Below are 57006 nucleotides of genomic sequence, written 5' to 3'. Positions count from 1 at the left end.
GACGATCGCGTTCCTTCAGGGCCAGTTCCCAGCATTCCGCCGTCTCGACGATGTCGCAGGGGCGGAAGACGTTGAGATCGGGCGTCGCCCGCAGCATCGCCAGATGCTCGACCGGCTGATGGGTCGGGCCGTCCTCGCCAAGCCCGATCGAATCATGCGTCATCACGTAGACCACCTGCTGCCCCATCAGCGCCGACAGGCGGATCGCGCCGCGGGCGTAGTCGGAGAAGACGAGGAAGGTGCCGCCATAGGGAATGAAGCCGCCGTGCAGGGCCAGCCCGTTCATCGCAGCCGCCATGGCGTGCTCGCGGATGCCGTAGTGGATGTAGCGGCCGGCGTAGCTCCCCGGCCGGATCGCGCCCATTCCCGCCGTCAGCGTCAGGTTGGAATGGGTCAGGTCGGCCGAGCCGCCGATCGTCAGGTCGGTCGCGGCGTTGACGACGCCGAGCACCATCTCCGAAGCCTTGCGGGTGGCGACCTTGGTCGCGCTCTCCCGATGCTGCCTCCGGAACGCGGCAAGCGCGTCGAACAGCGATGCCGGAACGTCCCGGTCGATGGTCTTCAGGAACGCTGTGCCATCCGGAGCAGCGGCAACCCGGTCCAGCCATGCGCGCCGCTCAGCGGCCCCGCGCGCGGAAACTTCGCTCCAGCGCTCCAGAATGGCCTCGGGAACCTCGAACGGGGCATGATCCCAGCCCAGTTCCCGCTTCGTGGCGGCGACCTCACTTTCGCCGAGCGGCGCCCCATGGGTCTTTTCCGACCCCTGCAGGTTGGGCGCGCCCTTGCCGATGATCGTCCGGCACGAGATGAACGACGGCTTGCTCGACGTGCGTGCCCGGGCGATCGCCCGGCCGATCGCATCGAAATCGTGGCCGTCGATGTCCTGCACGTCGAAGCCTGCCGCCTCGAAACGGGCGAGCTGGTTCATCGAGGTCGAGAGGCTGGTGGGCCCGTCGATCGAGATGGAATTGTTGTCCCAGAGGACGATCAGCCGCGACAGCTTCAGATGGCCAGCGAGGTCGATCGCTTCGTGGCTGATGCCTTCCTGCAGGCAGCCGTCGCCGGCGATGACGTAGGTATGGTGATCGACGAGCCCGTCGCCATGGCGGGCATTGGCGATCCGTTCCGCAAGCGCCATGCCGACGGCGGTGGCGATGCCCTGGCCCAGCGGGCCGGTCGTCGTCTCGATGCCGAGGGCGTGGCCGTATTCCGGATGGCCGGCGGTCCTGGCGCCGAGCTGGCGGAACCGCCGCAGTTCCTCGACCGTCATGTCCTCGTAGCCGATCAGGTAGTGAAGGGCATATTGCAGCATCGAGCCGTGGCCGGCCGACAGGACGAAGCGATCGCGATCGGGCCAGTCGGGATGGGCCGGATCGAGCTTGATGAAGCGGCCGAACAGAACGGTGGCGACGTCCGCCATGCCCATCGGCATGCCCGGATGACCGGAATTGGCCTTCTGGACACCGTCCATGGCGAGCGCGCGGATCGCATTGGCCATGTCGGTTTCGGTCACGGCCGCGGGCGCGGCTTCTTCCTGCAGCTGCAATTGCGAATTCATGGCTTTCCTCCTCACGAGGCGCGGGTCTTGCGCTCGATCAGTTGCATGATCAGGGGTGTCAGGATCAGTTGCATGGCGAGATCGAGCTTGTTTCCCGGCACCACGATGGAGTTGGCGCGCGACATGAACGAGTCGTGGATCATCGACAGCAGATAGGGAAAATCGATGCCGCGGGGCCTGGCGAAGCGGATGACCAGCATCGATTCGTCAGGGGTCGGTATCCAGCGCGCGATGAAGGGATTGGAGGTGTCGACGATCGGCACCCGCTGGAAGTTGATGTCGGTCTGCGTGAACTGCGGCGTGATGTAGCGGACATAGTCCGGCATGCGGCGCAGGATGACGTCCATGACCGCCTCGGTGGAATAGCCGCGCGCTTCCCGGTCGCGGTGGATCTTCTGGATCCATTCGAGATTGATGACCGGCACGACGCCGATCTTCAGATCGGCATGGCGGGCGAGATTGACCTTGTCGGTCACCGCGCATCCGTGCAGCCCTTCGTAGAAGAGCAGGTCGCTCGGCCCGAAATCGCGCCATTTCGTGAAGCTCCCCGGAGGGACATCGTAGCGGGCGGCCTCCTGCTCGTCGTGGATGTAGGTGCGGGTGCGGCCGGTGCCGTTCCGGCCATATTCCTCGAAGACGGCCTCGAGGATCTCCAGTTCATTGGCCTCGGCGTTGAAATGGGTGAAGTTCGGGTTGCCGTTCCGCTCCTCCTCGGCGACCTTCTCCTTCATGGCCTGCCGGTCGTAGCGGTGAAACGCGTCGCCCTCGATGAAGGCCGCCTCGATCTTCTCGCGGCGGAAAATCTGCTCGAAGATGTTCTTGACCGAAGTGGTCCCGGCGCCGGACGAACCGGTGATCGAAATGATGGGATGCCGTGTCGACATTGCCGTTCCTCCGATCAGGCCCTGAAGAGGCCGCGGTTGCTGAAGAGCGGCGCCCGCTCGGCGATATTGCTGGGTTCGGCATGGTAGCGACCGATGCGGGCCACCTCGCGCGCCGAGCCGAAGACGAGGGGAACGCGCTGGTGCAGGCTCCGCGGCGTCAGGTCGAGGATGCGATTGATCGTGTCGGTGGCGGCGCCGCCGGCCTGCTCGATGAGGAAGGCGATGGGGCTGGCCTCGTAGACCAGCCGGAGCCGGCCTTCCGCATAGCCCCTGCGCCCGTCACCGGGATAGAGATAGACGCCGCCGCGAACGAGGATGCGGTAGGCGTCGGCGGCGACGGCCGCGACCCAGCGCATGTTGAATTCCCGCTCGCGCGGCCCTTCCGTGCCCTTCAGGCAATCGTCGACGTAGAGCCGGACGGCCTCGTCCCAATGGCGGTAGTTGGCCGTGTTGATCGCGAATTCCTGCGTCCGCGCCGGAATGGCCAGGCCTTCGTGGACCTGGGCGAACACGCCGCCGGCCGGGGAGAAGACGAAGACGTGGGTGCCGCTGCCGACGCTGAGCACCAGCGCCAGCTGCGGGCCATAGATGAAAAAGCCGGCGGCGAGCTGGGCGTCTCCTCCCTGGAAGAAGGAGGCGCTGCGCTCGCCGACCGGATCGCCAGCCTTTGGGAGGATGGAGAAGATGGTCCCGATCGGGGCGTTGATGTCGATGTTCGAGGAGCCATCCAGGGGATCGATGGCCACCGCGAGCGGGGCCGCCGGGTCCAGCAGGGCGGCGTCCTCGAGTTCCTCGGACGCGTAGACGCAAACAGGCGCCCGCCGCATGGCATCCATGAAGAGGGCGTCGGCCAGAAGGTCGAGTTCCTTCGGAACGTCGCCGCTCGGGCCGGCCATGCCGTTCCCTCCGGCAAAGGCCTTGCCGGGCGGCCCCATGCCGAGCGATCCCTGGCCGATGGTGCCGCACAGGGTGACCGCCGCAGCGGCCAGTCGCCGGACCGTGAGGGCGACGGCTTCGCCGAGCGGCGCACCGCCTGCGGCGTGGGATTCCAAAAAGGCGTCTAGTGTCAGCGACGTCATGGCCTACCTCCCTGCCCGCTCCTCACTGCTTCGGACATGCCGTCATCGAACCAAGAAACAGGAGCTAAGTAAAATTTAATCTGTTTACCTGCGTCGTAAAATTTCCTAAGTTCTCCGCATGAAGAACCTCACGCTCAGGCACCTGCGGGCGACGCAGGAAATCGGCAGGCACGGGACGATCGTCCGGGCCGCGAATATGCTCGGGCTGACGCCGTCCGCCATCACGATCCAGCTCAAGCAGCTCGAGGAGGACGCGGGGATCATCCTTTTCGACCGGACCAGCGACGGCCTGCGCCCGACGGCGGCCGGCCTCGCCTTCATCGACGCGGTGCGCTCGATCGAGGAAAGGCTGCGCCAGCTGGATGACGAGATCGACGCCATCAAGGAGGTGCGCAGCGGCTCGCTCGCGCTCGGCGTCGTCTCGACGGCGAAATATTTTGCGCCGAACCTGATGGCCACCTTTCGCAAGAGCCATCCCGGCATCGCCGTCTCGCTGTCGATCGGCAACAGGGCCGAGATCGTGACGAAGCTGAGGAACCACGACCTGGACATCGCGCTGATGGGGCGCCCGCCCAAGGACCTGCCGCTGCACTCGGCAGTGTTCGGCGACCATCCGCTGGTGATGATCGCCCCGCCGGATCATCCGCTGGCCAGGAAGCACGACATCACCAAGGAGGAAATCGCGAAAGAACATTTCCTCGTCCGCGAGCCCGGATCGGGCACGCGCATCTCGCTGGAGATCTTCCTGGGGGAGATCCCGGGCCGGATCGACGATCTGGGCACCGAGATGTCGTCGAACGAGACGATCAAGCAGGCCGTCATGGCGGGCCTCGGCATCGCCTTCATCTCGGCGCATACCATCGCCATGGAGCTGGAGTTCGGCAAACTCGTCACCCTGGACGTCATCGGCATGCCGATCCGCCGGCAATGGTTCTCGGTGATGCGGACGGACAGGACCGTCTCTCCCGCCATGAACGCCTTTCAGGTCTTCCTGCGGGAGCGAGGCGCGCAATGCCTGCCCTTCTTCGACAAGCTCTATCCGATGCTGCAGCAGCCCCGCTGAGGATCGTCGCGCGATCCCTAAAGCACGTCGCGATCTTTCAGATTCGCTCCGGTGCTTTAGTCCTTTGATTTTACGCATGTCGTCGTCGCAAAACCGCTGCACACTTTTGCGCGACTTGCGTTAACGGGGCGATCACGGCTCAACCTCTTGCAAACATGATTTCGCCCTTGCCCAACACGGCATTGTCCCCGCCGAAGCGGAAGGGTCTTGCGCCGAGCAGCGGCCGGTCGAGGATCCCCTCCTCCATCAGGTAGCGGTCGAACAGGACCGGAAAGCCGATCTCGACGCGGCCGCAGTCGATGAAGGTGGGCGACAGCTCGGCCGGCCTGCGGTCGAACAGCAGCGAGCCGCGCTTCATCAGGTGACCGGGGTAGCGGCCGACGCGGCCGGTGGCGACGATCGTGCCGGCGACCATACCGAGACCGGCATGGTCGCCGCATCCCTTCAGGAGCGCGATGATCCCGCGCCGCATCCTCTCGCCGGGACGATCGCCGGCCTTGCCGCGCACGACGATCAGGCCGCCGGACATGCCGTGGATTTCGCCCGCCATCGGTCCGCCGACGCCCTCGCCGGCATCGCCGTCGATGTCGATGCGCCCGTTCTTCATGCCGGAGCCGGCCTGCAGGCCCGCCTTGCCTTCAATCTTCAGCAGGCCGCCGGCCATGCGGCGGCCGGCACGGGCCCCGACATCGCCGGCGACGCGGATCCGCCCCGCCGTCATCTCCGCCCCGAGGAAGTCGAAACGTCCGCTGCCGCCGGCAAAGACGATGTTTTCGGCATCCTTGCCGGTGATCTTGAAGACATCCCCTGCCGCTGCCGGATGCCGACTGGTTCCGACCCGCAGTTTTCCGATTTCGGCGGACGTCATCCCGGCAAGCCTGTCGGGGGTCAGGCCCGACAGGTCGAGCCGCTCCTCCGGCTCGGACTGCAGGGTGAAGGTCAGCGGCGTCATGGCAGGAGGTCCTTCAGGTGATAGTGGAACTTGCCGAGCTTGCCGCCGTAGTTTCCGGCGCTGATGCGCAGGGCGCCGCGCCTGGGGCCGAAATCGATGACGGCCTTCAGCCCCGCCCGCATCGCCGCGGCCACGGCGTCGTTCGTTTCCCCGTCGATCACGACCTCCAGCACGGCGTTGATCTCCGGGCCGAGCGCGCTCTTGACGACGCCGCGCAGGGTCGGCGCATAGGCGTCGTTGGTCGAGGCCATCATGCCCTTGTACTTGCCGCCCACCTTCGAGCCGGACCGCACGATGCCGCCGGGGAACGGCATGATCGCGCCGGGGACCTTCTCGATCGCCGCCACCGCGCGTTCGGCAGCCGCCAGCGCCTTTCCGGCATCGGCGGCGAGCAGCAGGAAGTTTCCGCCGCCGACCGCCTCCTTCGTCAGACCGGTCTTCGCCTCGCACAGGAATTCGCCGTCCATGACCGGCACGCGCCAGTAGTGCCTGCCGCCGAACTTCTTCGAGACCTGCCAGCCGTCGCCGAAATAGCGCAGCGACGAGCCGAGATCGAGCGACGCGGTTCCCTTCAGCCCTGCGAAACAGGCGCTGCCGGGTGAGGTGAGGACGCATTGGCCCAGCCTCGTCTTCAACTGCTTCTGCAGCTCGTCCGTTCCCATCGCGAAGATCATCACCCGGCAGCCCGGGCGACGGTCCGGCGTCTTCGAGGCGGGGATGTCGATATCGATGGCGGCCTCGCAGCCGCAGCCGATGACCGAGGTGGCGAAGCCCGTCATGGTGATCGCCGCCTGGCGCGCCCATTTCAGCGTCGGCGCCGTGATGATGATCGCGGTCGCGCGCATGCCGAACGCCTCGGCGAAGGTGTCATCGATCGTGATGCCGTTGCGCGTCAGCTCCTGCATGCGACCTCCGCAAAGGGGTTTTCGCGGGCAATCGCCGTTTCCGGGAAGGTGAACCAGTCGAGCGACAGCCCGTAGCGATCCTCGTGATAGGCCTGCATGCGCCTGACGATCCCCTTGTCGGGGGGCGGATTGAGGCGAAGCGTCTTTCCCCAGCGATAATGCGTGACGACGCCATCCTCGACGACGAGATCGCCGTTCTTGAACACCAGCGCGGCGTCGGCGAACATCTTGCTGACGTCCTGCCCCTTCCGGTAGACGGCGATATCGGCGATCGCGCCGGGGCCGAGGTGACCGCGGTCGTCGAGCCCGAGCAGCTTTGCGGGGGCTCCGCGCGTCATGACGGCGATCTCGTCCAGCGTATATTCGCGGGAGATCGAGGCGAGCGTGGTCAGTTCCAAAGCGGACTTGTCGAGTTCGGCCATCTTCGCTTCGCGGGCGTCGCGGCGCATCAAAAGCTCGAACAGGTCCGGATAGGCGGTGAACGGCGCGCCGTTCGGATGGTCGGTGGTGAAGAAGACTCGCCAGGGGTCGTTGATCAGCAGGAACAGCTCCAGTCCCACCGCCCATTGCAGCGAGCCGTAATAGTCCGGGCGATAGCGATAGGGCACGATGCCGCCGCCGTTGCCGTCGCCGTCGATGAGGATGGACTTCTTCGGGTTGGCGGTCCGCATTCCCGAATATTGCCGCGTCACGTCCGAGGAGATCGTCACGGTCTGGCCGAACATCACCTGGCCGACATCGATCGTCACATCAGCATTCTCGTTGACCAGTTCGGCGAGACGGGCCGCCTCGGACGAGAAGCCGCGCTTGCCTTCGGTGCCGTAGCCGTAGAACTGCAGGTGGGCGAGATGAAGCGGGCGACCATCCGCCGCGCGGATCGTCTCGGCTGCCGTCGTGGCATTGCCCGCGATACCGAGGTTGTTGGCATGGACATGGAGGGGATGGGGAACCCCGAGACGGCCGACGGAGGCCTGCAGCGTCTCCACGATCCTGCGGGAACTGACCCCGTAGGACGGAACGACGTCGTCGAAGGAGAAGCGGCGGACATTTTCCTTGAAGGCGGCGGCGGCACCGGCGTTGATGACCTTCACGCCGAGCGCCCGCGACGTCGACACGGTCCAGGCGACATAGTCGTCGATCATCGCCGTCGAGGCGTTGTCGCGGATCATCGACAGCAGGAAATCGTCGTTGCCGAGGATCGCGAGCGTCGCCTTGTCGATGATCGGGATGTCGGCGAGCTCCATGTGGGTATGCAGCGCGCTCGAAGGCGACATGGCCGGCTCGACCACGGTGGTGAAGCCCATCTTCGCGTAGAGGCAGCCGGTATTGAAGGTCGACCATCCGGCGTTCGACAGCGGCGTATGCGCCGGGCGCCTGAGGTGGGCCGCATGCTGTTCCGGCAGCAGGAGACGCGCCGTGTTCACGTTGCCGCCGCCGATATGGGAATGGATGTCGATCGCCCCGGCCATGACGATGCAGCCGGAAACGTCATAGGTCCTCTCGGCCCGCTTCGAGGCCGGCCTTTCGACGATGACGCCGTCCTTGATCCAGACGTCGCGCCTGCCGGCCGGGCCGTTGACCGGATCCACCACGTCTCCACCGGCAAGACGGATCAGCATGGCATGTCCTGGCCCGTCAGGGCATGCTGGAACTGGTCCACGACCGCGCGGACGCTGGGAAGGTCGGAGGGCGCCTCCGCCGGCACGGATCGCAAGGTTCCGATCCGGCTCGAATAGACGACACCGTCATGGTCGAGCCCGGCCTTGCCGATCCGGATGGTGGCCGCCGCACCGGCGACGGGCCGTTCGCCCCTCACCAGCGCAATCGTCGGCGGGCCGCCGCGCCTGGCGGGCGGCGCCTCGTCGCGCTCCGAGACCCACACGTGCAGGTCCGCCTCCTTCTGTGCAATCATCCGGTCCACGTCGCAAAGCCACGGATCGTAGACCGGCGCGCCGGTCGAAAAGCCGGTGCGCGGCGGGAAGCCGGTCATCCAGGTCGACGCCAGCACCATGCCCCAGGCATCGTCGTCGGACGGCAGGAAAAGTGCCGTCGCGCGCTGCGTCCTGTTGATGTCGGCCAGCAGGCCCTGCAGCATCGCCAGAGCGGGGACGTCGGTCAGGTGCGAGACGACGAAGACCGGAAAGCGGGCCTTTGCCAGGGCGCCGAGGAAGGCATCGGCGTTGGCGAACGTGGCGGATACCTTTTTTCCAGAGAGCGAAGCCCTGAGGATCCCGAGTACGGCATCGACGGGAAGATCGGGCGACCCCACCCGGACGGCCTTCGGACCGCGCAGCGGCCGCCGGCCACCTGCGGACGCCGCCCTGCCCTCGATCTGATACCAGCGCCGCCGGCCCTTGCCGGCCAAGTCCGGTCCGGTCGCCGCAAGCGAGGAGAGCAGATCGTGGTGGACAGGCGGAACGTCGCCGACGATGGCGACGAGGTCGGCGCGACGCCGTACCTCCGTCGCGGTCGCAAAGAAGCCGCCGATATCGGTGTGAAGCGCGACCTCGTGGACGAGATCGCGGCCATGCACGTGATCGTAGGTCGCCCCGACGCGCTCCGCCAGCGCGATCAGGCTACGGCATCCATGGATATCCGAATCGAGGGAGAATACGGGGCAGCGGCTTGTCGCCAAAAGCTTTGCCGCCTGCTCGATCGCTGCCGACAAAGGAACTGTCCGGCTGCCGATCCATGCAACCATCACACTCCGAAACTTTCTGGTGCCGCCCTGAATTTATCCGTTCTTCGTCAAATGTGAAGCCCGTCCGGCGAAAAATGCCGATCAGCCGTCGTATTTGACGTAGGCGAATCGCTGATCGGTATTGGGCGTGCCCTCAAGCGCGCCGCCCGCCGTGCCCGGTTGCCATTGCACGACCTCCTCGATCTTTCTGGCGAGTTCGAAGTCCTTGTCGGTCACGCCCTTTGCGGCGTGATTCACCAGCAGGACCTCCACCCAGGCATAGGACGCCTTGAGATCGGGATGGTGCCAGGCGGCTTCCGCCAGATGCCCGACCGTGTTGATGACCATGAGCGTGGATTTCCAGCCATGCGTCTTGTACTTGCGGCGGATCCAGCCGTTTTCGTAGCGCCAATGCGGCAGTTCCGCCTGCAGTTTGGCTGCGATTTCCTCCTCCGAATAGACGCGCTCGCGCTTGCGTTCCGTCTCCTCGCCCATCGCCGTTTCTCCTCGCTTCTTTTTCTCCCGGCTCCCGCCCAGGCTTGCGCTGGTCACAAAATAGGCTACCATAAATGCGGGCCCGATTATCAAAAAGTTCAGAAAAGAACCGATGTCGGATTCCGTCTCCATTCAAGTTCCCGGACGCTTGCACCTCGGATTTCTGGATATCCCCGGGAAGGCAAGTTCGCGTTTCGGCAGCATCGGCCTGCCGCTCGAGGGCATATCGACCAGGCTGGAGATCACGAGGGCGGCCGAGACCAGCGTTCACGGCAACGAGAGCGCCCGCATCTCCGCCTACCTCTCCGCACTCCGCTCCCGGCTCGGCCTTGCCGGCCACCACCGGGTCACGGTGCTCGAGACCATTCCCACCCATGCCGGGCTGGGATCGGGAACCCAGCTTGCGCTGGCGGTCTCCGCAGCACTGCGGACCTTGCACGACCTGCCGTTCGACGTGCGCGCCGACGCAGCCTTTCTCGGGCGCGGCGGGCGATCGGGGATCGGCATTGCGGCCTTCGACGAAGGCGGTCTCATCTTCGACGCCGGCAAGGCCCGGGACGACCTCACCCCGACCGTCATCTCCCGCATCCCGTTTCCGTCCGCCTGGCGCGCCATCCTCGTCTTTGACGGCCGCAGCCAGGGCATCCACGGAGACGCGGAAATCACCGCCTTCCGCACGCTTGCGCCGTTTCCCGCCGCGCATTCGGCGGCGATCTGCCGCCATGTGCTGATGGAGATCATGCCCGCCGTCATCGAAAGGGACATCCTGACCTTCGGCAATGCGGTGACGGCGATCCAGCAGATGCTCGGCGACTATTTTTCCCCGACCCAGGGCGGGCGCTTCACCAGCCCGGCGGTGGAGGAAACGCTCATGCGGCTGGGCGAATGCGGCGCTGTCGGCATCGGCCAGAGCTCCTGGGGACCGACGGGCTTTGCCTTTGCCGAATCCCAGGCGGCGGCAGAGCGGATCGTCGCGCGCGCGGCACCGCACGACACGCAGACGACGATCCGGATCCTCGCCGGCCGGAACCGGGGAGCGAAGATTACGCGGGAGGCGGCGCCGCACGCGTTCGAACTGGGCAGAGGCACCTACTAGAGAAGGCAGGGCAATGAGCCGGAAAACCATCCTCCACATGCTTACGCCGTTGAGGCAGATGAGCCCCTTTGATGTCAACATGGCGCTCGATGCGGGCTACGACCATGTCGTGCCCTACACGGACGTGACGCTTGCCGACGTGACCGGCCTCGTCCAGGACGCGATCTTCTCGCGCCCGCCGGATGCCGGCACCGCGACCGGCGTCTTCCTGGCCGGCCGCGATACGGTGCTGGCGCTCGACATGATCGACGCCGCTAGAAAGGCGATGGTGCCGCCCTTCGAGATTTCCGTCTTCGCCGACCCGGCCGGATCGTTCACGACGGCCGCGGCCATGGTCGCCAAGGTCGAGACCGCGCTCGCAAAGCAGCACGGCCGCGGCCATTCCGGAACGAAGGTGGCGATCTTCGGCGCGACCGGCGTCGTCGGCTACTGCACCGCCGTGATCTCGGCCAAGGAGGGTGCGGAGGTCACGATCGTGGGCCATGACGGGCCAGGCCGCGTCGAGCAGATCGCAGAAGCGGTCAAGGCCCGCTTCGGGGTGACGGTGAAGGCGGCCGACGGTTCGACGGAAGAGAAGAAGGCGGCCTTGCTGCGCGAGACGGAGGTCATCCTGTCTGCCGCCAAGGCCGGCGTCAGGGTGATCTCGGCCGAGCAATTGCGGGCGGCGAAACATCTCCTGGTCGCAGCGGATGTCAACGCCGTGCCGCCGTCCGGCATCGAGGGCCTGACGGCCAATGCGAAGAGCGACAAGCTCGGCGAGACGGCGGCGATCGGTATCGGCGCCCTCACCATCGGCAATCTCAAATACAAGACGCAGTCCGGCCTGTTCAAGCAGATGATCAGCGCCGAGAAACCGGTCATCTACGATTTTCAGGACGCTTTCGCCCTTGCCCGCAGCATCGAAAAATAGCCCCGCCATCCTGATCGCCGCCATCTCCGGCCGATCGCTTGCGGCAGCGGCGCGGCGCGCCGGCTACAAGCCGCTGGTGGCCGATCTCTTCGGCGATTCCGACACCGTCGCCCTCGCCGGGCGTACGACGCTGCTCGCCGGCAGCATCCGCGCCGGGATCGACGGCGCGAAGATCGCCCAGATCCTGTCGGACCTTGCGCGGGACGAGGAGCCGCTGGCACTCGTCTACGGTTCGGGATTCGAGCGTCGGCCCGATGTCATCGACGCGCTCGGACGCGTCCTGCCGCTCGCCGGCAACAGTGGCGCCGCGGTCAGGGCGGTCAAGGATCCCGTTGCGCTCGCGCAGCTCTGCGATGGCCTCGGCATCCCGCATCCGGCGATCCGGTTCGACGCCCCTGAAAGGCCGCAGGACTGGCTCGTCAAGCTCGGCGGCGGGGCCGGCGGATCGCATGTCCGGCCGGCCGCATCCGCGCCGCTGGACGAGGGCCACTACTATCAGAAGCGTGTCCCCGGCCGCAGCATTTCGGCCCTGTTCCTGGCGCAGGACGGCGTTGCCCGCATCATCGGCTTCAGCCGGCAGTGGTCATCGCCCTCGCCGGCATCGCCGTTTCGCTATGGCGGCGCGGTGCGGCTGATGCGCTTCGACCGGAAGAAGAAGGAACGGATCGGCCGCTGGCTCGACGGGCTGGCGCGCATTACCGGCCTCGTCGGCCTTTGCAGCGCCGATTTCATCGATGGACCGGAAGGCCTGCACCTGATCGAGATCAACCCGCGGCCGGGGGCGACGCTCGATATCTTCGACAGCGATACGGCACCGCTTCTCAACGAGCATCTGCGTGCCGTGCGCGGCGAGACGATCGCCGTGCCGACCTATCGGGGGGCCGCGGCTTCGGCGATCGCCTATACGCCTCGCCCCATTCCCCGTTTCCCCGAGATCGCATGGCCGAGCCTGACGGCCGACCATCAAAGCCCGGGTTCTGTGCTCGACGCCGGTGATCCCGTCTGCACCGTGCTGGCGCAGGCGCGATCGGCTGCGGACGCAGAGCGCGCCGTCAAGCGTCGGATCACCGAAGTGGCGGAATATTGGAGGGAGGGATTCCCATGAAGAACGGAAAGGCTCATCTCAACAGAAACGCGCAACGGATCGTCGACCAGTTGATCGCGGACGACGAGAGATACGGCATCGCCCATAGCCGCGGCCCGCTCGGGGAACATCTGATCGATGCCGGGGCTGTGAGTGCCGGCGGGCTGGAAGCGGGGCTGCGGATGACGGAGATCTGCATGGGCGGCCTCGGCACGGTTTCGCTCGCGCTCGATCGCAACAACGAGAGGTGGCCGCTCAGCGTCACGGTCCACTCGTCGCAACCGGTGCTTGCCTGCCTCGCCAGCCAGTATGCAGGCTGGCGCCTGACGCACGAGAAGTATTTCGCCATGGGCTCCGGGCCGGCGCGGGCGCTGGCCCGGGTGGAACCGCTGTTCGAAGAGATCGCCTACAACGAGACCGATGCCCCCTCCTCCGTTCTCCTGCTGGAGACGGACAAGCCTCCGCCGGCGGCCGTCGTCGAGAAAGTGTCAGCGGCGACGGGGCTGGCGCCTGACGCGCTGACCTTCATCTACGCCCCGACGCAAAGCCTTGCCGGCTGCGTGCAGATCGTCGGCCGCTCGCTGGAAGTCGCCCTTCACAAGGCGCACAGCCTGCATTTCCCGCTGGACAATATCGTCGATGGGACCGGCTGCGCACCGGTTCCGGCACCCCATCCCGATTTTCTGCAGGCGATGGGACGGACGAACGACGCGATCATCTATGGCGGGCTGGTGCAACTGTTCGTTCGCGGCAGTGCGGCGGCCGCGCGGGACCTCGCCGAGCAACTGCCGAGCAGCAGGTCGCGCGACTACGGACAGCCCTTTGCGGAGATCTTCAAGACGTTCAAGGGCGACTTCTACGCGATCGACCCGCATCTCTTCAGCCCGGCCGAAGTGATCGTCACGGCCATCGAGACGGGCGAAACCTTCCGCGCGGGAGAATGGAACAGGCAGATGCTGGAGCAATCCCTTGGCTGAACAGGTGCTGACGTCCGACAAGATCCTCATCGTATCCGACAAGGCAGACAGGCAGGTGAAGCAGTTGCGGCGTGCCTTCAGGGAGCGCGGCGCGGAGACGATCTTCTGCCCGCTCGCCGATATCGCCTTCGACACCCGATATCCCTCCGGCATCGCCATTCCGGACCTCGACGGCGCCCTGCCGGCCGGCGTGATCGTGCGTTCGATCTCGGCCGGGACGTTCGAGGCGGTCACGCGGCGGCTCGGCCTCCTGCACGCCCTCGCCCATCTCGAGGTGCCGGTCTGGAATTCGGCCAAGGCGATCGAGCGCTGCGTCGACAAGTCGACCACCACCTTCTTTCTGGCCAATGCGGGGATACCGACGCCGGAAACCTTCGCCGTCGAGGGTCCCGGCAATGCCAGAGCCATCGTCGAGCGCGAGATATCCCGCGGGCCGCTGGTGCTGAAACCGCTGTTCGGCTCGCAGGGACGCGGGATCAGGCTTGTCCGGTCGATCGAAGACCTGCCCGACCCCGAGGAGATCGACAACGTCTACTATCTGCAGCGCTTCGTCACGCGGAGCGGGCCACCCTATCGTGACTACCGGATCTTCGTCAGCAACGGCGAGATCCTCGGCATGATGGGGCGCTGCGCCGACGGCTGGATCACCAATATCGCCCGGGGCGCGACGGCGGAGCCGGTCACGGGGCCGTTGCGCCAGAAACTCGAGGAACTCGCGCTTGCCGCGACTGCGGCCGTCGGCGCCGATTTCGCGGGCATCGACATCGTCCAGGGATGCGAAGGCAATCTGCTCGTGCTGGAAGTCAACAGCATGCCCGCCTGGACCGGCCTGCAATCCGTCGTCCCCGTCCGCATCGCCGATTGCATCGCCCGGGCGATGCTGGCGCTTGTCGACCCGGACATGAAGCAAAGACCGGCCGCATGACACTGACGCGGCAGCAGATCCAGACCGCCTACCTCGATGCCTGCCGCGCCGAGATCGATGCCCTGAAACCCGGAAACGTCCACCGCTTCGCCGACGGCCACCGCATGAGCGCGGACCAGTTCCTTCAAAGCGCTGCCGTCAGCGCGCCGTGGATCTGCGAGACGCAGGCGCCGGTCGGCCGGCGCATTCTCGGCGCGGTCACGGCCACGCGCGAAAGCGTGGGAACGAACACCAATCTCGGCATCCTGCTCCTCTGCGCGCCGCTCGCCAAGGCGGCCGCGGATGCAACCACGGATTTCCACCGGGCCCTGCGCCGGACGCTGGAGCACATGGATGCGGACGATGCCCGCGACGTCTTTGCCGCGATCCGGCTCGCCAATCCCGGCGGGCTGGACGCGGTCGAGGACCAGGACGTCAGCCGGGAGCCGACGGTCTCGCTGATGGAAGCCATGGGCATGGCGGCCGATCGCGACATGATCGCGCGGCAATATACGACCGGTTTTGCCGATATTTTCGCCGGCGGCCTGTCGGCCTGGCAGGCCGCGACGGATCGCGGCGAGAACGGCATGTGGCCGACCGTCTTCGTCTACCTGCATTTCCTGTCGACCTTTCCCGACAGCCATGTCGGGCGCAAATTCGGCGGCGAACTCGCCTGCGCCATCAGGAGCGAGGCGGAGACGATACGCCGGAAAGTCGCGGACGAGCCGAGCCTGTCGGGGCGGGAGGCGGTCCTGCTCGACTTCGACCGGCGGCTGAAGGACCGGGGCATCAATCCGGGGACCTCCGCCGACCTGACGGTCGCCACACTTTTTGTCCGCAGCATCAAGTCCGGCTTGCATAACCACGACTTAAATGCTTGAATTTGGCCGGCGAACATACTCATTCGCTGCTATCTGGCCAACCGACCCAGTCAAGGGTGCTGCGAACAAGGATAGCTGTCCATCGAGCCTCTCGTCTCATGGTACGGCTTCTTTGGACAAAACATTTTTGACATGCGGTACAAGGGAGGAATTGGCCGTGGCAAAGATCAGCAAGGTAATGGTTGGTGAGTCTCTCGTTGGCGAGGGAAATGAAGTTGCGCATATCGATCTCCTGATCGGCCCGCGCGGAAGTGCGGTGGAAACGGCTTTCTGCAACGCGCTGACGAACAACAAGGACGGGTTCACCTCGCTCCTGGCGGTGATCGCGCCGAACATGGCGTGCAAGCCCAACACGATCCTGTTCAACAAGGTCACGATCAAGGGTGCCAAGCAGGCCGTGCAGATGTTCGGCCCGGCACAGCATGCAGTGGCCAAGGCCGTGCAGGACAGCGTCGCCGAGGGCATCATCCCCGTGGAAGAGGCCGACGACGTCTTCATCTGTGTCGGCGTCTTCATCCACTGGGAAGCCGACGACGACGCCAAGATCCAGGAATACAACTACAAGGCAACGAAGGAAGCGATCGAGCGCGCCGTCACCGGCAAGCCGACCGCCGCCGAAGCGACCGCCCAGCGCGACAAGGTCAAGCACCCGTTCAGCGCCTAGACAGGAAGCAATCCCGCACAGAGCGAGCCCCCCGTGGAAACAGGTGGCCTGTTGCGCCGATTGTCGAGACTTCTTGGCTTCAACTGAACACCGTCGTCCGGCACCGGCAGGTGGCGGCGACGATGCTTCGGCCTCGGGCCGGAAGAGCGGGCGGGGCTCGAGCATGAGCCCTGCCCCCATCGACAGGATCCCGACAATCCCGGAACCCCTACGGGAAAGGCACGCTCCTTTTCTCCCGAACGGCTCTATGCGCCCATGAAGGTGGAGATTTCGGCGGCACCGAGCTCGCCGCTGTGCAACGATGTCGCAACGAGCGCCCCCGCAATGCCGATATCGGCGAGTTGTTCCAGGTCGCCTGCGTCGCGGACCCCGCCGGCGGCGATGATCTCGCGGTTTCCGGCGACGCCCCTCACCGCCTGCAGGCGCTCGAAATCGGGACCGCGGCGCGCGCCCACCTTGTCGAGGGTCATCACGATCACCCGTTTCGGCCAGCGATCCGGCTGCGAAAGGATGGCCGGCGGCCCCATCAGGGCGTCGTTGCGAAAATCGAGGGAGAGGATCAGCCTCGGATGCGTCCCGAGCGCATCCAGAAGGCCGGTATCCGTCTGGCTTTCCGAGCCGAGGACCACTGATATCTGCGGATCGGCAAGCGCCCGTTCGATATCGCCTGCATCCCGAAAGCCGGCATCGAGCCAGACCGCGGGCTCCGGCTGCAGGGAGGACAGCGCACCGGCGTTCGCAAGCGGGTCGGAGCCCTTCTCGATGGCATCGAGATCGGCCATGTAGAAAGCCGGGAACGGATGGATTTTCCGCAACCCCTCGGCAACGTCCCTGATCGCCGCGGTCGGGCTCAGCGGTGTCTCGATCGGCCTATAGGTATCGCGCAAGCCCATCTGCGCACGCATCACGCAACCGTCTTTGACGTCGAGAACTGGAATGATAAGCAATGGTCGAACCCCGGCAAAACGATGAGCGCATGAAAGCCCGAACTGCAGGCAAAGGAAAGGACACAGTTTTCGGCTGGGACATCGGCGGCGCGCATCTGAAGATGGCGCGGCTCGAAGGCGGCCGGATCGCGCAGGCCCAAACCCTCAAGGCGTCGATGTGGCTCGGGCTCGACCAGGTGCGCGAGGCGCTCGGCCCATTGCGGCCGCTATTCCAGGGTGAAGCGACCCATGTCTTCACGATGACCGGCGAACTGTCTGACGGCTTTCCGTCACGGGAGGCCGGCATTCGCGAGCTGCTGGACTTCATCGCCACGGAATTCGGCCGCGACGACGTGTGGATCTATGCCGGTCGCGCCGCTTTCGTGGCGCTTGACCAGGCCTACGATCTCGGCCCCGACATCGCCTCAGCCAACTGGCACGCAACGGCCGAACTGAGCGCCGCCATTACCGGCGACGGCCTCTTCGTCGATATGGGCTCGACGACGACCGACATCCTGGCCTTCCGCAACGGGCGTCTCTGCAATGACGGCTATTCCGACGCGGAACGTCTGCTGACGGGCGAACTCGTCTATACCGGCTTCACCCGCTCGGCCCTGATCGGGATCGCCGAACGCGTTCCCGTCCGCGGCACGATGACACCGCTGATGAACGAATATTTCGCCAACACCGCCGACCTCGGACGTATTCTCGGAACGCTGGACGAGGCCGACGACCAGTATCCCGCCGCCGACCGCAGGGACAAGTCGCTGACCGGCTCCATCGGCCGGATCGCCCGCATGGTCGGCCGCGACAGTTCCGATCTCGACGAGGGCGAATGGATCGACATCGCCCGCTGGTTCGGCGAGCACCAGTTGCGCATGATCCATGACGGCGCCTTCAGGGTGGCGGCCAAGGCCAGGCTGGACGCGCGCGCGCCGGTCGTGGGGGCCGGGATCGGCCGGCCGCAGATCATGCAGCTCGCAAAGCGGCTGGAGCGCCCCTATGTCGATTTCGGTACGCTTGTCGAAGCCGCATCGGAAGCGGCGGGGAACGAGGCAAGCAAGGCCGCACCGGCCGCTGCCGTCGCCCTGCTCTGGTCTACGCGCCGGACGTCGTAATACCGGCGCCCACGGCCGCCTCATCGCCCGGCGCGGTGCGCGTTCACGCGTTCCATCAGCCAGTCCCAGGCCTGCCGCTCATCCGGTCCCGCGGTCTTGTCGATGGCGATCGTCAGATAGGCGATCTCGGCATCGATCTTTTCCTTCGGCAGCATATGCAGCCTGCTGACCAGGATCGCGAGTTCCAGGACGGCCGCCCTGGCGCGGTTCATCCCGGTAAAGGGCGCATGCGTGGCCTCGGCGACCACCTTGCAGAAATAGCGGGGACGCGTCTCGTCCTGCGTGACGGAGACGACCTGCAGAACCGAATGGCTGAGTGCCGCCGCAAGGCGCGGGACCGGGCCCCCTTCCACCGCGACCACCGGCCAGTCCCGCCGCCCGGTGAGGCAGCCGGCGAAGATCCGCATGTCGTCGGTATAGTTTGCCACGGCGAACGGCACGGCGGACAGGTTTTCCAGGGTCGTGGAGGGCCGGAACGGCGCGATCACCCATCCATCGTCCTCAGCGATGATCCCGAGCGGCGCGATATGCACCCTGCCCTCGGCGCTGACGGTCGTCACGATCGTTTCGCGAATATAGGTCATGCGCCGTCCTTCCTCGCCCGCAGCGTATGCCCGGCCTCGGCAAGGCGGGTACGGTCCTCGCGCGTCCGCGGGCTCGCCACGCCCCAGGCAAGGGGCTCGTCCTGCGAATAACGCTTGCCCAGTTTCCAGGCCATCTCCGCCTTCATCAGTTCGGCCCCGAGATAGAAGGCATGCGCGCCGTCACTGGCCACATCGAGATGCGGAAAGAGTTCGAATGCGTCGCTTGCCGTCCAGTGCCCGCGATTGTTGAAGATGTGAACGCCGTCCGGCGCGGTCATGATGCGAAAGTTGCCGTCGCGGACGGTTGCGGCCAGAGCGTCGATATCGGCGACGCTGCTGGCAAAGGGCGAACGGTCGTGGACCTGCAGCAGGCCGGGGTCATAGCCGCGCGGCAGCGCGTGATCGTGCCTGGCTGCGAACATGATGCGCCGCGCCAGGTCATGCTCCTCCACCGTGCGCACCGTATGCGGGCTGACGTTGACGACCAGGACGTTTGTGATCGCTAGCTCCGAACAGAGACCCGTCAGGATCGCCGTGACCCCGGACGAATCCGCATCGGTCAGTTCGGTCAGGTTGCCGGTGCCCATCATCATCTCGACGTCCGGCCAACGGCGGCGCGCCTCGACGAAACGCCCGAGAGACGCGGCGAAGCCGAAATGGATCGGATCGAGAACGGGATCGGCGATGAAGGTTAGACCGGCCTTCCGTGCCGCATCGATGGCGCGGCCGAGCGAATCGAGATCGCCGGGCACGGCCGGAACCAGAACCGGCGTTGCTTTCGACCCGGCGGCGATGGCGATGGTGTTCTCGTTGAGGCTCAGGAGATAGTCGACGCCCGCGCGGGCGGCGAGCGCCAGTTCATCGGGATCGGCGGAATCGACGCTGACGCAAAGCCCTTCGGCCTTGAGCCGCCCGATCGCCTCCGCCAGATGGACGAAGGGCGTGTCGGGAAGACAGCCGAGATCGATCACGTCCGCGCCGGCAGCGGCAAGGGCCCTGGCGCGTTGCAGCAGGTCGTCCAGCGAAAGCGTCGATGCGTCGACGATCTCGGCAAAGATGCGCATGTCGTGGCGCGAGAGGTTGGGCGGCTTACCGGCGCGGCCGAGATAGGCGGGCAGATCGGCCACCTCGTCCGGTCCGCGGACGAACGGCATGCCGAACGTGTCGCCCAGGCGCTCCAGTTGCCCGCGAAAGCGGCCGGGCAGCACCACCCGGTCCGCCTTCAGCGGCCGCGGCAGGCGACGGATGACGATTTCCTCCGTCATCAGCGCGGCGACCTTCACGCCGATATCGATGATGTCATAGGTGAAGGGCGTCGCTCCCAGCCCGGCGAGAACGTTTTCGAGCCTGGCCTTCGCCAGGTGCCCGGTCAGAAAGACGAGATGCTCAGTCACGGCCCTCGACCTCTCCCTTCCGGCGCGCCACCGCCAGCTTCAGATCGGCGAAGGATTCGACGACTTCGGTCAGCGGGAAGGTCTTGAGGCGTTCGGTGTTTTCCAGGTCGATCGGCCGCGGATAGACCTTCACCATCCCGTGCGGCGCCATCGTCTCCAATTCCGGCGCGGTATCGCAGGCGAAGACGATCGACGGCAGGCGACACTTGCCGGCCTGCGCATAGACATTCGTGGCGATCGTGTCGGAAATGCCGGCGACGCATTTGGCCACCGTGTTCGACGTGGCCGGCGCGATCACCACGCTATGGTAGACGCCGTGATAGAACTCGCCGACGGGAACCGCGCTCGCCGTCTTGTCGTGGAGCACTCGCGTCGCCTCGGGAAAGTCGAGCTTGAGCCGGTACATCCTCAGCACCTCGTCCGCAGCCTTTGTCACGAAGACGTCGCAATGGTCGAGCGTGCGAATGAGCTCGAAACATTCGATGAAGAAATGGCCGGATCCGGTCAGAACCCAGGCCCAGCGCGGCGTCTGCAGCCGCGTCATTGGGTCTCTCCTCCTCCGGCCGTCGCGCGCAGTCCCACGCGGATTCCCGGTATGCGGCTCATGGGCAGTGCCGCCAGCTGCGAGCGCAGCGACGATGGTCCGGCAATATGCAAGCTTGTTTCCTCCCCAAGCAGTTCCGGCAGCATGGCATCCACCACGCCCATGTCAACCAAGGCCGGCAAGCCCTCGGGAAGGCCTTCCGGATCGACCTGCTTGCACAACAGCAGCTGCCGGCTGCCGATCTGCCGGCCCAGCCAGGCGGCAAGCGAATCGGACGTGATGTTCCAGGACGGCGCGATGTCGGCCTTGCGGGTCATCTGCGAGGCAAGCCAGACGGGCACGCCGCCTTCCGCAAGGATCGCCTCGAATTCGTCGAGCGAACGGGCCGGCTGGAGGCGCGGGTGACGCTCTGCGATGACGATGCCGAACTGCTCCATGGCGAGGATGGCCATCTCGTGCGCCGCCGCATCCGAAAACCGCATCTCCCCTTGCGCCGAACGCACCTGGTCGGCAAACGGACCGCCGCCAGGCACGATCACCAGCGGCAGGGTCGCCCCCGCCAGCACGGCGATCCATTGCTCCATCTCGATGCGGCCGGCCGTGCTTCCGCCCAGCTTGACGACCAGCGGCGTCATCCGCCTTTCCTTCCTCCATCGGCCGAAGCGACGACGCGGAGCGGGATCGACGACCGCTGGCTGTCTCTTTTCCGCTCGATCTGCACGCCGACGCCCCCGGGGCCGAGCTCCAGCTTCTCGGCCCGCACGATCACGCGGGCGACGCGGGGATTTTCGAGGATGAAGGCCGCCGTCTGCTCGGCGAGCGTCTCGACCAGATCGACATGGCCGCGCCCGACGATGGCGCGGATGCCGTCCATGATGAGGTCATAGGAGACGATGTGGTGCATGTCCTTCGGATCGCGGGTCACGCGCAGCACGTCCGCCGTCACGTCGAACCGCACCTTCTGCGGCTTGCCGTGTTCGAAGCTGTAGGCGCCGATGTGGACGGGCAGCACGAAATCCCGCACGAAAATCTGGTCCGTGCCGAGGTCCTCGTCGGCCGAACCGGGGAAATAGCCGCGTGCCGCGAGAAGGTTGAGATCGACGCCGGGTGATTTTTCGGCCGGCCGTTCGTCGGGGATGAGCGCGCGGATCTTCGCCGCTGCCTCGGCGTCGATCGCGGCTTTGCGGGCCAGGCCTTCGCAGAGCGCGCCCCGGAAACCGAGATAATCCGGCCCGGCCGGCAGCAGCCGCGGAATGTCCGGCGCCTCCAGCGATCCCGCAAGACCGACCATCAGGCCGTGCCGGTGCCCTTCGGCGACGAAATCCGGAATGTGGTCCGGCGGCATGTAGTCCAGCAGCCGCCCCTTCGACTTGTCGTCGGTATCCAGCATGATGCCGTAGAAGCCGGCCCTGGCGAAGGATGTCATGACGTTCTCCTCGTATCGATGATCGGCAAAGAGGACGGCGACCAGCTTCTTGCGGCCGGCGATATCGGCCAGGGCTTCTGCACCTTCCGTGATCGGAGAGGACGGGAGAAATCCGATCTTGATGAAATCCACGCCCGTCGCTGCGATCTCTTCCACTTTTGCGCGCAGTGCCGCGGGATCGCCGGAGAACTCTCCGCACGCCGCGCTGACGAGCCGCTTGCCGGCGACGAAGGCGACCACGTCGGTGATGTCGCGGATGTCAGCCGCCCCCAGCGCGCCGCGGGCCGGGTCCTTGAGATCGATGATATCCGCGCCCGCCTGCAGAGCGATCTCCGCCTCCCTGCGATCCCGGACGCTCGCCAGCATCAACGTCATAGGATGCCTCCCGACACACCACATCGTGTCCGGCCGTGACCAGAAAAGATGAGTGCAAGTATTGAGATTATTTTGGATTTGGTTACAAACATCGTGGGCACCTTATCTGTACAGCGCAACCGTCTTCTCCGAAGACGAGCGAAGGACGTGGTATGGACATGAAGAGTACGGTGCCGAATACTCTCCTATTTTTTTTCGCCTGTTTTTTCCTGCTCGTCAATGCGCCTGAACCGATGGCGCAGCAGAAACCCGCCGCCAAGCCCGTGACGGAAATCCGGATCGGCTATCTCAGGGCCTACGAGCCGCAGCTGGCCCTTTCGGTGCTGGATATCCCCCCGGAGGATGAAGGCGTCGCCGGGGCGAACGTCGCCATCAACGACAACAACACAACCGGAAGCTTTCTCGGCCAGTCCTTCAGTCTGGACGTGGTCCAGACGAAGCTCGACGAGGATGTTGTTCCGGTATTCAGGGAGATGCTGGCGCGCGGCGAGAAATACGTGCTGACCGACATCTCGGCCAGCCAGTTGCTCTCCATCGCCGACCTCGCCAGGGAAAACGGCGTCCTTCTCTTCAACGTCGGCTCGACGGACGATGTCTTGCGCGAGCAGGAGTGCCGCTCCAACGTCTTCCACACGGCACCGACGCGCACGATGCTGGCCGACGGCCTCGCCCAGTATCTGGTCTGGAAGCAGTGGCGCACATGGGTGCTTCTCTACGGTTCGCACGAGCCGGACCAGCTCTATGCGGATGCGATCCGGCGGGCGGCAAAGCGCTTCGGCGCCAAGATCGTCGAAGAACGGCTCTACGAGGACACGGGCACGGCCCGCAGGACCGACAGCGGCGTCGTTCAGGTGCAGCGGCAGATGCCGGTCTTCACGCAGAACCTGCCGGCGCACGACGTCGTCATCGTCGCCGACGAGAGCGAGGTCTTCGGCAGCTATGTCCCCTACCGGACCTGGGATCCGCGGCCGGTCGCCGGGACCGCCGGCCTCATCGCGTCCTCCTGGCATCCGGCCAGCGAGCAATGGGGCGGCTCGCAGATCCAGGGCCGGTTCGAGAAGGCCACCGGACGCCGCATGCTCAGCAAGGACATGCAGGCCTGGACGGCCGTCCGCATCCTCGGCGACGCGGCGACGCGGACCAACAGCAATGACACCGCAAAGATCGAGGCCTTCATCAAGGACGAGAAATTCTCGCTGGCCGCCTTCAAGGGCCAGAAGGTGGGCTTCCGCCGGTGGAACTGGCAGCTTCGCCAGCCGATCTTCCTCGGCGACGGCCGCGGCGTGGTCTCCACCTCGCCGCAGGAGGGGTTTCTTCATCAATTTTCCGAACTCGATACTTTGGGAGTGGACCAGCCGGAAACGGCCTGCAAACTGAATTGATAAAAGGGAATGGGAGGAAAGAATGAACAGACTTGCTTACCTGCTCGCGGGAACGATCGCGACTGTCATCCAGACGGGGCCGGCCTGGGCCAACGCCGTCTACGTCTCCAACGAAAAGGACAACACCGTCACCGTCGTCGATTCCAATACGATGGAGGTGACGAAGACCATCAATGTGGGGCAGCGGCCGCGCGGCATCACCATTTCCCATGACGGGAAGCATCTCTATGTCTGCGCCAGCGACGACGACACGGTCGAAATCATCGACACGGCCACGCACGAGATCATCGGATCGCTGCCATCCGGCCCGGATCCGGAGCTGTTCGTGCTCTCGCCGGACGGCAAGACCCTCTACGTCGCCAACGAGGACGACAATCTCGTCACCGTCATCGACGTCGAAAAAAAGCGGGTGATCACCGAGATCCCGGTCGGCGTGGAGCCGGAGGGCATGGGCATCAGCCCCGACGGCAAGACCATGGTGAACACCTCCGAGACCACCAACATGGCGCATTTTATCGACACCTCGAGCCATGAGATCGTGGCCAACGTGCTCGTCGATTCGCGCCCGCGCTTCGCCGAGTTCACGCCGGACGGCTCGCAGGTCTGGATATCCGCCGAAATCGGCGGCACGGTTTCCGTCATCGACAATGCGTCGAGGGAAGTCGTCGAGAAGGTCACGTTCGAGATCCAGGGCCTGCGCTCGGAGGCCATCCAGCCGGTGGGCGTGCGGATCTCCGCCGACGGCAAGAAGGCCTATGTCGCGCTCGGCCCGGCCAACCGGGTGGCCGTCGTCAACACCGAAACCTACGAGGTCGAGAAATACATCCTCGTCGGGCAGCGTGTCTGGCAGCTGGCGTTCACGCCGGACGGCAAGCATCTGATCAGCACCAACGGCCTTTCGAACGATATCACCTTCATCGATACCGCGACCGACGAGCCCATCAAGTCCGTCACCGTCGGCGCGCTGCCCTGGGGCGTGACGGTCGCCCCGAACTGATCCGTATTTTCAATTTTCAACGGGAGGAAACCATGTCGAAATTCAAAGTCATTGCCTTTGCCGCACTCGTAGCCGGCGCCCTTTCCATGCAACACCCGGCCCTTGCGCAGTCCGACGATGACGACGATGACGACGACGCGCCCAAGGTTACGCGGGCCAGCCAGAACGTTCCGGAACTGATCCTCGGATCGAAGGACGACAACTTCGCCGTCAACCAGAAGGACTTCGAGCTCATCGCGGGACAGGGCTACCGGTGGAAGATCACCTCTGCGGCCGGCCTCGAATACAAGTTCCTGACCGATCTGTTCCGCAATGTCTGGATGAACCAGATCGTCATCAACGACCTCGAGATCCACATGAACGGCGCACCCGCCTGGCTGGAATTCGATGCGGAGGGAACGATCAACGTGCAGTTCACGACGGTGCGGCCGGGCGAATATACATGGTCGGTCCCCGATCTCGCGGACAAGGGCATGACCGGCAAGATCATCATCAAGTAAGGTCAGTTCCGGCAGGCTGCGGCCAGGCCGCAGCCTGCAAGAGGCACATTCGATGAAACTGCAATCGCGTTCACCAGAAACGCCCCGAACCGAGGAGAGAGCGGCAGCCGCCGCTCTCGAACTCGCCTCGGTCAGCTACAATTACGGACAGCGAAAGGCGCTCGACGACGTCTCGTTTGCCATTGAGCCGTCGCGGTTCACCGTGCTTCTGGGGCTCAACGGCGCCGGCAAGACGACGCTGTTCTCGCTCGTCAGCCATCTGTTTTCGCCGCGGACGGGCCGCATCCGCGTCTTCGGCCAGGATATCGACCGGAACTCGGGCCAGGCGCTCAGGCGTCTCGGCATCGTCTTCCAGGCCCGCACCCTCGATCTCGACCTCACCGTCCGGCAGAACCTCCTCTACCACGCTGCCCTGCACGGCATCGGAACGCGCGTGGCGCGGCAGCGGATCGACGAGTTGCTCCATTCGATCGACCTCAGCGACCGCATCGAGGAGAAGGTGCGCGGCCTTTCCGGCGGACAGGTCCGCCGCGTCGAGATCATCCGCGCCCTGCTGCACCGGCCGTCGCTGCTGCTTCTCGACGAAGCGACGGTGGGGCTCGACATCAAGTCCCGCGCGACCATCCTGAAGGACATCCGCGCGCTCGTGGAGCGGGACGGGATCAGCGTGCTCTGGGCGACCCACCTGATCGACGAGATCGGCCAGGCCGACCAGGTTCTTGTTCTCGACAAGGGAAAACTGGTTGCCGACGGCCCGGTGGCGACCATTCTGTCGAACACGGGAACGGAGACCATCAACCAGGCCTTCTCGAAATTAACCGGCATCACGGACATGAACGTCCGGGGAGGAAGGCCATGACCGACGCGACCGACGTCGCCGGCTTGCCGCGGGAGAAATGGACGGGCTTCACAACCAGCCAGTACATCGTCTGCCTGAAGGGCATTCTCGTGCGGGAATGGCTGCGGTATCTCTCGCAGAAGGAACGTTTCGTCTCCTCGCTGGTGCGCCCCCTCCTCTGGCTCTTCATCTTCGCGGCCGGCTTCCGGCAGGTGCTCGGCGTCTCTATCATTCCACCCTACGAGACCTATGTCCTCTACGAGGTCTACATCACGCCGGGACTGTGCGGGATGATCCTTCTCTTCAGCGGCATGCAGTCCTCGCTGTCGATGGTCTATGACCGCGAGATGGGCAACATGCGCATCCTGCTCGTCAGTCCCTTTCCGCGATGGTACCTGCTGGTGTCGAAGCTTTTGGCGGGCGTCGGCGTCTCCCTGCTGCAGGTCTACGCCTTCCTGGCGATCGCCTGGTTCTGGGACGTCAAGGCGCCGGTCGCGGGCTATGTGATGATCCTGCCGGCGCTCTTCCTCGCGGGATTGATGCTTGGAGCGCTCGGCATGCTGCTGTCGTCCCTCGTCAAGCAGCTGGAGAATTTCGCCGGGATCATGAATTTCGTGATCTTTCCGATGTATTTCGCGTCCTCGGCGCTCTACCCGCTCTGGCGGGTCCAGGAGTCGAGCCCCCTGCTCTACAAGATATGCCTCCTGAACCCGTTCACCTACGCGGTCGAACTCATCCGGTTCGCCTTCTATGCGCGCATCGAATGGACATCGCTTGTCGTCGTGATGGCTGTCACACTCGCCCTGCTGGGCGCAGCCATCCTGGCCTACAATCCTGCGCGCGGCCTGACCGTCCGCAAGCAGGACATGGGAGGAAGCCAATGAACCGGTTCATTTTTCTCGTTCCGCTGCTCGTCACCCTGTCGGCGCCGCCGGCGGTCCGTGCCGCTGCAAACACCGATCCGGACTGGCCGTGCATCCAGCGCAAGGTGCCCGAACTTTCGATCGCGCAGGTGTGGAACGGCGAGGCGATCCCCGAGAGCGCCAAGGACTGGGGAAAGGATGCCCGGCTGTCCGATCTCGCCGCCGAACTCACCAAGCGCAGCAATGCGATCGAAAATGCGCGCAAGCAGGTTTCCGACTTTGCCGCGACACTGCCTCAGGAGCAGGTGCACGAAAAGCTGGAGCAGCTGTTCATGGCGGTGTTCGACAGGATCAACATCGAGCGCGGCCAGATCATCTCCGGCATCGCCCGCTATGCCGGCAAGCAAAGGGACCTTGCGGCGGATATCAGGAGGAAGGCCGCGGAGATCGACAAGTTGCACGCCACGCCCGATACCGACCCGGCAGTGCTCGCCAGGCACGACCAGCAACTGGCATGGGAGACCCGCATCTTCGAAGAGCGCGTCCAGTCGCTGACTTTTGTCTGCGAGGTCCCAACGCTGATCGAGCAGCGGCTCTACAGCCTGTCGAAGATCATCAACGAGGCGATGCCGAAGGACTAGGTGCTGTCCGGGCCTCCCGAAAGGCGGCGGGCCACGGTCCTGCGTGTCCGGGGATGGCTCCGGGCCGACGGCCGCTCGGCCAAAATTTGCCTCCAAGGCCTCGAAACGGCGAACAGATTTTCTTGCAAACCATTGCTTGCGATCCGAAAAGTCGCTGCCTAATCTAGGACGTTAAAGTGCGAGGTCGCGGACAATGGCAATTCTTCCTTCGGTATTGGACGCAATCGGCAACACCCCGCTCATCAGGCTGAAGCGCGCCTCGGAGGCGACCGGGTGCACCATCCTGGGCAAGGCCGAGTTTCTCAACCCGGGCCAGTCGGTGAAGGACCGCGCGGCGCTCTCGATCATCCGGGCGGCGGAAAAGGCCGGCCAGTTGCGCCCGGGCGGCATCATCGTGGAAGGCACCGCCGGCAACACCGGCATCGGCCTTGCCCTTGTTGCGCAGGCGCTCGGCTACCGCACCGTCATCGTCATCCCGGAGACGCAGAGCCAGGAGAAGAAGGACGCGCTGCGGCTGCTCGGCGCGGAACTGGTCGAGGTTCCGGCCGTCCCCTACAAGAACCCGAACAACTACGTGAAGCTGTCCGGCCGGCTGGCCGAGCAACTGGCGGCGAGCGAGCCGAACGGGGCGATCTGGGCCAACCAGTTCGACAACGTCGCCAACCGCGACGCCCACGTCGAAACGACGGCACCGGAGATCTGGCGCGACACCGACGGCAAGGTAGACGGCTTCATCTGCGCCGTCGGCTCGGGCGGGACGCTTGCAGGTGTCGCCGCCGGCCTGCGCGCCAGGAACCCGGCGATCAAGATCGGCCTTGCCGACCCGGACGGCGCTGCCCTCTACAACTTCTATGCCCATGGCGAGCTCACTTCGTCGGGAAGCTCGATCACCGAGGGCATCGGCCAGGGCCGGATCACCGCCAACCTGGAAGGCTTCACGCCCGACTTCTCCTACCAGATCCCTGATTCCGAGGCGGTTCCGCTGGTCTTCGACCTGATCGAGCACGAGGGCATCTGCGTCGGCGGCTCGACCGGGATCAACATTGCCGGCGCCATCCGGCTGGCAAAGGATCTCGGCCCCGGCCATACGATCGTGACGATCCTGTGCGACTATGGTAACCGCTACCAGTCCAAACTGTTCAACCCGGACTTCCTCGATTCGAAGGGCCTGCCGGTACCGGCATGGCTGAAGGCGACATCGACGATCAAGGTCCCCTACCAGGCTGTTGCGTGATCGATGACGAAGCCCGTTGCCGCGCTCTTTCGTGACGATTTCTACCTTTCCACCGCCGAGGCCATCGTCACGGCGGTTCACGAGGACGGCGGCATCGAGTTCGACCAGACCTGCTTCTATGCCACCTCGGGCGGGCAGCCGGGCGATACCGGCTTTCTCGAGCGCGCCGACGGCAGCCGGATCGCGCTGGGCCCGACCGTGCACGGCCCGACGAAGGACATCATCCTGCACCGCCCGCTCGAGACCGGCCTGCTTCCCGCCGTGGGCGAGACGCTGGTGCTGCACGTGGACTGGCCGCGCCGCTACCGGCTGATGCGCATGCACACGGCCTGCCACCTGCTCTCCGTCGTCTGCCCCTTCCCGATCACCGGGGCGGCGGTCGGCGAAGAGGAGAGCCGCGTCGATTTCGACATGAGCGAGACGATCGACAAGGACGAGGTGACGGCGCGACTGATGCAGCTCGTGGACGAGAACCACCCCGTCTATGTCCAGTGGATCACCGACGAGGAGCTTGCCGCCAATCCGGGCATCGTGAAATCGAAGAACGTGCGCCCGCCGATCGGGCTCGGCCGGGTCAGCCTCGTCTGCATCGGCGAGAACTCGGCGGTCGACAGCCAGCCCTGCGGCGGCACGCATGTCTCCGAGACGCAGGAGGTCGGCGCCATCCACATTTCGAAGATCGAGAAAAAGGGCAAGGAGAACCGGCGCTTCCGCATCAAGTTCGGCGCGCCCGATCCTGCGCCTTGAGGAGAAGCCTTCGTGACCGCCGAAAAGAGCAAGTTCGTCGTCAGTGCCGACTGGGTCCACAAGCAGCTGGGCGCTCCGGAATTCCGGATCATCGACGCTTCGTGGTACCTGCCCGCGCAGAACCGCAACGGCGCTGCCGAATACGCCGCCGGGCATCTGCCCGGGGCGGTCTTCTACGATCAGGACGCGATCGCCGACCACTCGACCGGCCTGCCGCATTCGATCCCCTCGCCGGAGGATTTCGCCACCGCGCTGGAAAAGTTCGGCATCTCCGACACCGACACCATCGTGGTCTATGACGGCCCCGGCATCTTCACCGCGCCGCGCGTGTGGTGGCTGCTGCGGACCATGGGGGCGGAGAACGTGTTCGTGATGGATGGCGGCCTCGACGGCTGGAAGAAGGAGGGCCGGCCGCTGCAGACCGACCTGCCGGAGCCGAAGCCAGGCCGTTTCCGGCCGCGGTTCAAGGCGGACGCGGTCACCTCCTTCGACGAGATGTTTGCGATCGCCTCGACGGGCGGCCGCCAGATCGCCGATGCCCGCAGCCTCGGCCGCTTCGCCGGCGAGGAAGCCGAACCGCGCGCCGGCATGCGCTCGGGCCACATGCCCGGCGCCCGCAGCCTTCCCTCGGGCGTCTTCTCGGTCGATGGCCGGCTGAAGGACCTCGACGCCCTGAAAGCGACGTTCGAGGCGGCCGGGATCGACCTCGACCGGCCGGTCGTCACCACCTGCGGCTCGGGCCTGACCGCGGCGATCATCACGCTGGCGCTGCAATCGCTCGGCCATGAGAACAACACGCTCTATGACGGTTCGTGGTCCGAATGGGGCGCGCGCGAGGATACGCCGGTCGTCACGGGGCGGGGCTGAGCCGATGGCCGCCGCTGCCAGGCCGGCACCGCTGCCGGTCCACATCACCGAACTGCGCATGACGGCGCCGCCCAAGCAGAGCCTGCCGATGCCGGTCAACATCCAGACCGCGATCATGCGCGTGCCGGAGATCCCGACCGCCTATTACCGCTTCCTCTACACGCAGGTCGGCCGCCGCTGGCACTGGGTCGACCGGCTGCGGATGGACGACGCAGCGCTCTCGGCAATCCTGCACGACAAGCGCACCAACGTCACCGTGCTCTATGTCGACGGCGCGCCGGCGGGCTTCTTCGAACTGTTCCAGCACGATGCCGAGACGACCGAACTCGTGCATTTCGGCCTGTTCGAGCGGGCGCTCGGGCTCGGGCTCGGCAAGTGGTTCCTGCTGCAGACGCTCTATGCCGCCTGGGCCTCCGAGCCGAGGGCGCTGGAGATCACCACCAACAATCTCGACCATCCCCGCGCCCTGCAGCTCTACCAGATGTTCGGCTTCTCGCCGGTGCGCACCCGCGACGACGTCGTCGTGCCCCTGTCGGACGCCGAACTCCTCGAACTGGCGCGGCGCGGCTGACGGATCCCGCACCTCCTTCGGCCGGAGTTTCCGGAAAGGCGGGGATGCTTCGGCTTGCGACTGGAAACACGGTCCGGTTTGAGCCATATACGGGCGCCGCCATCGGGATGCGGCCAGACGGCAGCCACAACAGGATCGTTCCCCTTCGCATGAAGAGCGCCCATCCCAGCATCAGCGAACTGCTCTCAGGGCACGCCGTCGTCCTGCACAGGAAGTGGCGTTTCCACCTGCAGAAGCGGATCGTGAAGCTCGACGGGCAGACCTACGTTCTCTACCGCTTCCGCTTCCGGCGCGCCATGGTGCGGTTCGAGGAAGCGCTCGGCCGGCTCGAACGGGCGGGACTTTCCGTCCAGAGCATTTGCGCGCGGACATCGAGCCCCGGCGAACGGCTGCGCCACGGCAACTGGCTGGCGCTATCCTACCTGCCCGGCCGGCCGCTGGAGCGGCGACCGGACGCCGGGCGGCTGACCTCGCTGGGCAAGACGATGGCGCGCCTCAATGCGCTGACCGGCGAACCGCGCCACGCGCTGTTCCAGCACCGGCATCCGACCTTGCCGCACGAGGCCTATCTCGCCGCAGAAGGCCGGCTGACCGACGCCCAGCGGGACTGGATCCGGGCGAGCCTGGCGCGGCTCGAGACGCTTTCGGCCACGCAACTGACGCACGGCGACCTCTACGGCGACAACATCATCGTCGATGCCGACGGCTCCGTGGGCCTGATCGACTACGAACTCATGGCCTACGACCTTGCCGGCATCGAGCTGGCGGCGACACTGCTGAGGCCGTTCTGCCGAAACGACCGGACGCGCCGGGCGCTGCTGCGCGCCTATATGGCCTCCTGCCCCAGAAGGCTGCGGCGCCTCTGGCGGAAGAACAGCTGTGACTTCATATTTGCCGCCGCCGCAAGGCTGGCGCTGGCGCGACAGGACCGGGTCAGCCATATCGAACGCCAGGAGCGGCTCCTCTCCCTGCGCCGGCTGCTGCCCTTCGGCCCCGACAAGGCCGCCTATGACCGGGCACGGGAGAGCCACGACAAGATCGTGCGCGCCGCGCAGCGAAACGAGGCCTACTACCGGAACGTGGCTCGGGTCATGGTCGACATCTGCATCCGGCGCCCGGGCATCGGGCCGGTCTCGCTCCTGAGGATCTGCGACCAGCGCTACCGGAAAGCCCGCGGTGCGGCCGCCCGCCGCCCGCGCTGAAGCCGGGTGCCGGAATCGGGTGTCGCCGGAATGGGATCAGGAGCATCCTTGCTCCACGTCCACCGGAGAGCCACAATGCCCGTCCAGTTCCTTCCCCTTCCGACCGAGACCGCAACCGCCTACTGGAACGGCGGCCCGGATGCCTATGGCATGACGCCGGAACGGGCGGTCTCCGACGGCGACGGCGTGCCCTGCCGGCACTGCCTCAACAGCGTCAGGGCCGGAGAGGCCTATCTGATCCTCGCCCACCGCCCCTTCCCGGACCCGCAGCCCTATGCGGAGACCGGCCCGATCTTCCTGCACGCGGCACCCTGCCCTGCCTATGCCGGGCCCGGGCTGCCGCCGATGCTGGAAAGCCGGGACTATATCGTCCGCGGATATGACGACCGCGACCGCATCGTCTACGGCACCGGTGCCGTGACCCCGACCGGCGAGATCGCCGGCTATGCCGAGGCGCTGCTGGAACGGACCGACATCGCCTATGTGCATGTGCGCTCGGCGCGCAACAATTGTTACCAGTGCAAGATCGTACGCACCTGACGGCCGTGGCCCGTCGGGCCGGGCCAGCATGTCGTTCCATACGAACGGCCCCGGAGGCTATTCCTCCGGGGCCGGTTCTTTGGTCCGTATCGTTCCGGACGGCGTCTCAGGCGACGTTGAGGGCGACCTCCGGTGCGGCCATCTCGTAGCCCAGCGCCTCGGCGACAGCCCTGTTGGTGATGCGGCCGCGATGGACGTTGAGGCCGGCGCGCAGGTGGCGGTCCTCGGCGATCGCCTTCAACCCGCGATCGGCCAATTGCAGACCGTAGTGCAGGGTGGCGTTGTTCAGAGCCTGCGCGGAGGTGATCGGCACCGCGCCCGGCATGTTGGCGACGCAATAGTGGATGACGCCGTCGACCTCGTAGGTCGGCTCGGAATGGGTGGTGGCGTGCGAGGTCTCGAAGCAGCCGCCCTGGTCGATCGCCACGTCGACGATCACCGAGCCGCGCTTCATGCCCGACAGCATCTCGCGGCTGACGAGCTTGGGGGCGGCAGCGCCCGGAATCAGCACCGCGCCGATGACGAGATCGGCCGCGAAGACTTCCTCCTCCAGCGCGTCGATCGTCGAATAACGGGTATGGACGCGGCCGGTGAAAAGGTCGTCCAGCTGGCGCAGGCGCGGGATCGAGCGGTCGAGGATGGTGATGTCGGCGCCGAGCCCAGCGGCCATCCTGGCGGCATGCAGACCGACGACGCCACCGCCGATGACGGCGACCCTGGCGGGCTCCACGCCCGGCACGCCGCCGAGCAGGATGCCACGGCCGCCATTGGCCTTCTGCAGCGCGGTGGCGCCGGCCTGGATCGACAGGCGCCCGGCCACTTCCGACATCGGCGCCAGCAGCGGCAGGCCGCCGCGCTCGTCCGTCACCGTCTCGTAGGCGATCGCCGTCACGCCGGACTGCAGCAGGCCCTTGGTCTGCTCCGGATCGGGCGCGAGGTGCAGGTAGGTGTAGAGGATCTGGCCGTCGCGAAGCTGCGCCCATTCGGAGGGCTGCGGCTCTTTCACCTTCACGACCATGTCGGCCTTGTCGAAGATGTCGCGGGCGGTGGCGACGATCTTCGCGCCGGCCGCGCGGTAGGCGTCGTCGTCTGCGCCGATGCCGGCGCCGGCTTTCGTCTCGACGATCACCTCGTGGCCATGCGCCACATATTCGCGCACCGCACCTGGCGTCAGGCCCACACGATATTCATGGTTCTTGATTTCCTTCGGGCAACCGACACGCATGCTTGCGTTCCTCTCTCGCTGGCAGCCAAATCCCGAGGCTCACGGCCTCGCCCGCCACTCCCTGCGGGCGCACAATTGGAGCAGAAGTGCAACGCAATGTCCTTGCGAAGACGGTTGGATTTCTTGCGATTTTTCATTTATCCTTGCGCGCACACTGGCTTCATTCGAAGGAAACTGCGTTGAGCGCGCTCGATTCGATAGATACTGCCATGCTGCGCCTGCTTCAGCAGAACGGGCGCATCTCGAATGCGGAGCTCGCCGAGCGCGTCGGCCTGTCGCCGTCCGCCTGTTCGCGCCGGCTCGACATCCTGGAAAAGTCCGGCGTCATCAGCGGCTATCATGCGCATCTGTCGCAGCAGGCGCTCGACTACAAGATGATCGCCATCGTGCACATCTCCCTGTCCGGCCAGTTCGCCAAGACGCTGGCGGAATTCGAGGCGGCGGTGAAGCTTTGCCCGAACGTTCTCGTCTGCTACCTGATGTCGGGCGAGTACGACTACATCCTGCGGATCGCGGCGAAGGACCTGGCCGACTACGAACGCATCCACCGGGACTGGCTGTCCGCCCTGCCCCATGTGGTGAAGATCAATTCCAGCTTCGCCCTACGCGAAATCATCGACCGTCCGAACGTCGGCTTCTGACGCCTCCCTGCCGACGACCCTGTTGCGGCCGCCGCGCTTGGCGGCATAGAGGCGGCCGTCGGCGGCGGTGAGCAGCGAAATCAGCGTCGTGCCGTCGTGATCGCTGCTTGCGACGCCGATGCTGACAGTCACCGGGCGGCCGTCCGGGCGGACGATCTGCGCCTCGACGGCACGGCGGATCTGCTCGGCGCGCGCCACCGTGTCGCCATGCGAAAGCCCTTCGCACAGGACGACGAACTCCTCGCCGCCGAAGCGGTAGACCCGGTCACCGCTGCGCATGCTCTGCTGCAGCGTGGCCGCCGTCGTCTTCAGCACCTGATCGCCGGCCAGATGGCCGAAATCGTCGTTGATCGTCTTGAAGTGATCGGCATCGACAACCATCAGGCTCGTCGTCGAACCGGCCATGACCGATGACTGCAACAGGCGCTGCCCCTCATATTCCAGCCTGCTCCGGTCCCAGAGGCCGGTCAGCGCATCGCGCCCGGACCGGTCGAGGAGGTCCTCGTAGCGCTCGCGGAAGGTCAGGTCGTTGAAGATGTCGGCGATCGGGCGCGAGGAGACGGGAATGGCGGAGATGCGGGCGAGGCTGAGGTAGCCTGTCGTCAGCGTGGCGAAGACCAGCGTCGCCAGCATCTTGGCGATCCATCCGCCCCACAGCACCGTCGGCGGAGCGGCGTTCAGGATATGCAGGACGGTGAAGAATCCGAACTGGTCGAAGGTCAGGACGACGGCGCCGGAGAAAAACAGGCGCGGCCAGATCGGCATGCGCCTCGACCGGCCGAGCCGTTCGTAGATCAGGATGATGGCGAGCGCATCGATGTAGAGCAGCGTCGTGCCCCACAACATCAGCCAGCCCATCTCGTCGATGAAGGAGAGGTCGACCACCCGCCCCGGCACGACGCTGACGGTGTCATGGTGCTGCAGGATCAGGGCGAGCAGGACCGTCAGGAAATTTCCGGCGAGCAGGCCGTAGATCGGTGCGCGGACGATGCCCGCATCCTCCTTGATGTAGAGCAGCAGGATCATCATCAGCTTGCCCGAGAAGAGGATGGACGAGCCGGGCGAGAGCACGCCGAACGGAAGCTCCACGTAGAAGACCGCGGCGAGATAGGTCTCCAGGAAGTGCATCACGCCGAGGGCCGTGATGAACACACCGATGCCGATGCGATGACGCTGGTGGAGCAGTGTCACCATGAAGGCGAAATAGACGAGCGCCTCCACGAAGAACAGGATCAGGTTGTTGAATTCCATGCACGTACCTGCATCAATTCTTCGCCCCGCGCCGACGCTATCCGCGATACGGGCGGCAAAGATAGTCTTAAATCTTAGGGGTCCGGACCCTCGCCTGTCTTTCAGGCGCCGATTCTCACGCGCATGCAAGGGCGATTTGCGGAGCCCGGCGAGCGCTGCGGGAAAGGCTGTGGTCGCGATCAGACGTTGCGCGACGGCTCGCCATCCGAAAAGAGCGAGGGGCCGTGCTGGTCGACGATCTGCCGGGCCTTGCGGAAGGCGGCCGCCACCGTGTCGTCGCGGCTGGTGAAGACGTCGGCGCGCACGAACCTGCGCACCAAAACGACGTCGCCGCCGTGCTTTTCGATGCGTCCCGCCAGGCGGAACTGCGACCCCTCCGGCATCGGCGTCGCGACGATCACGAGTTCGTTATAGGTCTCGCGATCTTCCGGCGTCGGAGCCTGCGCTTCGGATTTGCCGGAAAGGCCGAACAGCTTGGAAAAGAATGATGCCATGGCCGAGTGGTAACACAGCATGAAGGGCTGTCAACCGCTTCCGGCCAGGCGGAGGTGTGGCAAATGTCCGGCGGCGGTCAGATGATCAGGTTCGCGAGGACCTCGTTTTCGGTGATGTCCTGATAGCGCAGCCCGGCACCGTCGAAGGCCTCCTTCAGGGCGACGAAATTCTGCGGCGACTTCGTCTCGATGCCGATCAGGATCGAGCCGAAGTTGCGGGCCGACTTCTTCAGATATTCGAACCGGGAGATGTCGTCTTCCGGGCCGAGCAGGTTGAGGAAGTCGCGGAGCGCGCCGGGCCGCTGCGCCATGCGCAGGATGAAGTATTTCTTCAGGCCACGGTGGCGCATGGCCCGCTCCTTGACGTCGGGCAGCCGCTCGAAGTCGAAATTGCCGCCCGAGACGACCGCCACCACGGTCCTGCCCTCAAGCCGCTCGCGGCCCAGCGCCTCGAGCGCGGTGACCGACAGCGCACCCGCAGGCTCGAGCACCACGCCTTCGACGTTCAGCATGTCGATGATGGTGACGCAGATCGCGTTCTCCGACAGCAGCATGGCCTGCCCGGCATCGAAGGTGCGCAGGGCTGAGAAATTCAGGTCGCCGATCCGGCCGACGGCGGCGCCGTCGACGAAATTGTCCACCTGATCGAGGGTGACCACCTCGCCCGCCTCCAGGCTGCGGCGCAGGCTCGGCGCACCTTCCGGCTCGCAGAATACGAAGCCTTCCGGCGGCACGCTGTCGGAGAGATAGCCGGTCACCCCGGCCGCAAGGCCGCCGCCGCCGACCGGCAGGACGACGAGATCGGGCCTGATGTCGCCGAGCTGTGCGGCGATCTCGGCCGCCACCGTCGCCTGCCCCTCGATGACATCAGGATCGTCGAAGGGCGGCACCATGACGGCGCCGGTGTCGCGCGCATGCTCCTGCGCGGCCCGGTAGCACTGGTCGAAGATGTCGCCGATGAGGCGGATCTCGACGAACTCGCCGCCGAAGATGCGGGTCTTGTCGATCTTCTGCTGCGGCGTCGTCACCGGCATGAACACCGTCCCCTTCACGCCGAAGTGGCGGCAGACGAAGGCAAAACCCTGGGCATGGTTGCCGGCCGATGCGCAGACGAAACTGTCCTGCCCGCCCTTCCCGGCGATGACCTTGCGGAAGAAGTTGAAGGCGCCTCGGATCTTGTAGGACCGGACCGGCGTAAGATCCTCGCGCTTCAGGTAGACCTGCGCGCCGTAGCGGGCGCTCAGGTGTTCGTTCAACTGTAGCGGCGTTTCGGGAAAAAGCGTGCGCAGAGCTTCGGTTGCGCGCTCCACATCCTGTTTCATGACCTGCGGCATCCTTGAGTTTGATCCTGCCAAAGGCTATTGCATATCGTAGCCGCGGAGGCCACCCGTCCTCTTCCGGGCGGAGCGTGGCGGCGACGCCGCCCCTGACGCCGCCTCATGCGAACGAGACGATTTTGAACGCCACGATCTACCGCTCCGCCATCAACATCGCCGCCACCTGTGGTCTCTATCTGTCGCTGTCGATGCTGCTGCCGATGGTGACCGACCTCTACTACGGCCACCAGGACTGGAAGATCTTCGCGATCTCGGCCTTCATGATGGGCGGGCTGTCGCTTGCGACGGCGGCGGCGACGCGCGCCGGCCCGCCGCCCTTCAACAAGAAGATGGGCTTCCTCGTCGTCAACCTGCTCTGGCTGGTCTTCTGCCTGATCGGCGCCATCCCGTTCTGGATGTCGTCCCTGAAGCTGGATTTCGCCGAGGCCGTCTTCGAATCGGTGTCCGCCGTCACCACCACCGGCTCCACCATCATCGTCGGGCTGGATCATGCGCCGCCGGGCATCCTGATGTGGCGGTCGCTGCTGCACTGGCTCGGCGGCATCGGCATCCTTGCGCTCGGGCTGTTCATCATGCCCTATCTGCGCGTCGGCGGGCTGTCCTTCTTCAAGCTGGAATCCTCCGACAGCGGCGACAAGCCGTTTGCCCGCATGGCGGTCTATTCCCGCGCCTTCATCCTGATCTACGTCCTCCTCACCGTCATCTGCGCCATCGCCTACAATGCGCTCGGCATGAACCGCTTCGATGCGATCAACCATGCGATGTCGACAGTGGCGACCGGTGGGCTTTCGACCCACGACGCCTCTTTCGGCTACTACGACAGCCTGCCCTTGCTGTGGGCAGCGTCGTTCTTCATGACGCTCAGCAGCCTGCCGTTCTCGATCCTGATCCTGTTTATCGTGCGCGGGCGGCTGGACACGCTGAAGGACCCGCAGATCATCGTCTTCCTCGGCTATGTCGTCTTCTTCGCGGTCGCCGCCAGCCTCTACCAGCGGCTGGAAAACGGCGTGGCCTTCCACGAGGCGCTGGCGCATTCCTTCTTCACCGTCACTTCGATCCTGTCGACCACGGGCTTTGCCAGCGACGATTATACGAGCTGGGGCCATTTCATCGTCATACTCGCCTTCATCGCGACCTTCATGGGCGGCTGCTCCGGCTCGACCGCCGGCGGCATCAAGGCCTACCGCATCATCATCCTGTTCAATTTCGTCCGCTCCGGCCTCTACCGGCTCATCTATCCGAACGGCATCCATGCCGTACGCTACGGTCCCATCACGGTGGACGCGGACGTGCAGCGCAACGTCTTTTTGTTCTTCATCTCCTACATGATGATCTGCTTTGCCGGCGGCCTGTTTCTCGGGCTGATGGGCTATGACGCGCTGACCGCGATCTCGGCCTCGGCGACCGCCCTTTCCAACGTCGGCCCCGGCGTCACGCCGTCGATCGGCCCGGCCGGCACCTTCGCCGGCATGAGCGATCCGGCCCTCTATCTCCTGTCCTTCCTGATGCTGCTCGGCCGTCTCGAGGTCCTGACCGTGCTCGTCATCCTGACCCCGCTGTTCTGGAAGAGCTGAGGCAGTTCCAGGCTCGGTTTCGGCCCGGTTTCAGGCCTGTGCCTTGCCGGCGCTTGACTGCCCGCCGGCATCTGCGCATCCTTCCGCCACGATCCGAGGGAGGAAGAATGCCCGCAATGTCCCCTTTGCCCGCATCGACGCTTGCCGCCGTCTTCAGCTTCCTCTCCCTGCCGGCAGCGGCCGGCCCGCTGGTCGATGCCGCCACCAAGGCGGAGCAGATGGCGACGTCCGGCAATCCCGTCGGCGCGCATGAGGCGATGCGCGAGGCCTACGGCGCCTTCTCGTCGGGCCTGCCGTTTTCGATCGGCAAGGCCACCTTCGTCACCGAGCCGCCGGAAGGCTACGGCATGTACACGCCGCGCCCGAACGCCGTCTACAAGACCGGCGAGCCGCTGATCTCCTATGTCGAGCCGGTCGGGCTATCCTGGCGGCCGGTCGACGGCGGCAAGGTGGAGGCGCAGTTCACCGTCGACCTGGAACTCCTGAACGCCAAGGGCGAGACGCTGGCGGAGAAGAAGGCCTTCGGCTCCTTCACCTATCGCGGCTTCATGCGCAACCAGGAGATCTTTGCAAAGCTCACGCTCACCCTCAGCGCTGAAGGCCCGCCACAGGGCGACTATGTCGTCCGCTACCGCTTCCGCGACGCCATCAGCGGCGCAGTGGCGCTGTCGGACCAGAAGTTCTCGATTTCTCCGCAGTGAGCGGAGGGGGCGATCGCGGCGTGCGCCGGCATGGCAGGTAGGTGGTGCGGACGACGGGGGTCGAACCCGTACGGATCACTCCGAGGGATTTTAAGTCCCTTGCGTCTACCAGTTTCGCCACGTCCGCCTGTGATCGTCGGTAGCCGACAGGGCCGGTGCGATCAAGGGGCTGCCGCGGTTTTGCGCAGATTGCCGGTGGGTGCGCTCACACCATCTCGACGTCGATGACGCCGGGGGCGGAGCGCAGGGCGGCGGCGATCTCGGGCGAGATGCGGTAGCGCTCGCCGAGTTCGACCTCGATCTCGCGCTCGCCGTTGTCCTTGATGACGATGAAGGAGACGAGGCCGTCGCCCCTGGCGTTCAGGTGGGCGGCGATGGAGCGCAAGGGGCCCGAGTCGCGGACGAAGACGCGCAGCGCCTTCTGTTGCTGCAGCGCTTCCTCTTCCAGGGACCGCAGCGTCTGGATCCTCAGCCCGATGCCTTCCGGGCGCTCTTCCGCCTGCACCGTCATCACCAGCGACTTTCCCGGCTCCAGCAGGTCGCGGTACTGGTGCAGCATCTCGGAGAACAGCACCGCCTCGAACTGGCCGGAGGCATCGGAGAAGGCGACGATGCCCATCTTGTTGCCGGTGCGGGTCTTGCGCTCCTGCTTGGAGGTGACCGTGCCGGCCAGGCGGCCGGCGGTCGCCCCCTGCTTTACGGCGACGGCGAAATCGGCGAAATTCTGCACGCGCATCTTGGCGAGCATGGCGTTGTAGGTGTCGAGCGGGTGGGCGGAGAGATAGAAGCCGAGCACCTGGAACTCGCGGTGCAGCTTCTCGGACGCCAGCCAGGGCGCATAGGACGGGAACGAGATCACCTCCGGCCCGGTCGCGGCCCCCGCCCCGAACATGTCGCTCTGGCCGCTGGTCTTGTTCTCCTGCGCGCGCTGGGCATAGCCGATGAGCCGGTCGAGGCCGGCGATCAGGGCTGCGCGGTCGTGGCCGAAGCCATCGAAGGCACCGGCGCAGATCAGGCTTTCGAAGGTGCGGCGGTTGACGAGCTTCGGGTCGATCCTGAGGCAGAAATCCTCCAGGCTCTCGAACGGCCGGTCGCCGCGCACCTCGACGATATGGTGGACCGCGGCCTCGCCGACGCCCTTGATGGCGGCGAGCGCATAATAGATCTTCTTCTCGCCGGTCTCGAAATGGGCATAGGAGGTCTGGATCGACGGCGGAACGACGGTGATACCGAGCCGACCGGCGTCCTGGCGGAAATCGTTCAGCTTGTCGGAGTTGGCCATGTCGTAGGTCATCGACGCGGCGAGGAACTCGACCGGATAATGCGCCTTCAGATAGGCCGTCTGGTAGGAGACGATGGCGTAGGCGGCCGCGTGGCTCTTGTTGAAGCCGTAGTTGGCGAACTTGGCGAGCAGTTCGAAGATGTTCTTCGCCTGCGGCTTGGAGACCCCGTTTTTGACGGCGCCATCGACAAAGCGCTCGCTCTGCTGGTCCATCTCGGCCTTGATCTTCTTGCCCATGGCGCGGCGCAGAAGGTCGGCTTCCCCGAGCGAATATCCGGACAGAACCTGGGCGATCTGCATCACCTGTTCCTGGTAGACGATGACGCCCTGCGTTTCCTTCAGCAGGTAGTCGATGGAGGGATGGACCGATTCGATCTCCTCCTCCCCGTGCTTGCGGGCGTTGTAGGTCGGAATGTTCTCCATCGGGCCCGGCCGGTAGAGGGCGACGAGCGCGATGATGTCCTCGATGCAGTCGGGGCGCATGCCGATCAGCGCCTTGCGCATGCCGGCACTTTCCACCTGGAACACACCCACCGTCTCGCCGCGCGAGAGCATCTCGTAAGTGAGCCGGTCGTCGAGCGGCAGGCTCTCCAGCGCAACCTCGATGTCACGCTTGCGGATGAAGTCGACCGCGGTCTTCAGCACCGTCAGCGTCTTCAGGCCGAGGAAGTCGAACTTCACCAGCCCCGCCTGCTCGACCCATTTCATGTTGAACTGGGTCACCGGCATGTCGGAGCGCGGATCGCGGTACATCGGCACCAGTTGTGACAACGGCCTGTCGCCGATCACGATGCCGGCGGCATGGGTCGAAGCGTGGCGGTAGAGGCCCTCGATCTTCTGGGCGATATCGAGCAGGCGGCCGACGACCGGCTCCTTTTCCGCCTCTTCCAGAAGCTTCGGCTCCTCCTCGATCGCCTTGGAGAGCGGCGTCGGGTTGGCCGGGTTGTTCGGCACCAGCTTGCAGATCTTGTCGACCTGGCCGTAGGGCATCTCGAGTACGCGGCCAACGTCGCGCAGTGCCGCGCGCGCCTGCAGCGAACCGAAGGTGATGATCTGCGCCACCTGTTCGCGGCCGTACTTGCGCTGGACGTAGCGGATCACCTCCTCGCGACGGTCCTGGCAGAAATCGATGTCGAAGTCCGGCATCGAGACGCGCTCGGGATTGAGGAAGCGCTCGAACAGCAGCGAGAAGCGGAGCGGATCGACGTCGGTGATCGTCAGCGCATAGGCGACGAGCGAGCCCGCCCCCGAACCGCGCCCCGGCCCGACCGGGATGTTCTGCTGCTTGGCCCACTTGATGAAGTCGGCGACGATCAGGAAGTAGCCCGGAAACTTCATCCGCTCGATGACGCCCAGCTCGAAATCCAGCCGTTCGCGGTAGTCCTGTTCGCTGTAGCCCGGCGACAGGCCGAGCGCGGCCATGCGCCCTTCGAGCCCTTCGACGGCCTGGCGGCGCAATTCCGCCGCCTCGGCGCGCTCGGCCTCCTCCGCGTCGTCGGTGGCGCCGGTGAAGCGCGGCAGGATCGGCGCGCGCGTCTTCAGGACGAAGGAGCATCGCCGCGCGATCTCGACGGTGTTCTCCAGCGCTTCCGGCAGATCGGCGAAAAGAGCGGCCATGGCCGAACGGCTCTTCAGGTAGTGGTCGGGCGAAAGCCGGAAACGGTTGTCGTCCGACACCATCGCATTGTGGGCGACCGCCATCAGGGCGTCATGCGCCTCGTATTCCTCCGGCGTCGGAAAGAACGGCTCGTTCGTCGCCACCAGCGGCAGATCGTGCCGGTAGGCCAACTCGATCATCCGCCGCTCGTGCTTGCGGTCATAGTCCGCGTGCCGCTGCAGTTCGACATAGAGCCGGTCGCCGAACAGGCGCTTCAGTTCCAGAAGCCGTGCCTCGGCGGCGGCCGGCTGGCCCGCGGAAAGCGCCATGTCGACCGGGCCGGACGAGGCGCCGGTCAGCGCGATCAGGCCGTCCGTCCCCTCCTCCAGCCACGAGCGCATGAGGTGCACCGAATGGCCGCTGCCCTCGCCGCCGAGATAGGCGCGGCTGACGAGATCCATCAGGCGGGCATAGCCGGCGTCGGTCGCGACCAGGATGACGATCGACGGCAGCTTGGCCAGCGCCTGCGACGGACCGCGACGCTCGCCCTCGCCCTCGTCTTCCATGTCGATCGACAACTGGCAGCCGATCAGCGGCTGGATGCCGTCGCCCACGGCCTTCTGGGAGAATTCGAGCGCGGCAAACAGGTTGTTGGTGTCGGTGATCGCAATCGCCGGCTGGCTGTCGGAGACCGCCTTGCCGAGGATCTTCTTGATCGGCAGCGCGCCTTCCAGCAGCGAATAGGCCGAGTGGACACGCAGATGGACGAACTGGACGCCGCCCCCCGCCGAATGTCCGCCCGTGTCTCCCGCAACCGCCTGCGCCATCTTTGCCACTCCATTTCAGAGGCGCAAGGATAAGCGGATTCGGGCCGCGGAAGTCCAGTCAAACATTTCCGCCGCTCCCCTTATCCCCGCAATGGGTTCCCGCAGCCTGATGCGAGATCGTTGCGGATGCGGAGCGATGTGGCCGGCGGTCGCGGAGGTTACAGGCCGAGAGCGAGGACGGACAGGCTCGCAACGAACATGGCAATGGAGGTAAAGGCGGCGAGTTCACGCATGAAATCGGTCATTTGACGTCTCCAATCTGTTTATGTTTTTAGTTTGTTCTATTTTTGTTCTTGCGTCAACCCCCGATTTTTGCAATAGCCGTTCCGGCACACGGCGGGCGGGAACGCTGGACTGTCCCCAAGGCATTTCCTATTCTCCGGGCGCACCGAACAGGGAAACGCGCATGACGAGGACCGCACTACCGCTCGCCCTTGCCGCCCTGCTGCCGGCGGCGGCTGCGGCGAGCGACTTCCCCGCCGACCGGATCACGGCGGCGGCGGTCGGAGACTGGAACCGGGACGGGGTGCAGGACCTCGCCGTGATCGCTAGGCCGCCGGAGGGCAGCGACGACGACAGCGGCGTCTACATTTATCTCGCCGACGACGGCGCATCGCGGTTGACGCTGAAGGTCTCGGTGCCGAACAAGATCTGGGGCAGCGCCACCGTCTACGGACAGGAGGCGGGCGTGGCCGCCCTTGCGAACAGCTCGATCGAGCTCACCTCGCAGAACAGCGCGATCGGGCGCGACCGCTGGGAGCAGCGCGTCACAATTGCCTATCGGGAGTCCCGGTTCGTCGTCGCCGGCTACACCTACTCCGCCTACGACACGCTCGATCCGAACCACACCGAAAGCTGCGACCTGAATGTGCTCACCGGCAAGGGAACCGCGAACGGCAAGCCGGTCGCGACCAAGGGCGCGCAGGTCGCATTCGAGGATTGGCGCGACAAGATCGGGCGGAAGGCCTGCGGGCTGGCGCAAGAATAGCCGAATTCGGGCGCGGCGGACCGAACCGGCCGGACCGCGAAGAGCCGCGACCGCGGCTCACTGCATATCGCGCACCTTGCCGTCCTCGATGGTCACGCGGCGGTCCATCAGCGAGGCGATCTCGTGGTTGTGGGTGGCGATCAGTGCGGCCAGCCCCGACTGGCGCACCAGCGCCTGCAGCGCCTCGAACACGTAACCGGCCGTCTCGGGATCGAGATTGCCGGTCGGCTCGTCGGCCAGAAGCAGCATCGGCGCATTGGCGACGGCACGGGCGATCGCCACGCGCTGCTGCTCGCCGCCGGAGAGCTCCGAGGGACGGTGGTCGCCGCGATGGCCGATCCGCATGTAGTCGAGCAGTTGCCTCGCCCGTTCGCCGGCCTCCGGCTTGGAAAGGCCGGCGATCAGCTGCGGCATCATGATGTTCTCCAGCGCCGAGAACTCCGGCAGGAGATGATGGAACTGGTAGACGAAGCCGATCTCGTTGCGGCGGATCGCCGTGCGCTCCTCGTCGCCCAGCCCGGCGCAGGCATGGCCGTTGACGACGACGTCGCCGGCATCGGGCCGCTCCAGCAGGCCGGCGACGTGCAAGAGCGTCGACTTGCCGGTGCCCGAAGGCGCCACGAGTGCTACGATCTCGCCGCTGCGCAGGGTGAAGTCCGCGCCCTTGAGAATCGACAGCACCGTCTCGCCCTGGCCATAGTGGCGATCGACGCCGGTCAACTTGAGTGCCACGCGCGCGTTCATCGGTCGGTCCTATTCATACCGCAGGGCCTGCACGGGATCGAGCTTGGAGGCGCGCCATGCGGGGAAGATCGTGGCCAGGAAGGACAGCGCCAGCGCCATGACGACGATCGAGACCGTCTCGCCGAAATTCATGTCCGCAGGAAGCTGGCTGAGGAAATAGAGTTCCGGATCGAACAGGGTCTGGCCGGAAAGCCAGGAGAAGAACTGGCGGATCGATTCGACGTTGAGGCAGACGACGACGCCGAGCAGGACGCCGGCGATCGTCCCGACCGTGCCGATCGCGGCCCCGGTCATGAAGAAGATGCGCATGATCGAGCCGGAGCTGGCGCCCATGGTGCGCAGGATGGCGATGTCGCTGCCCTTGTCCTTCACCAGCATGATCAGCCCGGAGATGATGTTCAGCGCGGCGACGAGCACGATCAGCGTCAGGATCATGAACATCACGTTCCGCTCGACCTCGAGCGCGGAGAAGAAGGTGCGGTTCCGCTGGCGCCAGTCGGTGATGTAGATCTGCCGCTCGGCGGTGGCCTCCAGCGGCTGTCGGAGCGCGTCGACGGCATCGGGATTGTCGACGAAGAGTTCGATCGACTGCACCAGGCCCTCGGCGTTGAAATAGAGCTGGGCCTCCTCCAGCGGCATGTAGATGATCGTGGCGTCGTATTCCGACATGCCGATCTCGAAGACCGCGGACACGGTGTAGCTCTTGACGCGCGGATTGACGCCGAGCGGGGTCACGTCGCCCTCGGGCGCCACCAGCGTGATCTGGTCGCCGGCGGAAATGCCGAGTTGCTCGGCCATGCGCGCGCCGATCGCGAGGCCGTCGCCGGCGGCAAAACCGACCATGTCGCCGGCCTTGATGTGGTCGGAAACGGTCTTGAGCCGGGTGAAGTCATCGGCGCGGATGCCGCGGACGAGCGCCCCGGTTCCGGCGCCGCCAGCGCCAGAGGCCAGCGTCTGGCCCTCCACCAGCGGGATCGCCAGCTTGACGCCCGGCACCTTCGAGAAGCGCTCGGCCAGGTCCGCATAGTTGTCGAACGGTCCGTCGATCGGCTGGACGATCATGTGACCGTTGATGCCGAGAATGCGCGAGATCAGTTCGGTGCGAAACCCGTTCATCACCGCCATGACGATGATCAGCGTGGCGACGCCGAGCATGATGCCGATGAAGGAGAAGCCGGCAATGACCGAGATGAACGCTTCCTTGCGCCGCGAGCGGAGGTAGCGCCATGCGACCATGCGTTCGAAGCCGGAAAACGGGCGGCTTGCGGGCGCCGCTTTCGCCTCGACCACGGTGCCCTCGCCCGTCGCTTCCGCCATGATACCTCCGGTCCTGTCGCCGCCAAAGCCCGCGCCCGGCGGACGCGATTCGGCAGCATCTCGAATCTGCGCCTGATGCTACTGCATAATCGCCGAAACCGGAATCGATTTGCGGGTAAAATTATGCAGTGGAATTAGGGCGTTACGGTGATGGCGGAATGTTGATTCCGCCCCGTCGCGCACTTGCCCGGTCCCGGCCCGCCTGACCTCAGCCGGCCGACGTCAGGCGCGCGATCGCGGCGTCGATCGTCAGCGTCTCGCGCTCGCCGGTCTTGCGGTCCTTGACCTCGACCTCGCCGGCTGCGACCGAGCGCGGCCCGACGACGACCTGGAACGGCGCGCCGATCAGGTCTGCGGTGGCGAACTTCGTGCCCGCGCGCTCGTCCTTGTCGTCAAGGAGCACGTCGACGCCCGCCTTCAGAAGCGCGCCGTAGATCGTCTCACTCGCCGCGTCGCAGGCCGCGTCACCCGCCTTCATGTTGATCACGACCACCTCGAAGGGCGCGACCGCCTTCGGCCAGATGATGCCGTTCTCGTCGTGGGAGGCCTCGATGATCGCCGGCACGAGCCGGGTCGGGCCGATGCCGTAGGATCCCATGTGGACCGCGTGCTCCTTGCCGTCCGGTCCCTGGACCTTGGCGCCCATCGCCTCGGAATATTTCGTGCCGAAATAGAAGATGTGGCCGACCTCGATGCCGCGGGCCGACAGGCGCTCGCCCTCCGGGATCGCTGCGAACGAAGCCTCGTCGTGCATTTCGGAGGTGGCCGCGTAACGCGACGTCCACTTGTCGAAGATCGCCTTCAAGCCGGCGACGTCCTCGAAATTCGTGTCCTCGCCGGGGATATCGAAGCCGAGGAAATCCTTGTGGCAGTACACTTCGGATTCGCCGGTATCGGCCAGGATGATGAACTCGTGGCTGAGGTTGCCGCCGATCGGGCCGGTGTCGGCGCGCATGGGGATCGCGCGCAGGCCGAGGCGCGTGAACGTGCGCAGGTAGGCGGCGAACATGCGGTTATAGGCGTGCTCCGCCCCCTCGCGGTTGAGGTCGAAGGAATAGGCGTCCTTCATCAGGAACTCGCGCGAGCGCATGGTGCCGAAGCGCGGACGGATCTCGTCGCGGAACTTCAGCTGGATATGGTAGAGGTTGAGCGGCAGGTCCTTGTAGGACTTGACGTAGGAGCGGAAGACGTCGGTGATCATCTCCTCGTTGGTCGGGCCGTAGAGCATGGCGCGGTCCTGGCGGTCCTTGATGCGCAGCATCTCCTTGCCATAGGCGTCGTAGCGCCCGCTCTCCTGCCAGAGCTCGGCCGACTGCAGGGTCGGCATGATGAGTTCGACCGCGCCCGAGCGGTTCTGTTCTTCGCGGATGACGGCGTTGACCTTGTCCAGCACGCGCTTGCCGAGCGGCAGCCAGGTATAGATGCCGGCCGACTGCTGCTTGATCATCCCGGCGCGAAGCATCAGCCGATGCGAGACGATTTCCGCCTCCTTGGGATTTTCCTTGAGGATGGGCATGAAGAAGCGGGAAAGACGCATGGCGGGGTTCCAAAGAGACAGGTTTCGCCTAGCCGTGGATTCGGGCGAAATGACGTTGAATTCGGAGCGTTCATAGACGCTTCACCGGCGGAAGTGAACCCGGACGCACCGTGCTTCGACGAAATCGTCCGAATGCCGGATCGCGCGGGAGATCGGGAACGGGGCCCGGAAAGCGGGGGATGACAATAACGTGAATGGCGATTATAAAGTCAACGGAAAAAATTTCTCCAAGTGTAACAAATATGCAAAAAATCAGATGACAACGCCCAACCTTTGAGCTAGTTTCAGGCCACAAAACAGGCAGGAAGTACAAATTCTTGCCAATTTCGCGGTCAAGTCTTGGGAGGATCAGATCTTGGCGCGCCTAGCCGCTGCCACCGGAAACGGGCAAAGATCACGCGATACTTTAAAAACAAGGCTTTCAGCCTTGTTTTTTTTTGCCTTTGGCAACCGCCAGCCTTCCCTTACAGATTTTGTATGACAAATACACGACAGCGGTGATGCGACAAACCTACGCATGGCGGCGCGGTCCCGCCGCTTGACCGATCATCCGCTCGCCCGGCGCCGAAGTGAACGCCAGCGTGCACAAGCACTTCAGAAAAACGAATGTATCAGTCGAAGTTCGGGAAGAACTGCGGGATGGCGTCGAAGCCGTAGCCGAGTTTCACCGACAGCACATACCAGGCGGCATGGACGGCGGCGGCGGCGAGCGTGGTGACGAGAAGGACCCGCCAGATCCTGAAGCGCGCCGGCGCGCTCTCGACGCTGCCCGGGACGACCTCGTTCTCCTCGGCCTGGGTGCGCAGGCCGAACGGCAGCACGGCAAAGAGCGTCACCCACCAGATGATGAAATAGACGGCGAAGAGCGAAAACAGCGTCATGTCCGATACCCGATGGCGCAGGCCCGCGAGCCACTGCGCAAGACTTTGATGGCATAGCACCGGTCACGACCGATGCGAGGGCGGCGGCCCTTGCCGCGCGACTGCCGCCATGGCTTCTTACCCCCATGGCCGCGGCAATTCAAATCCGCCGGCTGTGGCCTGCGGTCACACCTGTTCCAGCTCGATCAGCGTGCCGAAGAAGTCCTTCGGGTGCAGAAACAGCACCGGCTTGCCATGCGCCCCGGTCTTCGGCGCGCCGTCGCCTAACACCCGTGCGCCGCCGGCAACGAGCCTGTCGCGGGCGGCAAGGATATCGTCCACCTCGTAGCAGATATGGTGCATGCCGCCGGCGGGCGACTTCTCCAGAAAGGCTGCGATCGGCGAGCCCTCGCCGAGCGGTTCGAGCAGTTCGACCTTGGTGTTCGGCAATTCGACGAAGACGACGGTGACGCCGTGTTCCGGCAGTGCCTGCCGAGCACTGACACGGGCGCCGAGCACGTCGCGATAGGATGCCGTCGCCGCCGCCAAGTCCGGCACGGCGATGGCGATGTGATTGACCCGTCCCAGCATTCCCGCCTCCTCCTGCGCGTACCAGCCTGCTTCCGAAAGATGGTCCGCCTGTCGCCGCCGCTGCACGCGCGACCTGCTTCAGCCGTCCGCCGCCGTCACACCCTGGTGACGAAGACGGTGACGACGGGCTTCTTGCCCCAGACCTCGTTCGCCATGGCGCGCACGGCCCGGCGCACCGCCTCGCGGACGGTGCCGAGGTCCTTGCGCCGCGCGCGCGGAATGCTCTCGACCGCGCCGAGAACGGCGTCATAGAGCGTGTCGCCCATGTCCTCGCCCTCGTCGTCGAACTGCGGCAGTCCGTAGGGAACGACGTCGGGATCGCCGCGGAAGTCATAGCGCGCGTCGAGCACGATGTTGACCGCCACGTGGCCGACGAACGACAGCTTGCGACGGTCGCCAATGCCCATCTCGTCGAAGTCGCCGATCAGGTTGCCGTCCTTGAAGATGCGGCCGAAATGGACTTCATCGATGATCTCGGGGGCGCCCGGCGCGAGCCGCAGCATCTTGCCGTCGCGCACGCGCGGCACGACCGGGATGCCGGACTGCTCGGCGAGTTCGGCATGGGCGACCAGATGCGCGGCCTCGCCATGCACCGGCACGACCATCTGCGGCCGGGTCCAGGCATACATCTGCTGCAACTCGCTGCGGCGGGGATGGCCGGAGACGTGCACCAGCGCCTCGCTGTCGGTGATGACGTGGATGCCCTGGTCGACCAGGCCGTTCTTGATGTCGTTGATCGCCTTCTCGTTGCCGGGAATGGCGCGCGAGGAGAAGATGATCGTGTCGCCGGCGGTGAAGGCGACGTTGCGCATCTCGTCGCGGGCGATCTTGGCGAGTGCGGCCCGCGGCTCGCCCTGGCTGCCGGTCAGGATGACGACGACCTTGTCGCGTGGGATGTAGCCGAATTCGTCCTCGTCGATGAAGGGCTTGATGCCCTCCATCAGACCGATGTCGCGCGCGACCGCCGTCACCCGCTTCATCGAGCTGCCGAGCAGCAGCACCTCGCGGCCGGCCATCTCGGCGGCCTTGGCGACCGAGCGGATGCGGCCGACATTCGACGAGAAGGTGGTGATGCCGACGCGGCCCTCGGCGCTCTCGATGATCTTCGCCAGGCTCTGCGACACCTCCTCCTCCGAAGGCGAGACACCGTCGCGCAGCGCATTCGTGCTGTCGCAGACCAGCGCCAGCACGCCCTCGTCGCCGAGCTTGCGGAAGCGCGCCTCGTCGGTGAGCGGTCCGAGCGAGGGCTTGAGGTCGATCTTCCAGTCGCCAGTGTGGATCACCGTGCCGAGCGGCGTCTTGATCGCCAGCGACATCGGCTCGGGGATCGAGTGGTTGACGCCGATGCCCTCGATCTCGAACGGACCGAGATTGATCCGGTCGCCCTGCTTGAAGATCGTCACCGGGATCTCGGTGCGGCTGCGCTCGTAGTCACGCTTGGCCTCGAGCATGCCGGCGGTGAAGGGCGAGGCATAGACAGGCACGTTGAGGCCGGGCCACAGGTCGTTCAGGGCGCCATAGTGGTCCTCGTGGGCATGGGTGATGACGATGCCCTTCAGGTTCCTGCGTTCCTCGGCGAGGAAGCGGATATCGGGCAGCACGAGGTCCACGCCCGGCAGTTCGGGGCCGGGAAAGGTCACGCCGCAATCGACCATGATCCATTTGCGGTTACCGGGTGTGCCGTAGCCATAGAGCGCGAGATTCATGCCGATCTCGCCAACCCCGCCAAGCGGCAGGAACACCAGGTCTTCTTGGTTTGCCATATTCTGAAAATTTCCGGTTATTCGAAGAAAACATCGCCGGCTGCGATCAAGCGCACGCCGCCGTCGTCGGTCTGAAGCCTGAGCAGACCACTATCATCAATTCCGGCAAAGCGCCCGGAAATTGATTGGGTCGGCAGGTTGACCGTGATCCGTTCGCCGATCCCGCCGGCGACCTTGCGCCAGCGCGCCATGATCTCGCCGATGCCGTTGGCGCTGTCCCAGAGCCTGAGGATATCTGCCATCTCGCGGAAGAGATGGGCGAAGAGCTCCGCCGGCCCGACCGCACAGCCATAGTCCGTGAGCCGGGCGACGGGATAGAGCCCTGCCTCCGGGGCAACCGCGACATTGATGCCGCAGCCGATCACGATCGCCTGGCGGCCGTCCGCCAGGGTCTCCGCCTCCACCAGGATGCCGCAGATCTTCTTCTTCTCGATCAGGATGTCGTTCGGCCACTTGATCGCAACCGGCGGGGCAGCGATCGGCATCACAGACGTGATCGAGGCCTGGACGGCGACGGCCACGGCGAGCGGAAGCGAGGCGAGCCGGTCGACGGGGGCCGGATCGATCAGGAGCAGCGAGGCATAGAGATTGCCGGGCTCCGACGTCCAGGGCCGGCCGCGCCGTCCCCGACCGCCGGTCTGGCGTGCCGCCGTCACCCATAGACCGGAAAGCGCGCCCTTGCGGGCGCGCTCGAAACACTCCGAATTGGTCGAGACGGTCTCGACAAGCGCTTCGTGCCGGAAATCATCCAGCGACAGCTGGCCGGTGCCGGTCCGGCCGGTCAAAAGAAGGTCCGGGCGGCGGCTTCCGCCGCTTCGCCGATCGGTCCGCCGATCAGGACATAGCCGGCCACGAACAGGCCCGCAACGCCGAAGACCAGCTTCAGTTCACCGGGGGTGCGCGCAAACTCGTCGGTGGCGGCATCGAACCACATCAGCTTGACGATGCGCAGGTAGTAGTAGGCGCCGACGACCGACGACAGCACGCCGATGATCGCGAGCGCATAGAGATGCGCCTCGATCGCCGCCATGAAGACGAAGTACTTGGCGAAGAAACCTGCGAGCGGCGGAATGCCTGCCAGCGAGAACATCATCACCGTCAGCACGCTCGCCATGAACGGATTGGTCGTGGACAGGCCGGCGAGATCGTCGACGGCCTCGACATTGCCGCCCTCGCGGCGGCGCATGGCGAGGATGCAGGCGAAGGTGCCGAGCGTCATGACCATGTAGATCAGCATGTAGAGGGCGACGCCGCGCACGCCTGCCATCGAGCCCGCCGAAAGGCCGACGAGCGCGTAGCCCATGTGGCCGATCGAGGAATAGGCCATCAGGCGCTTGATGTTCTTCTGGCCGATGGCGGCGAACGAGCCGAGCAGCATCGAGGCGATCGAGATGAAGACGATGATCTGCTGCCAGTCGGCGACGACAGGCTCGAAGGCGTCGATGACGATGCGGACGAGCATGGCCATGGCAGCGACCTTCGGGGCGGCTGCGAAGAAGGCGGTCACCGGCGTCGGTGCGCCCTCATAGACGTCCGGCGTCCACATGTGGAACGGCACGGCCGAGATCTTGAAGGCGATGCCGGCAAGGACGAACACCAGGCCGAAGACGAGGCCGAGCGAACGGCCTTCGGCGGAGAGAGCCGAGGCGATCTCCTGGAAGCCGGTATGTCCGGTGAAGCCGTAGACCAGCGACATGCCGTAGAGCAGCATGCCGGACGACAGCGCGCCGAGGACGAAATACTTCAGGCCGGCCTCGGTGGAACGCACGCTGTCGCGGTTGATCGCGGCGACGACGTAGAGCGCGAGCGACTGCAGTTCCAGCGACAGGTAGAGCGAAATCAGGTCGTTGGCCGAGATCATCAGCATCATGCCGAGCGTCGCGAGCACCAGGAGCACCGGAAACTCGAAGCGGTCGAGCTGCTGCGAACGGGCATGGCCGACCGTCATCACCATGGCGGTGATGGAGCCGATCAGCGTCAGGATCTTCATGAACCGTGCGAAGGAATCGGAAACGAACGCGCCGCCATAGCCGACGCCGTCGCCACCCCGAAGCACCAGCCAGACGCCGGCGATGATGAGAAGCGCCACCGCAAGCCCGGTGACGGTCGTCGCCGACCGTTCGCCGGAGAAGACGCCGATCATCAGGAGCGCCATGGCACCCAGCGCAAGGATGATCTCGGGCGTCGAGAGCTGAAGGCTGGAAAGGAGGATTTCAGCAGTCATGTCGGATCATCCCGTCGTCAGTTCGCCGAGAGCGCAACGGATTGCGCTGCTTCGAGGGCTGCGGTGTAGTTGTTGAGGAGCGCGTCGACCGAAGCCGCCGTGGCGTCGAAGACGGGTATCGGGTAGACGCCGAAGAAGATCGTCAGGATCACCAGCGGATACAGGATCGCCTTCTCGCGGCCCGAAAGATCGAGCAGCGCCTTGAGGCTTTCCTTCTCCAGCGGGCCGAAGACTACCCGGCGATAGAGCCAGAGCGCGTAGGCCGCCGAGAGAATGACGCCGGTGGCGGCGAAGAAGGCCACCCAGGTGTTGGCGCGGAAGGCACCGAGCATCGTGGTGATTTCGCCGACGAAGCCGGAGGTGCCCGGAAGGCCGACGTTCGCCATGGTGAAGATCATGAAGGCGACCGCATATTTCGGCATGTTGTTGACGAGCCCGCCATAGGCCGAGATGTCGCGGGTGTGCAGGCGGTCATAGACCACGCCGACGCAGAGGAAGAGCGCACCGGAGACGATGCCGTGCGACAGCATCTGGAACAGCGCACCCTGCACGCCCTGCTCGTTGGCGGCGAAGATGCCCATGGTGACATAGCCCATGTGCGCCACCGAGGAGTAGGCGATCAGCTTCTTGATGTCTTCCTGAACGAGCGCCACCAGCGAGGTGTAGATGATGGCGACGACCGAGAGCGTGAAGACGAAGGGCGCGAAATAGTCGGACGCCAGCGGGAACATCGGCAGCGAGAAGCGCAGGAAGCCGTAGCCGCCGAGCTTCAAAAGGATGCCCGCCAGGATCACCGAACCTGCCGTCGGCGCCTGCACGTGCGCGTCGGGAAGCCAGGTGTGGACCGGCCACATCGGCATCTTCACCGCAAACGAGGCGAAGAAGGCGAGCCAGAGCCAGGTCTGCATCTGCCGCGGGAAGTTGTAGGCGAGCAGTTCGGGAATGCTGGTCGTGCCGGCCTGCCAGTACATCGCCATGATGGCGAGCAGCATCAGCACCGAGCCGAGCAGCGTATAGAGGAAGAACTTGTAGCTCGCATAGACGCGGTCCTTGCCGCCCCAGACGCCGATGATGATGAACATCGGGATCAGGCCCGCCTCGAAGAAGACGTAGAACAGGACGATGTCGAGCGAGACGAAGACGCCGACCATGAACACTTCCAGGACGAGGAAGGCGATCATGTATTCCTTCAGGCGCTTCTCGATCGAGTTCCAGCTGGCGAGCACGCAGAACGGCATCAGGAAGGTCGTCAGGATGACGAACAGCATGGAGATGCCGTCGACGCCGAGATGATAGGCGATGCCGGTGCCGAGCCACTCATGGTGCTCGATCATCTGGAAGCCCGGATTCGAATAGTCGAAGCCAATCCAGACGAAGAGCGACAGGACGAAGGTGAAGAGGGTCGTCAGCAGCGAGACGTTCAGGATGTTCCGCCGCCCGTAGGGGCTGTCCTCGCGGGTCAGCAGCAGCAACGCCACGCCGACCAGCGGAAGAAAGGTGACCGCGGAGAGAATCGGCCAATCGGTCATCAGAAGGAACTCCCGAGCATCATCCAGGTTACGAGTGCCGCAATTCCGAGCAGCATCGCAAAGGCATAGTGATAAAGGTAACCGGTCTGCAGGCGGACGACACGGTCGGTCACGTCGAGGACGCGTGCGGCAATCCCGTTCGGGCCGAGGCCGTCGATGACCGCACCGTCACCGCCCTTCCAGAACAGGCGGCCGATCCACTGCGCCGGCCGCACGAACAGGAAGTCGTACAGTTCGTCGAAGTACCACTTGTTCAGCAGGAACTGGTACAGGCCGCGGTGCTGGTCCGCCAGGTACTTCGGCAGGTCCGGACGACGGATATACATATACCAGGCCGTGAACAGGCCGAGCGCCATGGCCGCGAACGGGCTCCACTTCACCCAGAGCGGGACGTGGTGGAATTCTTCCAAGATCTCGTTCTCCGGACCGGTGAACAGGGCGCCCTTCCAGAACTCCACATAGTGGTGACCGAAGAAGTAGTCGTGGAACAGCACGCCCGCGAGCACCGCGCCGGCGGCGAGGATGTAGAGCGGGACCAGCATGATCGCCGGCGATTCATGGACATGGTGCATGACGTCCGACGACGCGCGCGGCTTGCCGAAGAAGGTCATGAAGGCCAGGCGCCAGGAATAGAAGCTGGTGAACAGGGCCGCGATCACGAGCAGCGTGAAGGCGAAGCCTGCGACCGAGCTGTGCGAGGCAAAGGCGCTCTCGATGATCGCATCCTTGGAGAAGAAGCCGGCGAAGCCGATGATGGTGCCGGGGATGCCGACGCCGGTGAGCGCCAGCGTGCCGATCGTCATCATCCAGAAGGTGACCGGGATATGGGTGCGCAGGCCGCCCATGTAGCGCATGTCCTGCTCGCCGTCGACGGCATGGATGACCGAGCCGGCGCCAAGGAACAGGAGCGCCTTGAAGAAGGCGTGCGTGAACAGGTGGAAGATCGCGGCACCATAGGCGCCGACACCGAGTGCGACGAACATGTAGCCGAGCTGCGAGCAGGTCGAATAGGCGATGACGCGCTTGATGTCGTTCTGCACCAGGCCGACGGTCGCGGCGAAGAAGGCCGTGATCGCGCCGATGACGGTGACGACGGTGAGCGCATCCGGGGACAGCTCAAACAACGGCGACATGCGGGCGACGAGGAAGACGCCGGCGGTGACCATGGTCGCGGCATGGATGAGGGCCGAAACCGGCGTCGGGCCTTCCATGGCGTCCGGAAGCCAGGTGTGCAGCAGGAACTGCGCCGACTTGCCCATTGCGCCCATGAAGAGCAGCAGGCAGGCCGCCGTCAGCGCATCGGCCTTGTCGAGATGCATGCCGAAGAGCGTGATGACGGGTTCGGCGGCGTCTGCGGCACCTTCTGCCGGCAGGTAGGTCGCGGCCGTGGCGAAGATCGTCTCGAAGCTGACCGAGCCGAACAGGTAGAAGACGGTGAAGATGCCGAGCATGAAGCCGAAGTCACCGACGCGGTTGACGATGAAGGCCTTCATGGCGGCGGCATTGGCGGAGGGCTTCTTGAACCAGAAGCCGATCAGCAGGTACGACGCCAGGCCCACGCCTTCCCAGCCGAAGAACATCTGCACGAGGTTGTCCGACGTGATCAGCATCAGCATCGCGAAGGTGAACAGCGACAGGTAGGC

General features: G+C 65.3%; 54 protein-coding genes and 1 tRNA gene (2 of these 55 cut by a window edge). 25 read left to right on the top strand and 30 right to left on the bottom strand.

The genetic code is table 11. The features are described 5' to 3' along the window. The 3 genes in view from tkt to LQK81_RS05705 are tightly spaced (at most 14 nt apart) and all read right to left on the bottom strand, a layout consistent with a single transcriptional unit that may run on beyond the window. Nucleotides 1–1558: the 5' portion of a transketolase gene (gene tkt / locus LQK81_RS05715; protein ID WP_230804200.1), read on the bottom strand. The gene continues 485 nt to the left of window position 1, outside the view; the window shows 1558 of its 2043 coding nt (coding positions 1–1558); it begins with the start codon at nucleotides 1556–1558; the stop codon falls past the left edge of the window. Between the two features lie 11 nt (nucleotides 1559–1569). Further along, the gene (locus LQK81_RS05710) at nucleotides 1570–2442 is read right to left on the bottom strand and encodes a phosphoribulokinase (RefSeq protein WP_230804199.1); all 873 of its coding nucleotides are present in this window, start codon (nucleotides 2440–2442) and stop codon (nucleotides 1570–1572) included. 14 nt (nucleotides 2443–2456) lie between these two features. After that, nucleotides 2457–3521 carry a class 1 fructose-bisphosphatase gene (locus tag LQK81_RS05705; RefSeq protein WP_230804198.1) on the bottom strand — a complete coding sequence of 355 codons (1065 nt, stop codon included), beginning with the start codon at nucleotides 3519–3521 and terminating at the stop codon, nucleotides 2457–2459. A 118-nt stretch (nucleotides 3522–3639) separates the two neighbouring features. On the opposite strand from LQK81_RS05705, the gene LQK81_RS05700 reads away from it, so the two are divergent. Further along, nucleotides 3640–4584 (top strand): LysR family transcriptional regulator, encoded by a 945-nt coding sequence (locus LQK81_RS05700; protein ID WP_230804197.1) that lies wholly within the window; start codon nucleotides 3640–3642, stop codon nucleotides 4582–4584. A gap of 139 nt (nucleotides 4585–4723) precedes the next feature. Here LQK81_RS05700 and LQK81_RS05695 read toward each other — a convergent pair whose 3' ends face one another. The 5 genes from LQK81_RS05695 to LQK81_RS05675 form a co-directional block, all read right to left on the bottom strand. After that, complete coding sequence (locus tag LQK81_RS05695) at nucleotides 4724–5536, bottom strand: formylmethanofuran dehydrogenase subunit C (protein ID WP_230804196.1); 813 nt, start codon at nucleotides 5534–5536, stop codon at nucleotides 4724–4726. Next, nucleotides 5533–6441 carry a formylmethanofuran--tetrahydromethanopterin N-formyltransferase gene (gene fhcD, locus LQK81_RS05690; protein WP_230804195.1) on the bottom strand — a complete coding sequence of 303 codons (909 nt, stop codon included), beginning with the start codon at nucleotides 6439–6441 and terminating at the stop codon, nucleotides 5533–5535. The genes LQK81_RS05695 and fhcD overlap by 4 nt, the downstream gene beginning before the upstream one ends. After that, nucleotides 6429–8060, bottom strand: a complete 1632-nt coding sequence (locus LQK81_RS05685) for a formylmethanofuran dehydrogenase subunit A (protein WP_230804189.1) — start codon at nucleotides 8058–8060, stop codon at nucleotides 6429–6431. The genes fhcD and LQK81_RS05685 overlap by 13 nt, the downstream gene beginning before the upstream one ends. Further along, nucleotides 8054–9109, bottom strand: coding sequence for a tungsten formylmethanofuran dehydrogenase (locus tag LQK81_RS05680; protein WP_230804188.1), 1056 nt, complete (start codon nucleotides 9107–9109; stop codon nucleotides 8054–8056). Before LQK81_RS05680 ends, LQK81_RS05685 begins: the two co-directional genes overlap by 7 nt. 114 nt (nucleotides 9110–9223) lie before the next feature. Next, complete coding sequence (locus LQK81_RS05675; RefSeq protein ID WP_230804442.1) at nucleotides 9224–9616, bottom strand: 4a-hydroxytetrahydrobiopterin dehydratase; 393 nt, start codon at nucleotides 9614–9616, stop codon at nucleotides 9224–9226. A 148-nt stretch (nucleotides 9617–9764) separates the two neighbouring features. On the opposite strand from LQK81_RS05675, the gene LQK81_RS05670 reads away from it, so the two are divergent. The 7 genes from LQK81_RS05670 to fae all read left to right on the top strand — a co-directional run bounded on the left by LQK81_RS05670 (nucleotide 9765) and on the right by fae (nucleotide 16132). Next, the gene (locus tag LQK81_RS05670) at nucleotides 9765–10712 is read left to right on the top strand and encodes a beta-ribofuranosylaminobenzene 5'-phosphate synthase family protein (RefSeq protein ID WP_230804186.1); all 948 of its coding nucleotides are present in this window, start codon (nucleotides 9765–9767) and stop codon (nucleotides 10710–10712) included. Between the two features lie 13 nt (nucleotides 10713–10725). Next, nucleotides 10726–11622 (top strand): NAD(P)-dependent methylenetetrahydromethanopterin dehydrogenase, encoded by an 897-nt coding sequence (locus LQK81_RS05665; RefSeq protein WP_230804182.1) that lies wholly within the window; start codon nucleotides 10726–10728, stop codon nucleotides 11620–11622. Further along, nucleotides 11600–12727: an ATP-grasp domain-containing protein gene (locus LQK81_RS05660; protein WP_230804180.1), complete on the top strand. Its 1128-nt coding sequence runs from the start codon at nucleotides 11600–11602 to the stop codon at nucleotides 12725–12727. The genes LQK81_RS05665 and LQK81_RS05660 overlap by 23 nt, the downstream gene beginning before the upstream one ends. Continuing rightward, nucleotides 12724–13683 (top strand): methenyltetrahydromethanopterin cyclohydrolase, encoded by a 960-nt coding sequence (gene mch, locus LQK81_RS05655; RefSeq protein ID WP_230804178.1) that lies wholly within the window; start codon nucleotides 12724–12726, stop codon nucleotides 13681–13683. Before LQK81_RS05660 ends, mch begins: the two co-directional genes overlap by 4 nt. Then, nucleotides 13676–14608 (top strand): ATP-grasp domain-containing protein, encoded by a 933-nt coding sequence (locus LQK81_RS05650; protein WP_230804176.1) that lies wholly within the window; start codon nucleotides 13676–13678, stop codon nucleotides 14606–14608. Before mch ends, LQK81_RS05650 begins: the two co-directional genes overlap by 8 nt. Beyond that, complete coding sequence (locus LQK81_RS05645; protein WP_230804174.1) at nucleotides 14605–15468, top strand: triphosphoribosyl-dephospho-CoA synthase; 864 nt, start codon at nucleotides 14605–14607, stop codon at nucleotides 15466–15468. Before LQK81_RS05650 ends, LQK81_RS05645 begins: the two co-directional genes overlap by 4 nt. 157 nt (nucleotides 15469–15625) lie before the next feature. Continuing rightward, nucleotides 15626–16132 (top strand): formaldehyde-activating enzyme, encoded by a 507-nt coding sequence (gene fae, locus LQK81_RS05640; RefSeq protein ID WP_230804172.1) that lies wholly within the window; start codon nucleotides 15626–15628, stop codon nucleotides 16130–16132. Between the two features lie 245 nt (nucleotides 16133–16377). Here fae and LQK81_RS05635 read toward each other — a convergent pair whose 3' ends face one another. Then, a complete protein-coding gene (locus tag LQK81_RS05635) occupies nucleotides 16378–17079 on the bottom strand; it encodes a HisA/HisF-related TIM barrel protein (protein ID WP_269064633.1) in 702 nt (233 codons plus the stop codon). Between the two features lie 29 nt (nucleotides 17080–17108). Between LQK81_RS05635 and LQK81_RS05630 the strand changes: the two genes are divergently transcribed. Then, nucleotides 17109–18176 carry a hydantoinase/oxoprolinase family protein gene (locus tag LQK81_RS05630; protein ID WP_230804168.1) on the top strand — a complete coding sequence of 356 codons (1068 nt, stop codon included), beginning with the start codon at nucleotides 17109–17111 and terminating at the stop codon, nucleotides 18174–18176. A gap of 20 nt (nucleotides 18177–18196) precedes the next feature. On the opposite strand, the gene LQK81_RS05625 is transcribed toward LQK81_RS05630, so the two are convergent. Genes LQK81_RS05625 through LQK81_RS05605 form a run of 5 tightly spaced genes read right to left on the bottom strand, consistent with a single transcriptional unit; the run spans nucleotide 18197 to nucleotide 22499 of the window. After that, complete coding sequence (locus LQK81_RS05625) at nucleotides 18197–18760, bottom strand: DUF447 domain-containing protein (RefSeq protein WP_230804166.1); 564 nt, start codon at nucleotides 18758–18760, stop codon at nucleotides 18197–18199. Further along, nucleotides 18757–20154, bottom strand: coding sequence for a DUF6513 domain-containing protein (locus tag LQK81_RS05620; protein ID WP_230804164.1), 1398 nt, complete (start codon nucleotides 20152–20154; stop codon nucleotides 18757–18759). Before LQK81_RS05620 ends, LQK81_RS05625 begins: the two co-directional genes overlap by 4 nt. Further along, nucleotides 20147–20698 (bottom strand): flavoprotein, encoded by a 552-nt coding sequence (locus LQK81_RS05615; RefSeq protein ID WP_230804162.1) that lies wholly within the window; start codon nucleotides 20696–20698, stop codon nucleotides 20147–20149. Before LQK81_RS05615 ends, LQK81_RS05620 begins: the two co-directional genes overlap by 8 nt. After that, nucleotides 20695–21333 (bottom strand): amino acid kinase family protein, encoded by a 639-nt coding sequence (locus LQK81_RS05610; protein WP_230804160.1) that lies wholly within the window; start codon nucleotides 21331–21333, stop codon nucleotides 20695–20697. Before LQK81_RS05610 ends, LQK81_RS05615 begins: the two co-directional genes overlap by 4 nt. Then, nucleotides 21330–22499, bottom strand: coding sequence for a (5-formylfuran-3-yl)methyl phosphate synthase (locus tag LQK81_RS05605; RefSeq protein WP_230804158.1), 1170 nt, complete (start codon nucleotides 22497–22499; stop codon nucleotides 21330–21332). Before LQK81_RS05605 ends, LQK81_RS05610 begins: the two co-directional genes overlap by 4 nt. A gap of 233 nt (nucleotides 22500–22732) precedes the next feature. On the opposite strand from LQK81_RS05605, the gene LQK81_RS05600 reads away from it, so the two are divergent. The 12 genes from LQK81_RS05600 (at nucleotide 22733) to LQK81_RS05545 (ending at nucleotide 32881) form a co-directional block, all read left to right on the top strand. Further along, nucleotides 22733–23881, top strand: a complete 1149-nt coding sequence (locus LQK81_RS05600; RefSeq protein WP_230804156.1) for an ABC transporter substrate-binding protein — start codon at nucleotides 22733–22735, stop codon at nucleotides 23879–23881. Nucleotides 23882–23903: 22 nt separating this feature from the next. Then, entirely contained in the window at nucleotides 23904–24878 is a 975-nt protein-coding gene (locus tag LQK81_RS05595) for a YVTN family beta-propeller repeat protein (protein WP_230804154.1), read from the top strand. A gap of 32 nt (nucleotides 24879–24910) precedes the next feature. After that, complete coding sequence (locus LQK81_RS05590) at nucleotides 24911–25378, top strand: hypothetical protein (protein WP_230804152.1); 468 nt, start codon at nucleotides 24911–24913, stop codon at nucleotides 25376–25378. Between the two features lie 52 nt (nucleotides 25379–25430). Next, the gene (locus LQK81_RS05585) at nucleotides 25431–26237 is read left to right on the top strand and encodes an ATP-binding cassette domain-containing protein (RefSeq protein WP_230804150.1); all 807 of its coding nucleotides are present in this window, start codon (nucleotides 25431–25433) and stop codon (nucleotides 26235–26237) included. Then, the gene (locus tag LQK81_RS05580) at nucleotides 26234–27100 is read left to right on the top strand and encodes an ABC transporter permease (RefSeq protein ID WP_230804147.1); all 867 of its coding nucleotides are present in this window, start codon (nucleotides 26234–26236) and stop codon (nucleotides 27098–27100) included. The genes LQK81_RS05585 and LQK81_RS05580 overlap by 4 nt, the downstream gene beginning before the upstream one ends. Then, entirely contained in the window at nucleotides 27097–27720 is a 624-nt protein-coding gene (locus LQK81_RS05575; RefSeq protein ID WP_230804145.1) for a hypothetical protein, read from the top strand. The genes LQK81_RS05580 and LQK81_RS05575 overlap by 4 nt, the downstream gene beginning before the upstream one ends. Nucleotides 27721–27913: 193 nt before the next feature. Next, nucleotides 27914–28954: a cysteine synthase A gene (locus tag LQK81_RS05570; RefSeq protein ID WP_230804143.1), complete on the top strand. Its 1041-nt coding sequence runs from the start codon at nucleotides 27914–27916 to the stop codon at nucleotides 28952–28954. Between the two features lie 3 nt (nucleotides 28955–28957). Further along, nucleotides 28958–29701 carry an alanyl-tRNA editing protein gene (locus LQK81_RS05565; protein ID WP_230804142.1) on the top strand — a complete coding sequence of 248 codons (744 nt, stop codon included), beginning with the start codon at nucleotides 28958–28960 and terminating at the stop codon, nucleotides 29699–29701. A gap of 12 nt (nucleotides 29702–29713) precedes the next feature. Further along, nucleotides 29714–30568, top strand: a complete 855-nt coding sequence (sseA, locus tag LQK81_RS05560; RefSeq protein WP_230804141.1) for a 3-mercaptopyruvate sulfurtransferase — start codon at nucleotides 29714–29716, stop codon at nucleotides 30566–30568. Between the two features lie 4 nt (nucleotides 30569–30572). Next, nucleotides 30573–31139, top strand: a complete 567-nt coding sequence (locus LQK81_RS05555; protein ID WP_230804140.1) for a GNAT family N-acetyltransferase — start codon at nucleotides 30573–30575, stop codon at nucleotides 31137–31139. 149 nt (nucleotides 31140–31288) lie between these two features. Then, complete coding sequence (locus LQK81_RS05550; protein WP_230804139.1) at nucleotides 31289–32341, top strand: phosphotransferase enzyme family protein; 1053 nt, start codon at nucleotides 31289–31291, stop codon at nucleotides 32339–32341. Between the two features lie 75 nt (nucleotides 32342–32416). After that, the gene (locus tag LQK81_RS05545) at nucleotides 32417–32881 is read left to right on the top strand and encodes a DUF1203 domain-containing protein (protein WP_230804138.1); all 465 of its coding nucleotides are present in this window, start codon (nucleotides 32417–32419) and stop codon (nucleotides 32879–32881) included. Nucleotides 32882–32987: 106 nt separating this feature from the next. On the opposite strand, the gene ald is transcribed toward LQK81_RS05545, so the two are convergent. Beyond that, complete coding sequence (ald, locus tag LQK81_RS05540; RefSeq protein WP_230804137.1) at nucleotides 32988–34106, bottom strand: alanine dehydrogenase; 1119 nt, start codon at nucleotides 34104–34106, stop codon at nucleotides 32988–32990. Between the two features lie 179 nt (nucleotides 34107–34285). Here ald and LQK81_RS05535 point away from each other — a divergent pair, with 179 nt between their 5' ends. Then, the gene (locus LQK81_RS05535) at nucleotides 34286–34747 is read left to right on the top strand and encodes an Lrp/AsnC family transcriptional regulator (protein ID WP_230804135.1); all 462 of its coding nucleotides are present in this window, start codon (nucleotides 34286–34288) and stop codon (nucleotides 34745–34747) included. Here LQK81_RS05535 and LQK81_RS05530 read toward each other — a convergent pair. From LQK81_RS05530 to ilvA, 3 genes are all read right to left on the bottom strand, one after another. Then, nucleotides 34709–35998, bottom strand: coding sequence for a GGDEF domain-containing protein (locus tag LQK81_RS05530; RefSeq protein ID WP_230804133.1), 1290 nt, complete (start codon nucleotides 35996–35998; stop codon nucleotides 34709–34711). The genes LQK81_RS05535 and LQK81_RS05530 overlap by 39 nt on opposite strands. A gap of 179 nt (nucleotides 35999–36177) precedes the next feature. Beyond that, nucleotides 36178–36492, bottom strand: coding sequence for an HlyU family transcriptional regulator (locus LQK81_RS05525; protein WP_230804131.1), 315 nt, complete (start codon nucleotides 36490–36492; stop codon nucleotides 36178–36180). Between the two features lie 77 nt (nucleotides 36493–36569). Continuing rightward, nucleotides 36570–37814, bottom strand: coding sequence for a threonine ammonia-lyase (ilvA, locus tag LQK81_RS05520; protein WP_230804121.1), 1245 nt, complete (start codon nucleotides 37812–37814; stop codon nucleotides 36570–36572). Nucleotides 37815–37948: 134 nt separating this feature from the next. Here ilvA and LQK81_RS05515 point away from each other — a divergent pair, with 134 nt between their 5' ends. Then, on the top strand, nucleotides 37949–39403 hold the full coding sequence (locus LQK81_RS05515) for a TrkH family potassium uptake protein (protein WP_230804119.1): 1455 nt from the start codon (nucleotides 37949–37951) through the stop codon (nucleotides 39401–39403). A gap of 116 nt (nucleotides 39404–39519) precedes the next feature. Further along, complete coding sequence (locus tag LQK81_RS05510) at nucleotides 39520–40104, top strand: hypothetical protein (RefSeq protein ID WP_230804118.1); 585 nt, start codon at nucleotides 39520–39522, stop codon at nucleotides 40102–40104. Between the two features lie 42 nt (nucleotides 40105–40146). On the opposite strand, the gene LQK81_RS05505 is transcribed toward LQK81_RS05510, so the two are convergent. Together LQK81_RS05505 and dnaE are read right to left on the bottom strand one after the other, a co-directional pair. After that, nucleotides 40147–40231: transfer RNA gene (locus LQK81_RS05505), tRNA-Leu, on the bottom strand. A gap of 78 nt (nucleotides 40232–40309) precedes the next feature. Beyond that, nucleotides 40310–43810, bottom strand: coding sequence for a DNA polymerase III subunit alpha (gene dnaE / locus LQK81_RS05500; RefSeq protein ID WP_230804116.1), 3501 nt, complete (start codon nucleotides 43808–43810; stop codon nucleotides 40310–40312). A 406-nt stretch (nucleotides 43811–44216) separates the two neighbouring features. On the opposite strand from dnaE, the gene LQK81_RS05495 reads away from it, so the two are divergent. After that, complete coding sequence (locus tag LQK81_RS05495) at nucleotides 44217–44798, top strand: FG-GAP repeat protein (protein WP_230804114.1); 582 nt, start codon at nucleotides 44217–44219, stop codon at nucleotides 44796–44798. A 57-nt stretch (nucleotides 44799–44855) separates the two neighbouring features. Here the strand turns inward: LQK81_RS05495 and LQK81_RS05490 are convergent, their stop codons facing one another. The 10 genes from LQK81_RS05490 to nuoL form a co-directional block, all read right to left on the bottom strand. Further along, entirely contained in the window at nucleotides 44856–45542 is a 687-nt protein-coding gene (locus LQK81_RS05490) for an ABC transporter ATP-binding protein (protein WP_230804112.1), read from the bottom strand. 9 nt (nucleotides 45543–45551) lie between these two features. Beyond that, nucleotides 45552–46859 carry a lipoprotein-releasing ABC transporter permease subunit gene (locus LQK81_RS05485; RefSeq protein WP_230804110.1) on the bottom strand — a complete coding sequence of 436 codons (1308 nt, stop codon included), beginning with the start codon at nucleotides 46857–46859 and terminating at the stop codon, nucleotides 45552–45554. Nucleotides 46860–47067: 208 nt separating this feature from the next. After that, on the bottom strand, nucleotides 47068–48396 hold the full coding sequence (gene proS, locus LQK81_RS05480) for a proline--tRNA ligase (RefSeq protein WP_230804108.1): 1329 nt from the start codon (nucleotides 48394–48396) through the stop codon (nucleotides 47068–47070). A 611-nt stretch (nucleotides 48397–49007) separates the two neighbouring features. Then, complete coding sequence (locus LQK81_RS05475; protein WP_230804106.1) at nucleotides 49008–49277, bottom strand: DUF1467 family protein; 270 nt, start codon at nucleotides 49275–49277, stop codon at nucleotides 49008–49010. A 165-nt stretch (nucleotides 49278–49442) separates the two neighbouring features. Further along, nucleotides 49443–49847, bottom strand: a complete 405-nt coding sequence (gene mce, locus LQK81_RS05470; RefSeq protein WP_230804104.1) for a methylmalonyl-CoA epimerase — start codon at nucleotides 49845–49847, stop codon at nucleotides 49443–49445. A 95-nt stretch (nucleotides 49848–49942) separates the two neighbouring features. Beyond that, nucleotides 49943–51610 (bottom strand): ribonuclease J, encoded by a 1668-nt coding sequence (locus LQK81_RS05465; protein ID WP_230804102.1) that lies wholly within the window; start codon nucleotides 51608–51610, stop codon nucleotides 49943–49945. Between the two features lie 17 nt (nucleotides 51611–51627). Next, entirely contained in the window at nucleotides 51628–52368 is a 741-nt protein-coding gene (locus LQK81_RS05460; protein ID WP_230804440.1) for a biotin--[acetyl-CoA-carboxylase] ligase, read from the bottom strand. A 23-nt stretch (nucleotides 52369–52391) separates the two neighbouring features. Then, nucleotides 52392–53834, bottom strand: coding sequence for an NADH-quinone oxidoreductase subunit NuoN (gene nuoN, locus LQK81_RS05455; protein WP_230804099.1), 1443 nt, complete (start codon nucleotides 53832–53834; stop codon nucleotides 52392–52394). A gap of 17 nt (nucleotides 53835–53851) precedes the next feature. Then, nucleotides 53852–55363, bottom strand: coding sequence for an NADH-quinone oxidoreductase subunit M (locus LQK81_RS05450; RefSeq protein WP_230804097.1), 1512 nt, complete (start codon nucleotides 55361–55363; stop codon nucleotides 53852–53854). Then, on the bottom strand, nucleotides 55363–57006 hold the 3' portion of the coding sequence (gene nuoL, locus LQK81_RS05445; protein ID WP_230804095.1) for an NADH-quinone oxidoreductase subunit L. The gene runs 354 nt beyond the window's last position; only the last 1644 of its 1998 coding nucleotides appear in the window; its start codon lies off the right edge, out of view; its stop codon occupies nucleotides 55363–55365. The genes LQK81_RS05450 and nuoL overlap by 1 nt, the downstream gene beginning before the upstream one ends.

Source organism: Rhizobium sp. GN54, assembly GCF_021026345.1.
Taxonomy (GTDB): domain Bacteria; phylum Pseudomonadota; class Alphaproteobacteria; order Rhizobiales; family Rhizobiaceae; genus Mycoplana.
Note: the sequence above shows the minus strand (reverse complement) of the source record. Positions and strands in the feature narration are given on the sequence as shown.

Coding starts and splice junctions, on each gene's coding strand:
- LQK81_RS05710 (WP_230804199.1), bottom strand. CDS start 2,442: ATGTCGACACGGCATCCCATCATTTCGATCACCGGTTCGTCCGGCGCC.
- LQK81_RS05705 (WP_230804198.1), bottom strand. CDS start 3,521: ATGACGTCGCTGACACTAGACGCCTTTTTGGAATCCCACGCCGCAGGC.
- LQK81_RS05700 (WP_230804197.1), top strand. CDS start 3,640: ATGAAGAACCTCACGCTCAGGCACCTGCGGGCGACGCAGGAAATCGGC.
- LQK81_RS05695 (WP_230804196.1), bottom strand. CDS start 5,536: ATGACGCCGCTGACCTTCACCCTGCAGTCCGAGCCGGAGGAGCGGCTC.
- fhcD (WP_230804195.1), bottom strand. CDS start 6,441: ATGCAGGAGCTGACGCGCAACGGCATCACGATCGATGACACCTTCGCC.
- LQK81_RS05685 (WP_230804189.1), bottom strand. CDS start 8,060: ATGCTGATCCGTCTTGCCGGTGGAGACGTGGTGGATCCGGTCAACGGC.
- LQK81_RS05675 (WP_230804442.1), bottom strand. CDS start 9,616: ATGGGCGAGGAGACGGAACGCAAGCGCGAGCGCGTCTATTCGGAGGAG.
- LQK81_RS05665 (WP_230804182.1), top strand. CDS start 10,726: ATGAGCCGGAAAACCATCCTCCACATGCTTACGCCGTTGAGGCAGATG.
- mch (WP_230804178.1), top strand. CDS start 12,724: ATGAAGAACGGAAAGGCTCATCTCAACAGAAACGCGCAACGGATCGTC.
- LQK81_RS05645 (WP_230804174.1), top strand. CDS start 14,605: ATGACACTGACGCGGCAGCAGATCCAGACCGCCTACCTCGATGCCTGC.
- LQK81_RS05630 (WP_230804168.1), top strand. CDS start 17,109: ATGAAAGCCCGAACTGCAGGCAAAGGAAAGGACACAGTTTTCGGCTGG.
- LQK81_RS05625 (WP_230804166.1), bottom strand. CDS start 18,760: ATGACCTATATTCGCGAAACGATCGTGACGACCGTCAGCGCCGAGGGC.
- LQK81_RS05615 (WP_230804162.1), bottom strand. CDS start 20,698: ATGACGCGGCTGCAGACGCCGCGCTGGGCCTGGGTTCTGACCGGATCC.
- LQK81_RS05610 (WP_230804160.1), bottom strand. CDS start 21,333: ATGACGCCGCTGGTCGTCAAGCTGGGCGGAAGCACGGCCGGCCGCATC.
- LQK81_RS05605 (WP_230804158.1), bottom strand. CDS start 22,499: ATGACGTTGATGCTGGCGAGCGTCCGGGATCGCAGGGAGGCGGAGATC.
- LQK81_RS05600 (WP_230804156.1), top strand. CDS start 22,733: ATGGCGCAGCAGAAACCCGCCGCCAAGCCCGTGACGGAAATCCGGATC.
- LQK81_RS05595 (WP_230804154.1), top strand. CDS start 23,904: ATGAACAGACTTGCTTACCTGCTCGCGGGAACGATCGCGACTGTCATC.
- LQK81_RS05590 (WP_230804152.1), top strand. CDS start 24,911: ATGTCGAAATTCAAAGTCATTGCCTTTGCCGCACTCGTAGCCGGCGCC.
- LQK81_RS05585 (WP_230804150.1), top strand. CDS start 25,431: ATGAAACTGCAATCGCGTTCACCAGAAACGCCCCGAACCGAGGAGAGA.
- LQK81_RS05580 (WP_230804147.1), top strand. CDS start 26,234: ATGACCGACGCGACCGACGTCGCCGGCTTGCCGCGGGAGAAATGGACG.
- LQK81_RS05575 (WP_230804145.1), top strand. CDS start 27,097: ATGAACCGGTTCATTTTTCTCGTTCCGCTGCTCGTCACCCTGTCGGCG.
- LQK81_RS05570 (WP_230804143.1), top strand. CDS start 27,914: ATGGCAATTCTTCCTTCGGTATTGGACGCAATCGGCAACACCCCGCTC.
- LQK81_RS05565 (WP_230804142.1), top strand. CDS start 28,958: ATGACGAAGCCCGTTGCCGCGCTCTTTCGTGACGATTTCTACCTTTCC.
- LQK81_RS05555 (WP_230804140.1), top strand. CDS start 30,573: ATGGCCGCCGCTGCCAGGCCGGCACCGCTGCCGGTCCACATCACCGAA.
- LQK81_RS05550 (WP_230804139.1), top strand. CDS start 31,289: ATGAAGAGCGCCCATCCCAGCATCAGCGAACTGCTCTCAGGGCACGCC.
- LQK81_RS05545 (WP_230804138.1), top strand. CDS start 32,417: ATGCCCGTCCAGTTCCTTCCCCTTCCGACCGAGACCGCAACCGCCTAC.
- ald (WP_230804137.1), bottom strand. CDS start 34,106: ATGCGTGTCGGTTGCCCGAAGGAAATCAAGAACCATGAATATCGTGTG.
- LQK81_RS05530 (WP_230804133.1), bottom strand. CDS start 35,998: ATGGAATTCAACAACCTGATCCTGTTCTTCGTGGAGGCGCTCGTCTAT.
- LQK81_RS05525 (WP_230804131.1), bottom strand. CDS start 36,492: ATGGCATCATTCTTTTCCAAGCTGTTCGGCCTTTCCGGCAAATCCGAA.
- ilvA (WP_230804121.1), bottom strand. CDS start 37,814: ATGAAACAGGATGTGGAGCGCGCAACCGAAGCTCTGCGCACGCTTTTT.
- LQK81_RS05510 (WP_230804118.1), top strand. CDS start 39,520: ATGTCCCCTTTGCCCGCATCGACGCTTGCCGCCGTCTTCAGCTTCCTC.
- dnaE (WP_230804116.1), bottom strand. CDS start 43,810: ATGGCGCAGGCGGTTGCGGGAGACACGGGCGGACATTCGGCGGGGGGC.
- LQK81_RS05495 (WP_230804114.1), top strand. CDS start 44,217: ATGACGAGGACCGCACTACCGCTCGCCCTTGCCGCCCTGCTGCCGGCG.
- LQK81_RS05490 (WP_230804112.1), bottom strand. CDS start 45,542: ATGAACGCGCGCGTGGCACTCAAGTTGACCGGCGTCGATCGCCACTAT.
- LQK81_RS05485 (WP_230804110.1), bottom strand. CDS start 46,859: ATGGCGGAAGCGACGGGCGAGGGCACCGTGGTCGAGGCGAAAGCGGCG.
- proS (WP_230804108.1), bottom strand. CDS start 48,396: ATGCGTCTTTCCCGCTTCTTCATGCCCATCCTCAAGGAAAATCCCAAG.
- LQK81_RS05475 (WP_230804106.1), bottom strand. CDS start 49,277: ATGACGCTGTTTTCGCTCTTCGCCGTCTATTTCATCATCTGGTGGGTG.
- mce (WP_230804104.1), bottom strand. CDS start 49,847: ATGCTGGGACGGGTCAATCACATCGCCATCGCCGTGCCGGACTTGGCG.
- LQK81_RS05465 (WP_230804102.1), bottom strand. CDS start 51,610: ATGGCAAACCAAGAAGACCTGGTGTTCCTGCCGCTTGGCGGGGTTGGC.
- nuoN (WP_230804099.1), bottom strand. CDS start 53,834: ATGACTGCTGAAATCCTCCTTTCCAGCCTTCAGCTCTCGACGCCCGAG.
- LQK81_RS05450 (WP_230804097.1), bottom strand. CDS start 55,363: ATGACCGATTGGCCGATTCTCTCCGCGGTCACCTTTCTTCCGCTGGTC.